This is a genomic window from Nostoc sp. (genome assembly GCF_036919595.1).
In the GTDB taxonomy this organism is placed as follows: domain Bacteria; phylum Cyanobacteriota; class Cyanobacteriia; order Cyanobacteriales; family Nostocaceae; genus Nostoc.
On the sequence record NZ_JBALCO010000184.1, the window covers coordinates 1 to 44246 of the forward strand.

Annotated in this window: 32 protein-coding genes and 3 pseudogenes; 19 read left to right on the plus strand and 16 right to left on the minus strand. The window is 41.4% G+C overall.

The window, feature by feature from the left end; genetic code table 11:
* Positions 1–61: 61 nt before the first annotated feature.
* The 3 genes and pseudogenes from V7K21_RS28235 to V7K21_RS28245 all read right to left on the minus strand — a co-directional run bounded on the left by V7K21_RS28235 (position 62) and on the right by V7K21_RS28245 (position 2127).
* Positions 62–1651 (minus strand): hypothetical protein, encoded by a 1590-nt coding sequence (locus V7K21_RS28235; protein WP_335179075.1) that lies wholly within the window; start codon positions 1649–1651, stop codon positions 62–64.
* 69 nt (positions 1652–1720) lie between these two features.
* Positions 1721–1948, minus strand: a pseudogene (locus tag V7K21_RS28240) (hypothetical protein).
* 38 nt (positions 1949–1986) lie between these two features.
* Positions 1987–2127, minus strand: coding sequence for a hypothetical protein (locus V7K21_RS28245; protein WP_335179076.1), 141 nt, complete (start codon positions 2125–2127; stop codon positions 1987–1989).
* Positions 2128–2491: 364 nt separating this feature from the next.
* On the opposite strand from V7K21_RS28245, the gene ndhD1 reads away from it, so the two are divergent.
* The gene (gene ndhD1 / locus V7K21_RS28250; RefSeq protein ID WP_335179078.1) at positions 2492–4069 is read left to right on the plus strand and encodes a photosynthetic/respiratory NAD(P)H-quinone oxidoreductase subunit D1; all 1578 of its coding nucleotides are present in this window, start codon (positions 2492–2494) and stop codon (positions 4067–4069) included.
* Positions 4070–4225: 156 nt separating this feature from the next.
* Positions 4226–4948 (plus strand): Uma2 family endonuclease, encoded by a 723-nt coding sequence (locus tag V7K21_RS28255; protein WP_335179079.1) that lies wholly within the window; start codon positions 4226–4228, stop codon positions 4946–4948.
* Between the two features lie 65 nt (positions 4949–5013).
* On the opposite strand, the gene V7K21_RS28260 is transcribed toward V7K21_RS28255, so the two are convergent.
* The 4 genes and pseudogenes from V7K21_RS28260 to V7K21_RS28275 all read right to left on the minus strand — a co-directional run bounded on the left by V7K21_RS28260 (position 5014) and on the right by V7K21_RS28275 (position 7060).
* Positions 5014–5163: a hypothetical protein gene (locus tag V7K21_RS28260; RefSeq protein ID WP_335179081.1), complete on the minus strand. Its 150-nt coding sequence runs from the start codon at positions 5161–5163 to the stop codon at positions 5014–5016.
* Positions 5164–5173: 10 nt separating this feature from the next.
* A pseudogene (locus V7K21_RS28265) lies at positions 5174–5275 on the minus strand (DUF433 domain-containing protein); the annotation flags it as partial.
* Positions 5276–5287: 12 nt separating this feature from the next.
* Positions 5288–5563 (minus strand): LapA family protein, encoded by a 276-nt coding sequence (locus V7K21_RS28270; protein ID WP_335179083.1) that lies wholly within the window; start codon positions 5561–5563, stop codon positions 5288–5290.
* 72 nt (positions 5564–5635) lie between these two features.
* On the minus strand, positions 5636–7060 hold the full coding sequence (locus tag V7K21_RS28275; protein ID WP_335179085.1) for a phosphoglucomutase/phosphomannomutase family protein: 1425 nt from the start codon (positions 7058–7060) through the stop codon (positions 5636–5638).
* 146 nt (positions 7061–7206) lie between these two features.
* On the opposite strand from V7K21_RS28275, the gene V7K21_RS28280 reads away from it, so the two are divergent.
* On the plus strand, positions 7207–8061 hold the full coding sequence (locus tag V7K21_RS28280; protein WP_335179087.1) for a PD-(D/E)XK nuclease family protein: 855 nt from the start codon (positions 7207–7209) through the stop codon (positions 8059–8061).
* A gap of 188 nt (positions 8062–8249) precedes the next feature.
* Here V7K21_RS28280 and V7K21_RS28285 read toward each other — a convergent pair whose 3' ends face one another.
* Together V7K21_RS28285 and V7K21_RS28290 are read right to left on the minus strand one after the other, a co-directional pair.
* Positions 8250–9110 carry a CDP-diacylglycerol diphosphatase gene (locus V7K21_RS28285; RefSeq protein WP_335179089.1) on the minus strand — a complete coding sequence of 287 codons (861 nt, stop codon included), beginning with the start codon at positions 9108–9110 and terminating at the stop codon, positions 8250–8252.
* A gap of 522 nt (positions 9111–9632) precedes the next feature.
* On the minus strand, positions 9633–11312 hold the full coding sequence (locus V7K21_RS28290) for a transglutaminase family protein (RefSeq protein WP_335179091.1): 1680 nt from the start codon (positions 11310–11312) through the stop codon (positions 9633–9635).
* A gap of 491 nt (positions 11313–11803) precedes the next feature.
* On the opposite strand from V7K21_RS28290, the gene V7K21_RS28295 reads away from it, so the two are divergent.
* Both V7K21_RS28295 and recF read left to right on the plus strand, forming a co-directional pair.
* Positions 11804–14662 carry a cation-translocating P-type ATPase gene (locus V7K21_RS28295; RefSeq protein ID WP_335179130.1) on the plus strand — a complete coding sequence of 953 codons (2859 nt, stop codon included), beginning with the start codon at positions 11804–11806 and terminating at the stop codon, positions 14660–14662.
* Between the two features lie 69 nt (positions 14663–14731).
* Positions 14732–15853 carry a DNA replication/repair protein RecF gene (gene recF, locus V7K21_RS28300; protein ID WP_335179093.1) on the plus strand — a complete coding sequence of 374 codons (1122 nt, stop codon included), beginning with the start codon at positions 14732–14734 and terminating at the stop codon, positions 15851–15853.
* A 223-nt stretch (positions 15854–16076) separates the two neighbouring features.
* Here recF and V7K21_RS28305 read toward each other — a convergent pair whose 3' ends face one another.
* Positions 16077–16328, minus strand: coding sequence for a hypothetical protein (locus tag V7K21_RS28305; protein WP_335179095.1), 252 nt, complete (start codon positions 16326–16328; stop codon positions 16077–16079).
* A 638-nt stretch (positions 16329–16966) separates the two neighbouring features.
* Here V7K21_RS28305 and V7K21_RS28310 point away from each other — a divergent pair.
* A complete protein-coding gene (locus tag V7K21_RS28310; protein WP_335179097.1) occupies positions 16967–18085 on the plus strand; it encodes an acyltransferase family protein in 1119 nt (372 codons plus the stop codon).
* Between the two features lie 178 nt (positions 18086–18263).
* On the opposite strand, the gene V7K21_RS28315 is transcribed toward V7K21_RS28310, so the two are convergent.
* Positions 18264–18722: an MgtC/SapB family protein gene (locus tag V7K21_RS28315; protein WP_335179099.1), complete on the minus strand. Its 459-nt coding sequence runs from the start codon at positions 18720–18722 to the stop codon at positions 18264–18266.
* A 760-nt stretch (positions 18723–19482) separates the two neighbouring features.
* Between V7K21_RS28315 and V7K21_RS28320 the strand changes: the two genes are divergently transcribed.
* Entirely contained in the window at positions 19483–21837 is a 2355-nt protein-coding gene (locus V7K21_RS28320; protein WP_335179101.1) for a putative PEP-binding protein, read from the plus strand.
* Positions 21838–21959: 122 nt separating this feature from the next.
* Positions 21960–22265, plus strand: coding sequence for an NAD-dependent epimerase/dehydratase family protein (locus V7K21_RS28325; RefSeq protein ID WP_335179132.1), 306 nt, complete (start codon positions 21960–21962; stop codon positions 22263–22265).
* A 68-nt stretch (positions 22266–22333) separates the two neighbouring features.
* Here V7K21_RS28325 and V7K21_RS28330 read toward each other — a convergent pair whose 3' ends face one another.
* Positions 22334–22990, minus strand: coding sequence for a DUF1361 domain-containing protein (locus V7K21_RS28330; RefSeq protein ID WP_335179102.1), 657 nt, complete (start codon positions 22988–22990; stop codon positions 22334–22336).
* 472 nt (positions 22991–23462) lie between these two features.
* The gene (locus V7K21_RS28335) at positions 23463–23939 is read right to left on the minus strand and encodes a hypothetical protein (protein WP_335179104.1); all 477 of its coding nucleotides are present in this window, start codon (positions 23937–23939) and stop codon (positions 23463–23465) included.
* Positions 23940–25044: 1105 nt separating this feature from the next.
* Between V7K21_RS28335 and V7K21_RS28340 the strand changes: the two genes are divergently transcribed.
* The 4 genes from V7K21_RS28340 to V7K21_RS28355 all read left to right on the plus strand — a co-directional run bounded on the left by V7K21_RS28340 (position 25045) and on the right by V7K21_RS28355 (position 31202).
* The gene (locus V7K21_RS28340; RefSeq protein ID WP_335179106.1) at positions 25045–26283 is read left to right on the plus strand and encodes a glycosyltransferase; all 1239 of its coding nucleotides are present in this window, start codon (positions 25045–25047) and stop codon (positions 26281–26283) included.
* Between the two features lie 102 nt (positions 26284–26385).
* Positions 26386–28260, plus strand: coding sequence for a glycosyltransferase family 39 protein (locus V7K21_RS28345; RefSeq protein WP_335179108.1), 1875 nt, complete (start codon positions 26386–26388; stop codon positions 28258–28260).
* Positions 28261–28278: 18 nt separating this feature from the next.
* Positions 28279–28593 (plus strand): hypothetical protein, encoded by a 315-nt coding sequence (locus tag V7K21_RS28350; protein WP_335179110.1) that lies wholly within the window; start codon positions 28279–28281, stop codon positions 28591–28593.
* 80 nt (positions 28594–28673) lie between these two features.
* On the plus strand, positions 28674–31202 hold the full coding sequence (locus tag V7K21_RS28355) for a mannose-1-phosphate guanyltransferase (RefSeq protein WP_335179134.1): 2529 nt from the start codon (positions 28674–28676) through the stop codon (positions 31200–31202).
* Between the two features lie 475 nt (positions 31203–31677).
* On the opposite strand, the gene V7K21_RS28360 is transcribed toward V7K21_RS28355, so the two are convergent.
* Complete coding sequence (locus V7K21_RS28360; protein WP_335179112.1) at positions 31678–31980, minus strand: hypothetical protein; 303 nt, start codon at positions 31978–31980, stop codon at positions 31678–31680.
* Between the two features lie 315 nt (positions 31981–32295).
* Between V7K21_RS28360 and V7K21_RS28365 the strand changes: the two are divergent.
* From V7K21_RS28365 to V7K21_RS28395, 7 genes and pseudogenes are all read left to right on the plus strand, one after another.
* Positions 32296–33326: pseudogene (locus V7K21_RS28365) on the plus strand (chlorophyll a/b binding light-harvesting protein).
* Between the two features lie 2 nt (positions 33327–33328).
* Entirely contained in the window at positions 33329–34762 is a 1434-nt protein-coding gene (locus tag V7K21_RS28370) for a chlorophyll a/b binding light-harvesting protein (protein WP_335179114.1), read from the plus strand.
* A gap of 96 nt (positions 34763–34858) precedes the next feature.
* A complete protein-coding gene (gene fldA, locus V7K21_RS28375) occupies positions 34859–35371 on the plus strand; it encodes a flavodoxin FldA (RefSeq protein ID WP_335179116.1) in 513 nt (170 codons plus the stop codon).
* 177 nt (positions 35372–35548) lie between these two features.
* On the plus strand, positions 35549–36301 hold the full coding sequence (locus V7K21_RS28380; RefSeq protein ID WP_335179118.1) for an alpha/beta hydrolase: 753 nt from the start codon (positions 35549–35551) through the stop codon (positions 36299–36301).
* A 643-nt stretch (positions 36302–36944) separates the two neighbouring features.
* Positions 36945–37979, plus strand: a complete 1035-nt coding sequence (locus V7K21_RS28385; RefSeq protein ID WP_335179120.1) for a chlorophyll a/b binding light-harvesting protein — start codon at positions 36945–36947, stop codon at positions 37977–37979.
* 183 nt (positions 37980–38162) lie between these two features.
* The gene (locus V7K21_RS28390) at positions 38163–39131 is read left to right on the plus strand and encodes a chlorophyll a/b binding light-harvesting protein (protein WP_335179122.1); all 969 of its coding nucleotides are present in this window, start codon (positions 38163–38165) and stop codon (positions 39129–39131) included.
* 96 nt (positions 39132–39227) lie between these two features.
* Positions 39228–39503 carry a hypothetical protein gene (locus tag V7K21_RS28395; RefSeq protein WP_335179125.1) on the plus strand — a complete coding sequence of 92 codons (276 nt, stop codon included), beginning with the start codon at positions 39228–39230 and terminating at the stop codon, positions 39501–39503.
* A 159-nt stretch (positions 39504–39662) separates the two neighbouring features.
* Here V7K21_RS28395 and V7K21_RS28400 read toward each other — a convergent pair whose 3' ends face one another.
* Both V7K21_RS28400 and V7K21_RS28405 read right to left on the minus strand, forming a co-directional pair.
* Complete coding sequence (locus V7K21_RS28400; protein ID WP_335179127.1) at positions 39663–41537, minus strand: AAA-like domain-containing protein; 1875 nt, start codon at positions 41535–41537, stop codon at positions 39663–39665.
* A gap of 323 nt (positions 41538–41860) precedes the next feature.
* A complete protein-coding gene (locus V7K21_RS28405; protein ID WP_335179129.1) occupies positions 41861–44200 on the minus strand; it encodes a GUN4 domain-containing protein in 2340 nt (779 codons plus the stop codon).
* Positions 44201–44246 lie beyond the last annotated feature (46 nt).

Genomic DNA, 44246 nt, shown 5'->3' on the forward strand with positions numbered 1-44246 from the left:
GGGATGAAGGGGCTGCCGTCGGCAGCCCCTTCATCCCCCTTTAAAACGATTATCATTATTGTTAATGGAATAGTTTATTCTCTGGAAGTCCCTTATTAGCAGATAAATAGTCTTGTAAATCTTGGTTTATGGACTTAGATATATCCATTCCCGGAAATATTGGAGGTGTAACAAAAATACCTCCAACTTTTCTTACTTTCTGATATAAATTAAATTTTAATTCACTCAAAACAAGAAGTAACTGTACTGTTCTAATACGATCATCATTAAGCCATAAATCTATATTTTCTTTAAAAATCTTCTTTTTATTCTTAAGATCATCTGATAATTCAGGAAGTCTTTTACAAATTATTTTAGAATCTTCAGAAAACTTTTCTACAGCAAACCATGAATTTAATATTTCTTCAGTGCTTTGTGAAGCTTCAGTTGCTCGTCTATACCAGTCGGTAGAAGCAAGCCATTTTGCTACAGTTGGATGACATATATCTTCAGAAGATATCCACTGACCAAGCCTTTGGTGATTATTTTGCGAGTCAATAGAGTTATATCTAATAGTGTGTGGCTTATTCCTGCCTTTAAAGCTAAAAGCTCGAATTTCTCCTTGAGAATTACAAATAACCCAATCACTTGATAAAATAATAGCCTGGTCTTTCCTATTTCGTGTTGAGAGAACAGCTATTGTTCTTTCAGCCATTTGTTGGGCTTTAATTTTCATGAATTTACTATCTACACCTCGGATATCCACTGCAACACAGTAATCCGAATTATCTTCAACAGTTATGCTTATAATCTCATTTACTTTAATATATTTTCCATCTATTTTAGGACGATATAGTTCAACTTTGCCTATATTAATTTTGTTTTTGAATTCCACACCTGTTATCTTGAAAATAACTTTATAAGTTTGAGGTTCTAGACAATAAATTTCTCTTAAAAAATTAAGTCTCTGTTTAATACTTGAAGACTCATAATATGTTCTAAGTTCTTCCTTATGTTCATCAACTGATTTTGTATCTCTTGATGGTGAGCCAAATAGGGTAGGGTATAAATTGACTTGCTCAGGATCTGTTCCTATATCTTCAAATTTTTGAAATTGATGATATAATATTGATTGTAATTCCAACATTCCCTTAAAATTAAATAATAGAATTATTGTATCTACAATAAATTCTATATGATTATGATTTAAGTCTTTTTCAAGTACTTTTTCGTATAAAAGGTTAATAACTTGCCTAAAGCTATTTTCTGACGTTATTTTTTCTTCTATACGTTGAATTAATATTAAAATATCCTCTAATTCAAATTTACTTTTATTGTCGGATAAAGCTTCAGTAATTAAATTTAGTTCTCGATCTACTTCTCTTGTCCAGGTTTGTCTAATTCTATCTAGATCATCAAGTTGTTCTTTTTTAAAACTACAGTAAGTAGAAAATTGAATTTTAAAGAACTTTTTTCCGAAAGCATTTTGAGAAAATCTATTTTTATTATTCTGTATCTCTTCACGCAAATCGTGTAAAATTAATAATATATGGCGACTATAAGCTCCTTTTTGGTTGTTTTCAATAGCCTCGCATCTTTCCCACCATATTTGTTGTAAATTCTCAATATTTTTGATCACATGTTCAGGCGCATTTGATAAAGTAAAATCCATTTTCTTCAGTTAATATCAAAAAATTAATAATATAATCTTAATCCCAAAAAGAAGGAAGAGTTACAGAATTCATAACTTTTCAGAGTTCATTGGTTTTGTAAGTTCTTCTGCAATCTCTCTTTTAGCAGATTGGGCAGATGCAATCAGTTGTTGAGTTTTCTTAAATGATTTATCCCATTTCAATTCATCTTGCAAATCTTCCAGGTACTCTCGGAGATGTTCTGCAACTCTTTCTTACACATCTTCAGATAAAGATTCCATCATCTTAATTACAGTAGCGATCGCTGGAGATGACATAATCAAATTTCCCTTATCAACTTTCCCTGTCTATTTTACTAAAAAAACTCAATCAAATTACCTATTGTAGTGATGAAAGCGATCTGTTGCCAAAGTTCTACAAGGACGAGTACATCTGTTGTTTCTCCCTCTGTGTTGGTGACATAACGAATCTGGCTTTCAATTTGTGCGATTATCATTATGGTTATTTCTCCTGTCATGCTTTTTTGCACCAAATCGCTTTTTACATTAATCATCAAACAGCATCGTGTATTTTTAGCGATAGGTTAGGCTACGCGTAGACGCAGAGCGGCTTGTCGTAGACATCGCACCCCTAAACTATAATTTTAGCGGCTTTATTTAGGGTAAATTTTTGACTTGACTGGGAGCATCCCAACCCACATTCCGCACCCCCAACTGTTAAAAAAGATTCTCAAGAGAAAAAATGGGAGATTGCTAATTTAATTAAATCAACCTAACGAGGAAGACGAAATCCTCAAAAAGCTGTTAGTTAATAACTAGTGACTTTTTGCCAAACATGATTTTGATAGCAGACGAATTGTGATGAATACAGCTAATTTTCCGTGGCTGACGACGATTATTCTGTTTCCGATAGCGGCGTCGCTACTTCTTCCCATCATCCCTGATAAAGAAGGCAAAACAGTGCGCTGGTACTCCCTGATCGTAGGGCTGATAGATTTTGCACTAATTGTTTATGCTTTTTATACTCAGTATGATTTCTCCAATCCAGGTTTGCAGTTGGTGGAGAGTTACCCCTGGGTACCCCAACTAGATTTGAATTGGTCAGTAGGGGCAGATGGCTTATCCATGCCCCTAATTATTTTGACTGGATTCATTACCACACTGGCGATTTTAGCAGCTTGGCCTATTACCTTCAAGCCCAAGCTATTTTACTTCTTGATTTTGGCGATGTATGGCGGTCAGATTGCCGTGTTCGCTGTCCAGGATATGCTGTTATTTTTCCTGGTGTGGGAACTGGAACTAGTACCGATATACTTCCTGCTGTCGATTTGGGGAGGTAAAAGGCGGCAATATGCAGCGACCAAATTTATTTTATACACCGCTGGCGGTTCGCTGTTTATTTTGCTGTCTGCCCTGACAATGGGATTTTACGGCGATACGGTGACGTTTGACATGCGATCGCTCGCCTTAAAGGACTTCGCCCTAAATTTCCAACTTGCCCTCTATGCTGGCTTCCTGATTGCCTACGCCGTCAAGTTGCCGATTATTCCCTTGCACACCTGGCTACCTGATGCCCACGGGGAAGCTACAGCCCCTGTACATATGTTATTGGCAGGGATTCTCCTGAAAATGGGCGGTTACGCCTTAATTCGGATGAATGCCCAAATGCTCCCCGACGCCCACGCTTTCTTTGCGCCAGTATTTGTAGTTTTGGGGGTAGTTAATATCATCTACGCTGCCTTGACATCCTTTGCCCAGCGCAACCTGAAGCGAAAAATTGCCTACTCCTCAATTTCTCACATGGGCTTTGTGATGATTGGTATCGCCTCCTTCACCGATTTGGGTTTAAGTGGGGCAGTGTTGCAAATGGTTTCTCACGGGTTAATTGGGGCGAGTTTGTTCTTCCTCGTTGGCGCAACTTATGACCGGACACACACCCTGATGTTGGATGAAATGGGTGGTGTCGGTAAGAGAATGCCGAAGGTTTTCGCCATGTTCACCACTTGTTCAATGGCTTCTTTGGCATTGCCAGGGATGAGCGGTTTTGTGGCAGAATTAATGGTGTTTGTCGGTTTTGCTACTAGCGATGCTTATAGCTCTACCTTCAAAGTCATTGTGGTGTTCTTGATGGCAGTAGGAGTAATTTTAACTCCGATTTATCTGCTGTCGATGTTGCGGGAAATTTTCTACGGAGAAGAAAATAAGGAATTAGTTTCTCACCAAGCTTTGATAGATGCTGAACCTCGCGAAGTATTTATCATTGCCTGTTTGTTAGTGCCAATTATTGGTATTGGTTTCTATCCGAAATTGTTGACTCAGATGTACGACGCCACAACTGTACAATTGACAGCAAGATTGCGTGATTCTGTGCCGACATTAGCACAGCAAAAAGACGAAGCACTAAAGGTTTCTTTGAGTGCGCCGTCAATTGCTAATTAAATTGCGATCGCTAATTTAGTTGAAATATTTATTACTTTGAGGGCAGGTTTTCTACCTGCCCTTTTTTGATGTACATTGCTTGGAGGCGATCGCTAATACCAATTCTGTAATAGATTACCTACAATCTATCTAAAATAAGATTTGGCAAAACCGCTCATGTTAAACTACAATCCGCTACATTGTTTGCCATCTTCCGAAGAATTACCCGACTCAGATGATACCGCTGTGGATAATGAACTACAAAATTTAATTCCCGGCTTGCTGAAAATGACACTAACTTTGGTTTGGTGCGATCGCTGGGATTGGTTCTTTGGTGTTGAGATGGGTATTTATTATAACCTAGATAAACCAGCCATTGTCCCTGATGGGTTTCTCAGCTTAGGAGTTAAACGCTTCATTCATGAGGACTTGCGCCTAAGTTATGTGCTGTGGGAAGAAAATAAACTGCCGATTTTAGCACTAGAAGTTGTTTCCCAAATATATCGGGAAGAATATAGCAGCAAGAAAGAATTGTATGCTAAAGAATTAGGAATTTTGTACTACGTTGTATATAGTCCCCTTCGGCGTAAAAAGCCGCCTTTGGAGGTGTATCGCCTAGTTGATGGGGAATATATTTTAATGTCAGGAAATCCTGTTTGGCTACCAGAGATTGGTTTAGGAATTGGGCGAGAACGAGGAATTTATCAAGGTATAGTGCGGGAGTGGCTGTACTGGTATGACGAGGAAGGGCAAAAATTGTTGACACCAGAAGAACGCATCAGAGAAGCGGAAGAACGCGCAGGTTTTAAAGAACAGCAATGTGTCGCAGCAGAACAACAAGTGAAAATGTTAGTGGAAAGGTTGAAGGCGTTTGGTGTTGATCCAGAAACTCTGTCATAGATTCACCAAGCTTTGTAATTTCCGCTGCCTTCATGTTAATTAGCTTCCTGGGTAGGGAATTATATCTATAAAGTAACTGATAGCTTGACGGTATAAATCGTAAAGGCTGGTTGCTCAATAAATATATTTACCAGAACCTTCATCTGATGCGATCGCAATAGTTGGGCTGCCTGTTCAATCCACAAATTAAAATCTGCTGTATAAATTCCACTCATAGACGTTTTTGATCAGCTGCATAGCTTCGTAGACAATAATTCGCATTCCTCGAATACAAGGCTTACCTCCTCGTTTTCCTTGTTCGATTGTAATAATATTTTGGTACTGCAAGCTATTCAAACCTTAAAAATTTTCATCATCAACAAAAAATTCGGCATCGTCTTCCAATCGAGAATTACGCTGTCCAAAACTAGCAAGGCCCCAAAGAGGTTGCAGCAGTGCCATACCAATTAACCCTACACCGGCACTAAAAGCTAGCACTAAACCCATTGGTATCTGAATCGATTGGAATGTTAAGAATTTTAACGATACGGGTGTAGCATTTTGGACTGAAATAATTGCGATCGCTATTACCCAAACCGCTACAACTAAAGATGTCAAAAAAGGAGCGATTTTCATAGTTTGAAAAAAGTTAGGAGTTAGGAGTTAATAATTCTTAACTTATAACTCCTAACTCCTAACTCTAACTGATTAAACTGCTACTGCCTCTAGTTTAGCAATGGCACTCTCTAACTCTTGGGCGATTTGAGTAAGTTTTTCGGGAGTGTTGGTTTCTAGATAGACGCGCACTAGTGGTTCTGTGCCAGAAGGACGCAGTAAAACCCAGCTACCCTCTTCTAAATACAGCTTAATACCGTCTTTACGCCCCACTTCCTTGACTTTAATTCCTGCTACCTCTGTAGGTGGATTTTTGGTAAAAGAGTCGATGACGGCGGTTTTGTGCGCCTCTGTGAGGTGCAAATCAAGACGGTTGTTGTAAAGTGGGCCATCGGCTTCAGCGATCGCTTCCTTAACCAACTGACTCAGAGGTTTGCCTTCATAGGCGATCGCTTCTGCCACCAGCATATCGGCTAATACCCCGTCTTTTTCGGGAATATGCCCAATAATACTCAAACCACCTGATTCCTCTCCACCAATTAACACGGCAGTTTCGCGCATTTTTTCGCCGATGTATTTAAAACCAACTGCTGTCTCATAAATTTGCAGCCCATTTTTAGCAGCGAAATTATCCAGCAGGTGGGTTGTAGCGACAGTGCGGACTATCGCGCCGGTTTTACCTTTGTTTTTGATTAAATGACGTGCTAGGAGTAGCAGCACAGTATTAGGAGTAAGGACGTTTCCTTGTTCATCGACGATGCCAAAGCGATCGCTATCTCCATCCGTTGCCAAGCCCAAATCAGCTTGATCGCGAAGTACTGCTTCCACTAACTCTACTAATTGTTCTCCTTTGGGTTCTGGCATTCCACCGCCAAATAAAACATCCCTCCAATCGTGAAAACTTTCTAACTGAACGCCACTATGTTGCAAAACTTCATCTAAATAGCCGCGAGAGGTAGAATAGAGCGCATCGTACTTTACCTTTAAATTAGCGCTTTTAATCCGTTCTACATCAAGTAGGGTGTAGATAAATTGCAGGTAATCTGGTTTGGGATCGAAAATAGAAATTGAACCCGATGGGTTGCTCCCAGGCAACTCATCCGATGCACTTTCGATATTTGCGACAATAGTATCAGTAATCTCTGGAGTGGCAGGCCCAGCATAATCGGGTATATATTTAATTCCACAGTAGGGTGCTGGATTATGGCTAGCAGTAAACATTAACGCCCCTGCGGAATTTAGGTGGCGGGCGTTGTAGGCAATTACTGGTGTGGGGCAATCCCGATCAGTAATTTTGACAGTCCAACCCAAATCTGCCAGGACTTGGGCCGCTGTTTGAGCAAACTCGTCAGCTAAAAAGCGAGTATCGTAGGCAATAAGTACTGGTCTATCTTTTGTGTAGGCTGTTTCTAAGTAAGTGGCGATTGCCCTTGTTACTTTCCGCACATTTGGGAAAGTAAAGTCATCGGCAATAATCCCTCGCCATCCATCGGTGCCAAATTTTATCTTGCTGGACATTTTTGCCACTTGCTCCCGTACATTATCAGTACTATTAAAGCTTCCCGCAAAGCGTGTGTAGCAGCAAGTATTCTCCGAAGTTCTTTTCTAAGGAAGTCTTAGGTTAAACTTCTCCCTATCGTATTTTTTCTCACTGTTTCTGAGCAATGTCAACCCCCGATCGACCTTTTGCCAGTTATCACCTTTGGTCTCTAGTTGCCCCAGCAACCGGGCAAGAACGCTGGCATTGCCAGATGAGACGGGGGTTTATCAAAGCACGGCAACACGAACCACTGGTCAAAGCGCTATTAGCGCAAGCCACCGCACCCCAGAGGATTGGGATACTCGCCCAAAAAGGTGTTTATGAGTTTCATCATCACAGACATCTGTTGAAGCAAGCAGATGGTGTAGAAAGAGTTGCACAGTTACTGAAATTAGACAACTCAAGCAATCAAGTCCAGCAACGCGTCTTGCAAATTTTAAAAAAATATCACGATGCTCCGTTGCTTTTGGATAAAGATATTATCCAATTAACTCCGGGCGATGAAGGCTTTCCTAAACCGATAGTAATTGAACAAGAAGATTATTGCTTTCGCTTATATGCGGCTATGGACTGCGTTTTCATTGAATCTGATAACACTTTACATATTTTAGATTTCAAAACTGGTAAGTCGGCTTTTGACCGACGACAGGCATTAGTTTATTTATTAGCTGCTCGTTATCTTTATCCAGGACGGCAAGCGGTTGCATCATTTTATAATTTAGAAATATGTAAAAAGTCAGAGTTAATTAGCATCAATAATAGTGAATTAGAATCCTTAAAATTCGAGTTAGCTAATGTTGCTCACAAGCATCAGCACGATTTGCAAAAGTATCAGGAAAAAAATACTAATTTCAGTAAAATTTTCCCTCCCAATCCTGGCTCTCACTGCCGCTTTTGCCCATTTAACTCAATCTGTGATTTTGCCGATTTTAAGCGAACTCAATCATATCCACTGCCCAGTTTAAGAGTTAATAGCTAATTGGTTTACCTCTTTATCTTGGTTCAATTTTCAAAACAATCTACTAAATACTCATATTTTTACTGACCTGATTTTCTTCTTCGATCAGGCAACCTAGATGTAAAAGGTTATTTGAAAAGTATTCAGGTAGCGAATTTATTGGTGGATTATTGTCATCTTATTATTAATTTTATATGTTCGTGCCATGTCTATTTTTGAGTACTACAGTCTTCGTCAAGTAACTTCTCAGCAACTGCTTTATAGCCGCTTTGGGTGTCACTTTGAGTATTCAAAATGTAAAATCCTCCCTGTTTTCTTCCTACTACAGCTATACTTTGCTCCTCCATTTTTGTTTGACCTACGAATTCCTTTACAAGCAAGAAAGGGTTATTAGAATCACTAAGAGAATCATTTTTTAGCAATCTTATGCTATAATTATTACCCTCTAAATTTACATATTTTTGGGATTGAAATCTGTCCGTAATCTCACGAGTTTTTTCACTTTTATCAAGTTCATCACTAACTACTTTCTTAATACAAGACATATGAATGTGTAATTGATCTTGATGACGAGCTTGTTTGGAATTAATAGCTAAACCAATTTGTTCTGGGTATTTTACCTGAGGTGCTTTTGAGCGGATGTAGTCTTTATCTGTGGCTTTTTTCCATGCATACTGCCAATAATTCCGTGAATTTGACTGCGATATTTGAGGGGCTTCTATACCTGAAATTTTATCAGTTGGGACTAATAAATAGTCCACTGGTTTACTGCCGTTTGCAACGACATACTTATTGTTAATATCGACATACACACATGGATCTGGTTTGTGTATTTCTCGCTGATTTGTAATACATTTTTGAACTTTGTTCCAAAGCAAATCTCTAGGAACATTCTCTGTCATTTGTGAATTTGAAGTAGTAGTTAAGCTCAGTTCAATAAAACAGGTTAAGAAAACAATAAACAAGTATTTACTTCTGTACTTTCTAATATTAAACTTGCCTAGATTTATCAAAAATGAATTCATTAAGTATTTAGAGTCCAATAATTTTAATAAGAAATTACTTTTCATTGGCTACTTTTGTTCAACTATCGCAACACTTTTGCAGTCTATCAGGATAAAGGTATTATTTCAATAAAATTATTGCCGTTACTTTTGCTTAGAGGGCAAAAGCGCTAGAGACATATAGCGATTCTCGTTTGGATGCAACAGGCTGTAGGGGCACACAGCTAGCTGTGTATTGGTATCAACTATCAACTTAAGCTCAAGCGCTTGTCCCACAGCCGTTCTACCCCACCCTTCAATCCCTTACCCTTATTAAGGGAGTGAAAGCTTTGCTAACGCAAAGCTAGGGTGGGGTGACTCTGGATTGATTGATAATTGAGTAAGTTTGCTCTAACGTCATTACAAGGTTTTTACGTTAAGTTGACATTAGTGACATCTGTGCGCCCCTACGAATGGTGTGTATTTTACCCAATTGAGAACTGCTATAGGTGCAGCCCAACCCAGGCATCAAAACGAAAAACCTGGTTTTATTGAGAATTTTAAAATGTAATTGATAATTAAACCGGAAATAATGCCCGATGTCCCAATTTAAAAAGCTGGTAATTCTTTAAGAATTGTGAACCGAATATGATTAATCGCCAAATCGCCAATGGGGATATCTTCTTTGGTTAGCCGCTCACCTTGGCTTGTCACGGTTTCAAAGGTGATACCTTTACCAATTTCAATATGATACCAGCATAAGCCCATAAAAAAGCGCGTCGGATAAGGACCACCTTCAGCCACATCGTCAGGATTTGATTCCATTGGCAACCAGCCAAAATTCGGGACGTAGAACTCCAGCCAAACATGATTAAAGTCGGGTTGTAGCGGCACTCCTAGTAAGTCACTATGGGGAGGACATTTGTACCTACCTACAGTCCGACAAGGGATGCCATTTAAACGGGATAAGGCAAGTAAGACGCCGACATATTCGCCACAGGAACCAACGCCCCGTTCTAAAACTGTATCTGGCGGGTCAATGTAAGGTTTAATACCGTAGGATAACTGATCATAAACATAGTTGCGGATGCTGTGCATTTTCCGCAACACATTGGTTTCAGAACCAATCGCTTCTCTGGCGGCACGGCGGACAATGGTAGTATCCATTGCTAAATCGTCGTCATCCACTAGGTAGCGCCTTTGCAATTCTGGGGATAGCTTAGGTATATTTTCTACATCTTTGGGTGTGATGCGATACTTAATTCCTCGAACTTCCAAAAGTGCCTTCCAGCCAAATATATGCCGTTCTCCTGGAGCAAGAGAATCAAATTTAAAGACTGCTACACGTTGCCCTTCTACTACTTCTTCGGTAAAGGGTATACCAATAGGTTCAACGTGTTTCACCTTTTGACGCTCAGTTTCCGAGGGTAGGGCGATGCGCCATTCCACATCAGGTAAATAAACCTCGTCTAAGGGTGCAATTTCCTCAGCATAGGACATTTCAATGAGATAGCCATTAGAGAGGGCGTAACGCTTATCTGGTTGGTAATGATAATACAGGGGATGAATAAAAGTGCGATCGCGGAACGTTAGCTCATGACTCGGGTCAGCATTTGGGTTGTCCCGGATATAAGGCTCCTCTGAGGCGTAAGCGACGTAAATACTTTCTTTGCCTGTTTCGCCATTTTTATGGATTGCTATGCCTGTAGGAGATTCAAAGGGTGTCAGGACACTGAATTGAAGTTCTCCCGTTGCCCTGTCCATCGCGTAAACTGATTGTTCGGTGCGATCGCAAATCCACAGCATTTCCTGACTCACTGCCAAATTCTCTATCCCAACTCCAGGGGCATAAAACCGGGTAATCTCTTTTCGGGTTTCGCGGTCATAAACCAGAATATAGCCCTGCCTTTGGCAGCTGACATAAATTGTTGTTTCCCAAATAGCAACGCCATCAGCCTCATAAGGCAATGTCACAAAATGTTCTAGATCCAAAGCATTGAGCTTGCACAAGTAAACACTATTTTCTCGGCTTACCCACAGGGTATCTTCCCACGCTGCCAGACCAGTGACATCGGTAAATTCTTTAACTTGATGGGGATTGAGAATTTTGCTGTTGTCAGAGGTGGGATCAATCTCTAGTAGATGCCCTTTAATACTGTCAATGGCAATCAGTCTGTCTTTAATGAAAGTAATGCCACACAGGGTAGCAGCAGTAAGCGGTCGAATTGTTTTTTGCCCAAACATCTGGCTTGTGGTCACAGTGGGGGGTGTGAAACTAATATTAAGCATATTTATTGAATGGTTTAGCACGCCGAAGCAATTCAAAATTCAAAATTCGGCTGGAAAAGTTTACTAGGTGAAGAAACATTAGTAGCACACCAGTTCGCTTGAGCATGGGTAAATACGCAAGCGACTGGCTCAACTTTGGGCAAAATTAAAAATGTTCGCGTAACGGATCGTAGAGAAGAAATGCAATCGTGCCATGCATTTTGCCTATTAAGCAGATGTGAATTAAAAATAACGGCCTCAAATTAATTGTGACATATGCTATGTAACAAAGCTTCCAAGCTTTATTACTCATAATTATCGGGACAAACTTTTCCGAAAAACTCTTTCGTGAGAAATAATACTATCTGAAAAAAGGAGAAATTTACAAATGTTAAGAATTACAGATCCACTCATGCAACTAGGCGATCGCCTTAATGTAACTTTAGGAAATGGAATTCCTGCCATCACTAAATTATGATCGAATTTTGTAACCATTTCCTGTGACCCACACGATGTCTGCTAATTCTCTGCCTGAAGGTGCCGCCGTTTGGCATAGTTTAGAAGTTAATAAAGCGCTAGACCTGCTCGATAGTAACGCAGACAGTGGCTTAACATCCCAAGATACTCAACAGAGGTTGCAACAATACGGCCCCAACGAATTAGAAGAAACTGCTGGCCGTAGTACTTGGGAAATTCTGCTGGATCAGTTCAAGAACATTATGTTGTTGATGCTGATTGGCGTAGCTCTGATTTCTGGGTTTTTAGACCTGATGCGTTTGCAGTCGGGCAATTTGAAGCCTGGTGAAGTGCCATTTAAAGATACGATCGCTATCTTAGCAATTGTCATCCTCAATGGCATACTCGGCTACGTCCAAGAAAGCCGTGCCGAAAAAGCATTGGCAGCCCTGAAAAAAATGACCTCTCCCTTAGTGCGGGTCATCCGCGACGCTAGACTGGTGGAGATAGCAGCTAAGGAACTAGTGCCAGGGGATGTAATGCAGCTGGAAGCTGGGATGCAGATAGCCGCAGATGGACGCTTGATTGAAGAGTCTAATTTACAAGTCCGTGAGTCGGCATTGACTGGTGAAGCCGAAGCGGTGAATAAACAAGCATCACTAAAATTGCCGGAGGAAACATCATTAGGCGATCGTCTAAATGTCGTGTTTCAAGGAACTGAAGTAGTCCAAGGACGAGCCAAAATTCTGGTGACTAACACCGGAATGACTACAGAACTAGGCAAAATTGCCACCATGTTGCAGTCGGTGGAAAGTGAGCCGACACCTTTACAGCAGCGGATGACTCAACTGGGCAACGTCTTGGTTACGGGTTCTTTGATTCTCGTGGCGGTCGTCGTCGCTGGCGGTGTGATCCAGGACAGAGGTTTTAAAAACATCCAAGAACTCTTGGAAGTTTCCTTGAGTATGGCGGTTGCTGTAGTGCCAGAAGGTTTACCTGCGGTAATTACCGTCACCCTGGCACTGGGAACTCAACGAATGGTGCGACAGAATGCCTTAATTCGCAAATTGCCAGCTGTGGAAACATTGGGTTCTGTAACTACCATCTGTTCTGATAAAACCGGTACCCTGACTCAAAATAAAATGGTGGTGCAATCGGTTTCCATTAACAACAAAACCTTTTGCGTTACTGGAGAAGGTTATGTTCCCACAGGGGATTTTCACTTAGATGGTCAAAAAATTTCCCCAGAGGAGTCGCCAGAAATCTCAGCATTATCAGTCGCCTGTGCTGTTTGTAATGATTCAGTGTTGCAAAAAGAACAAGGGGAATGGGCAATTTTGGGAGATCCCACAGAGGGGGCATTGTTAACACTGGCGGCAAAAGCGGGAATCGAAAAAGACCAGTGGAACAGTAAATTAACTCGCGTTGCAGAGTTTCCCTTTTCCTCGGAACGCAAGCGGATGAGCGTGATTTCTCAGGTGCAGGAAGTCGCGACAGGTGAAGCGTCTTCGAGAGGTGTTGACCCAGCTATCGCTGGTTTTCTCCAATCTGAACCTTACTTAATGTTTACCAAAGGTTCTCCAGAATTAACCTTGGGACGTTCCACTCAGATTCATTTGGGCAATCATACAGCCCCCTTGACCGAAAAACAACGCCAGAAAATTTTGGTAGAAAATGACCAAATGGCGAGTAAAGGTTTGCGGGTGCTAGGTTTTGCCTACAAACCCCTGGCACAGATCCCACCGGAAGGTTCAGATGAAGTATTTGAGCAAGACTTGGTGTGGCTGGGATTAGTGGGAATGCTAGATGCACCACGCCCAGAGGTGAGGTTAGCAGTTCAAGAGTGTCGGGACGCAGGCATTCGCCCAGTGATGATTACTGGTGACCACCAGTTAACAGCACGAGCGATCGCTACCGATTTGGGAATTGCCCAAGAAGGCGACCGCCTGCTCACAGGTCAAGAGTTGCAGCGAATGACTGACCAGGAATTAGAGCAAAACGTTGACCTGGTAAGCATCTATGCCAGGGTTTCCCCAGAACACAAACTGCGAATTGTCCAGGCATTGCAACGCCGGGGCAGATTTGTGGCGATGACAGGTGATGGCGTCAACGATGCCCCAGCCCTCAAACAAGCTGACATTGGTATTGCAATGGGCATCACTGGCACCGATGTCAGCAAAGAAGCCAGTGATATGGTGTTACTTGATGATAACTTCGCCACCATTGTCAGCGCCACCAAGGAGGGTAGAGTTGTTTACACTAATATTCGCCGCTTTATCAAATACATCCTGGGCAGTAACATTGGCGAAGTTCTGACAATTGCATCTGCACCCCTAATTGGTTTGGGAGGCGTTCCCCTTACCCCCTTACAAATTCTATGGATGAACTTGGTCACAGACGGTTTACCAGCTTTGGCATTAGCTGTGGAACCTCCAGAACCGGATGTGATGAAACGTCCACCTTTTAGTCCGCGCGAAAGTATTTTCGCTAGGGGATTGGGTTCTTACATAATTCGCATTGGTATAATATTTGCCATTATCACCATTGCCTTGATGTGGTGGGCTTATCAACATACCCATGCCGCTGGGTATCAGGGCGATCGCGATGCTTGGAAGACAATGGTATTCACTACCTTGTGTATCGCCCAAATGGGTCATGCGATCGCTATTCGCTCCAACAACCGATTGACCATTGAGATGAATCCCCTTTCCAATATATTTGTACTAGCAGCAGTTGTTGTAACCACGATTTTGCAACTGATGCTAGTTTACGTCCCACCCCTGCGAGATTTCTTTGGTACTCACTACCTGAATATGCAGGAATTGGGGGTTTGTATTGGCTTCAGCGCCTTAATGTTTGTGTGGATTGAAGCGGAGAAGATATTTTTGCGGATTATGGGCAAGAAGGCTGTCTAAGAAGGAGATTTTAGATTTTAGATTTATCTTTAATCCAAAATCTAAAATCCAAAATCCAAAATCGCACTTATGTACCTGAAAACTCTAAACCTCCGACAATTTCGCAATTACCAAGACCAAAAGGTTGAGTTTAATGCTGCCAAAACAATTTTGGTAGGTAATAACGCTCAGGGTAAGTCGAATTTGTTGGAGGCAGTGGAGTTGCTGGCGACATTGCGATCGCACCGAATGACCCGCGATCGCGATTTAGTTCAAGAAGGGGAAGCTATAGCTCAAATTAATGCTACTCTTGAGCGACAAACTGGCGTGAGTGACCTTACCTTAACCTTGCGCCGCAACGGTCGCCGTAGCGTTGCTCTCAATGGTGAATCTATCCGCCGTCAAATGGATTTTCTCGGCGTTCTGAATGCAGTCCAATTTTCCAGCCTGGATTTAGAACTAGTACGCGGCGGCCCAGAAGGTCGCCGCAACTGGTTAGATACACTCTTAATTCAACTCGAACCAGTTTACGCTCACATTTTGCACCAGTATAATCATGTGTTACGCCAGCGCAATGCTTTTTTAAAAAAAACTCAAGACTCAGCACCCAGGAATCAGGATTCAGAACTGGCGGTGTGGGATGCACAGTTAGCCACCACAGGGACACGGGTAATTAGACGGCGCGATCGCGCTATACAAAGATTAGCTCCCATTGCTAGTGCTTGGCACGCTAGTATCAGCGGCAGTACAGAAGTTCTACAAATCAAGTATGTGCCTAATATTCCTTTAGAGGATAATCAGCCAGAAGAAGTCCAGCAAGCTTTTTTAGCAAAAATTCAACAGCGAGCGATCGCTGAAATGCACCAAGGCACTACTCTCGTCGGTCCCCATCGAGACGAAGTAGAATTAACTATTAACCAGACACTCGCTCGTCAATACGGTTCTCAAGGTCAACAACGAACGCTGGTTCTAGCCTTAAAATTAGCAGAATTACAATTAATTGAAGAAGTCGTCAAAGAGCCACCGCTGCTATTACTAGATGATGTTCTTGCCGAGCTCGATCTGTCCCGCCAAAATCAATTGCTTGATGCTATTCAAGACCGCTTTCAAACGCTGATTACTACCACTCATTTGGGTTCTTTTGATTCCCAGTGGTTAAAGTCCTCCCAAATTCTTTTTGTGAAAGCAGGAGAAATAATCCCACAGGTCTAATAATTATGGTTGAAAACCTGCTTGACAAATTCATATTTTTACTCAGCAACGTCAAATTATTTAATATTCTAAAATCTGATAACTACAGATTCAAGAAGACTCATAGCTGCGCTTCAGCGCTAATACAAACAATTTCTACTTAGCTCGCATTAATCACAAGTTAGGCGTTGGCAAGCCTCATAACCTTTATCTATAGCGATTCTCAATTGCATAAAATACAGACCTAACAAGAACAGCCCCAACCCTTGTAGCGTTGAGGAGTAAGCCTCAAAGCCTCTGACGCCACGTGCAACAAGAGTGGTTCGCCAGATGCCAGTTGCTCATGAGGAGCCACTGCCGTGGACGGGTTAAGAGGCATAAAGCAGGCAGTGCGCCCAAGCGGTTTCCCGACTTGTCCCTTGTGCGTCTCCTGTCTTGAGAAGCAACTGCCGTCAAGTGGCGTGGAAATTCCCTCTCCAGAGCGCTGGCTCCCCAACGCAGTTAGGAGAGAGGAATGGAAGTGAGGTCAGACTGTAATGTATCCAAACGAGAACCGCTATAGTCTATATTTTGGGCGTTTTTCATTGATAGAAGACTTTGACAGAGTGTTTAATGCCTCGTTTTGCCTCAATCTAGGTGAAATCGTCTTTAGAAATCTGGGTTAGAGGCTGTAATCCTTGTAATTCCCTTGTTCAGTACCTCATATCCCATGTTCAGTAGCTTGGTTGAAAAATTTTAGTATTTTCTCTAACCCAACTAAAACATAGATAATAAAAGCCTGAACCTCTCACCAATATTGAGTTAGAGCTGTTTGATTAAAATTAAGGTTTTGACCGAACAAGCTATAGGGGGCAAAATTTTAACTACATGTACTCATACTCAATGTTTGTAATAGCTAAATTTTGTCTGGGGTATTGTTGTATAGTAATAATTGTCAAAAAACAACACAAGAAACTTCTTGTATAAGTCGGATTCTGCCACGCAATTGCAATGCTTTCAGCTTGTGTTTTAGCATTTATGCAAAAAGTCTAATATGTCTATAAAAATGTGGTAGGTAGATACGATAAGTTACTGGATTCTTTATATCATCAGCTTTTAAGCCTGTTGTGTCACACCTTCAAGGAGTAAAAATTCTTGGAAAAATTTTCCTCAGCTTCACCTATAACTAATCCAGACGTTTCGGCTGGTACAAATTCACATTCAAGATTGTACATACCATCCCTCGATGGAATAAGAACTATTGCTTTCCTAATTGTCTTTCTATTCCATGCAGGACTTAAAAAGCTTGCTCCAGCAGGCTTCGGTGTAACAGTATTTTTCTTTCTTAGTGGCTATTTGATAACAACTCTTCTGAGGCAAGAATATGATCGCTATCATACTTTTGATTTTAAGCTCTTCTATCTAAGACGAATCCTGCGTATTTGGCCGCCATTTTATCTCGTGTTGGGATTAGGAGCTGGCTTAACTGTCTTAGGATTACTTAAGGGACAAATTGACTTACCGCCCTTCTTGGCTCAGTGTCTGCACTATGGCAACTATTATCGCGTTTTGGTTAGCGAAAATAATGTTGCTGTCGGTAGTTGGGTATGTTGGTCTCTAGCTGTCGAAGAGCACTTCTATTTACTTTTTCCACTGCTTTATGTAACTCTACGTCAACTGCATGTAAGTCCACGCAGACAAATGCTAATTTTTTGGGTATTATGTTTAGCTGTCTTACTCTGGCGCTGTGTTCTAACTTATAGTTTTGGAGCATCTTTTGATCGTGCATATTATGGAACAGATACGCGTCTAGATAGTATTTTATTCGGCTGTGCATTGGCAGTAAATGGTAATCCGATGTTGGATGCACAGCACTATTCTAATAAAGTCTGGAAGTATTTCTTCCTGCCGGCAGGACTAATCTTGATTCTTTTCTCATTTATATATCGCTCACCTGATTTTAAACAAACCTTTGCTTTTACTATACAGGGAATTGGGTTATACCCAATCTTTATTACTGCTATTCGCTTTCCCAATTGGGGATTATTCGCAATCCTAAATTTAAAGTGGATACGCTTTCTTGGTATACTATCTTACTCCCTGTACCTTGTTCATGACACTGTGATCTTAGCAGTTGAGATGTATTTACCCCAATTGCATAAAGTTCTCCAAGGAGGAATTTCTCTATTAATTTCTTTTGGATTAGCCTATGTGATTCACCAGTTTATAGAGTTTCCATTGGGACAGCTACGCAAAAAGTTTTCACGGGCATAACATGGCATAAAAGACATGAGCTATGCGCGGCATCTTCTCCCCTTCTCCCAAAGGGAGAGGCTAGCACCTGCCGTAGGATGCCCGAACATAAGAGCGTCTCCTGTCTTGAAAAGGGCTGTAGGGAGAAGACCACGCTGCTTCATGAAATTCTATTATTCCATTATCCAAAATTGATAGACTATGGATGTTTTTCTAAGCTTTTAAAAACTTTGAGAACCAGAAAAGTCAGCAAAGCACCAATTAATCCTAACTGCCACAAACCACAGCCAGCAGCAATTCCCAAAGCAGCCGAAACCCAAATAGCCGCTGCTGAGGTGAGTCCGTGAATTTCAGGTTGCTGTGATTTTTGGGAAGATTGGCGGACAATTTCTCCAGCACCAAGAAATCCTACACCGGCTGCAATCCCCTGAATTACGCGGCTGAGTGCATCAGGACTGGACTGTGACCCACCTGTTTGGATAATTATGAGAATAAACATGGCTGAACCTAAACTCACGAGCATATGAGTTCTTAAACCCGCTGGTTTGCGCTTAATTTGGCGTTCTAAGCCGATAATTGCTCCAATAAGTAATGCAATGCATAGCCTGAAGCTGATATTTAGCCAATCATTAGTTGCAAGGTAGTAAGTGTTTGGCAATACTTAGTCTGGTATAGAGAATTTTATTTATATAATAAATATTAGTACAGCACGGCTAAAATCCAGCTATCATCTTAATTAACAAGACTTGCAGCAAAACCCCTTGTTAAAGGTAGGCAGACTTCGCCAAGCTGTATTAGGTTAATTAGTAATATTTTTACAAAAATAGTGCAAAAATATTTTAATCTTTTATTGATGGGGTCTAATTCAACGGGTGTAATTTAATAGCCTATATAATATTTGGATTTTATCAATTTGGGAATAGTTTGTTATGTGCAAATTAATATCTTCCATTATTAAAATAATTTTAACAATAAGATATTATTTTTGTCAATAATAAATGAGGGGTTGCATTCTTAAATTATGACAATGATCATAATTTGGGCAAACGACATGAATTTATCAGTTTATTAAATAGGTTTTGAACTATTTAAAATGACTAAACTATAAAATTCTACCTCAAATTGCTAGATTTAACTCATACACTCAATAATTAGATACCGCCATCTACAACTCGATCAAACAACTAAACCCCCGGTTTCAGGGAAGAGAGGCGAAATGAAGGAAAAAATTTGATTTACAAAGGAGTCGAATTACAGTAGTACATTGTGTAACTAGCAATTAACCACTAATAAGGTTGGCAAATTAAACGTAAATGCTGGAAACTCTTGCTAGTAGGTAGTCAATGGATTTACGGCTGATAATGTACCAGCAGGGAATGGCTGTGATTACAAATAGACAACTGACACTAACAAATTGAGTGGACAAACTCTACTGGCTAGACCAAATTAAACTACAAGACCGCGCCAAAGTAGGTGACAAAGCGTTTTACTTGAGCAAAATTATCCAGCGTGGCTATCCGGTGGTCCCTGGTTTTGTCGTTTCGGCAGAATTTCTGCGACAATTTCTCGAAAATCTTAATAGTTCAGAGTCATTAGTGGCTGATTTACCCCATTCTTCGTTACACCTGGATGTCACTAATTGGCGTCAACTTCAGCAGGTGGCTGGTCGCTTGCGCCAAGAAATTCTCACTGCGACTGTGCCACAGCAGTGGGTGAGTACAATTTTTCAAGCAGCTAGAGAATGGCAAACTGGCTGTTTGATTCTTCGACCTACCTTGGCAGTATCGACTGCTATCCCAGGTCTAAACAATATATCTGGTTTGCTGGAGTCGGTGTTTTGCCAGTGCGAACCCGAAGCGATCGCTTTTGCATTAAAGCGTACCTGGAGCCAGATATTTCGTGCTAGAAGTCTACTATATTGGCAGCACTCAGGAATTAACCTGCAACAAATCAGTTTAGCAGTTTTGGTTCAACCAGTTGAGAATGCGATCGCCAGTGGCTTGCTCAGAGCCAACTCCTCTGGGTGGGAAATTGAAGCTACTTGGGGATTAGGAGTTGCGATCGCTCTTGGCGAAGTCCAGCCAGATGTTTACTACATTCAACAGGCAACTGGGGTTGTGCTTGAGCAACATCTGGGCAATAAAATGCTGGCTTATGGTGTTGATGATCCAAGCCCCGAAGCTTTTTTGCAACCCGTGCCGAACTCTGTACTAACGCCAGATCACACTTGTCTAAGTAGCTACGTAATTCAGTCAGCCCAACAAAAACAGTACGCTTTACAAGAAGAATACTTACAACAAATAATTGCTCTAGGAACTCAACTGGTAAGTGAACTAGGTAAAACTTTTACCATCAAATGGACTATTGCTCAACAAACTACATCTGGCAAGCTCTACATAACACAAGTTAGTTCTCCCCAATCTGTAATTCCCCACAGACACTTCATTAGGGGACTAGGGGCGGCAGGGGGACGGGTTGTGGCAAATGCCCTAGTAATTACTAATCCACAACACAAACCTGAACAACTACCTGAGGGAGTAATTTTAGTAATACCAACGATCGCACCTGATTGGCTACCATTACTGCAACAGGTTGCTGGTATTATTACCGAACAAGGTGGATTAACCAGCCACGCTGCAATTCTTGCCAGAGAATTAAATATCGCAGCAGTAGTGAACGCAACATCTGCTACAAGCTTAATCCAAACTGGCGAACGACTGCTGCTTGATGGCGACAGAGGAGAAGTTTATCGGATCAAAGGAAACTCAAAGGAGGAGATGGAAAGTGGGAGACTGGGAGGAGAAAATTTTATTTCCCCAAATCACCCCAACCCTAAAACACCCCATCCTCTTCTTACTTCTCATCTACCTATGATTGCTACCCAACTGCTGGTTAACTTGAGTCAGTCAATTTTAATAAAACAAGTGCAAAGTTTCCCTGTGGATGGGGTGGGATTGTTGCGCTCAGAATTAATGGTACTAAATATATTGTCCGGGCAACATCCTAATAGTTGGATTTTAGGCGGGCGTCAGGCAGAATTGTTAGAGCTATGGTCTGAGCAGATTATGCAGTTTGCCCGTGCTTTTGCACCAAGACCAGTTTTTTATCGTTCTTTAGATTGGCGATCGCAGGATTTCCCTTCATTGAATGATAATTTACAATCTTCACCCCAGTCGATGTTGGGTGAACGTGGCACCTTCAGCTATTTACGAAATCCCGCAGTATTTGAGTTAGAACTGAAAGCTTTAGCAAGTGTACAGCAAGCTGGCTACAGCAATGTCAATCTGCTGTTGCCTTTTGTTCGGACTGTAGAAGAGTTTGTCTTTTGCCGTCGTAAAGTTGAGCAAGCTCTTTTAACTGAGGTGTCACAGTTTCAATTGTGGATGATGGCAGAAGTGCCAAGTGTATTGTTTTTACTGCCAGAATATGTCAAAGCAGGTGCAGCTGGAATTTCTATTGGTACAAACGACCTAACCCAATTACTGCTAGGAGTGGATCGAGAACAAGGACAGTTAGCAAAAGTATTTAATGAACTTCATCCGGCAGTTATGAAGGCGATCGCTCAACTGATCCAAATGGCTAAAAGTGCTGGCATACCTTGTTCAATCTGCGGTCAAGCACCAGCCCTCTATCCAGAAATTATTGATAAGTTAGTGGAATGGGGCATAACTTCCATTTCTGTTGAACCGGAAGCAGTCGAGCGAACATATCAGGCGATCGCTCGTGCTGAACAACGCTTAATTTTAGCAGCTGCACGACGAGAACTTGATTAGTTAGGAGTAATTCAATTTTAGATTTTTCCTTCAGTTCAAAATTCCAAATATTAAATAAATTTTAAAATGTCTTTGATGCTGAGTATGCATATTAATAAAAATGATAAACAATCCTGAGTGTTCTGAAAGTCTTAGTTACTGGCAACGAAGTAATGATTGGTTCGGTTGTTGAAAAAGTTTTAGGTGCTGACGGATGTGAAGTGATTGGCTTTGATATTGCAAATGGTCATAATATTCTGAATCCAAATGAAATTGGTTCGGCACTTAAAGGCTGCGATGCAGTTGTTCATCTTGCAGCGCTACTTGGACACTCTGAAGATGCGCCGGATGAAATAATGGCAGTCAATCTTCTCGGAACTTGGCATATCAACCGTTTTCTTCTAAGTTTATTTCACCTCAAAAATGGTTTAGTTGCATCTTTCTTTTGACAGGAAAGATTTTTCAGGAGAATTACTAATTAAAACCCCAAATCTCAAAGCCCAAATTGCCGCGAATATCAAACGTTTGGCGTGTTAGAGTTTGCACGTCCTGAGTTTATCCCTATCCTATTATCTGGTTGGCTAAGACCTAAAGTTACTCGTTTCATAATCCAGTACAAACCGCCAAGTACCACAAAGGTGATAACAATAATTACTAGGGGCTGTTTCCCAAGAATTTCTTCTACTCCTTTGGTTAGTACGGCATCGGGTTGAGTAATAAAATCCCAACTATTGAAACGCAAAAATCGCCCCCAATAAACACCAACAGCGCAGAGAAAATGTGTGATCAACTCAAAGCGCCAAATCCATTGGCTTTTGCCAATGCGATGTAAATAGTAACCCCAATTGATTAACGAGATTACATAAGCTTCAAACCCACCTAAAATTACTAATAAATACACAGGAATGAGTACCAAAGTAATCATCCAAATCGATTGAATCGTGCGGATATCGTCTATTAGGTGAATTACATCAGTCAACAAATACGGTGCATTCGGTAAGAAAGCGTAGAAAACTAAGAATCCCAGCCACCAAAGCCAAGTGCCACCACGCTTGATGCGAAATAGCCACACACTCAAAGCTAAAGGTATAAAAGCCAGAAATAAGTTCCAAGTCATCCAACTCATATTAATTCGCAAGACCTGTACAACTCTGGCTATCAATTCTTCTTTCATAGGTGCTAACTCAGAAGACGTTTGATTGATCTAGATTCACTCTGTAGTGTTAGTATTAACCTCAGTGATTGACTGATGAAATTTTTATACCCCCAGGAAATTTATTTCCTCCAAGACCAGACAAGGCTTTTGTGTCATTTGAAAGAAAATGCACACTGATATGATATATGTATGAAATTTAGAGTTTTTATATCTTTCATATTGGGGGATGAAATTTATCAATCAATCAGCTTAAATCACTAGTATAGCCAGAAAAATCATCAGGGTAAAATTTACCACAGAAAGAAAGTCTGAGCTACAAAAACGCCGCACAATAACTGACTGTGGATTTTTTTATGGGAATGTTGCCCCTGTCCTGGCTATTATATTGATTTTCTTTTGCCCTAGTCGAGTTCCAGATGCATCTTAAAGCTTTTACCAAGAGACTGAAAATAATCGTGTAATCTCTTGAGAACGAATTCACCAAATTGGATTATTCTGGCTGGCTACAATACTTATTCATTTCATTCACTAAGGTATCCGACTGCTTGCCAACAGTTGTAGCTGCTGTCAGTGCTGAATCAATTTCGGCTCTGGCCTTTTCAATTTTTTCTCTACCCGATGCCGAGGCTTCTGCTGTTTTAGTCACACCAAGTGCCCTAGCTGCTTGGGCGATCGCTTCACTGAGATTCTGAAAAATTTTGACAAAACTGCTTTGAAATTCTTTCAGCTTGGGGTCTGTTAACTTCAGCTCCCCAATCGATTTAGTTACAAATTCTAAATCTTTAGACAGTTGTAAGCTGGTGATCACTTGGGTTCCTTTATTTTTATCAATCAAAGAAGTTCCAGTATTCACAACTCGAATCAGTCGCTGGCACTGGGAGACTTTATTTCCGTTACAACTACTAATAAACAAAGCAATGGTCAGGCTAACAAAAGCAATAACAGTATATTTATGTGAAATAGACATTAACACCCCAACAGCAATAAACCCAGAATATAGTATCCAGTATTATGAGTAGAAAAGTAACCAAGTAGAGGGATTAGGCATTGGGCATAGGTTATTCCCCTCATCTCCCTCATCTCTTCTATCTCCCCCCCTACTCCCCACTCCCCCTCATCTGCGATCACCAATCTATCGGTAAATCCAACTGGTCTAAAGTAGCACCATTTTGTAAAAGCGGCTGAATATTACTGTCTATTTGAATGCTAACCACCAGACACTCTCAAAGCGCGTTGAACCACATCTGTCTTAAAGGATGTTTTAAAAGAAAGTTCTTTAAGCGAAAAGCAAAAGGTTTTAGATCCCCCTAAATCCACGCCACTTGCTTCTTTTTACAGCCCTTCTCAAGACAGGAGACGCACTCGCATTCGGGCATCCTACCGCAGGCGTTAGTCTTTCCCAATGTGAGAAGGGGCAGCCCTGCTTCCTTGGTGGTTCCAAGAGTTGTAGCAAGTGGCATGAGACGCTACGTCAAAAAGTTGGGCATTGCCCATTCAACGCAGTGCCTCCCCATGAGCGAGTTGCGTGGCTTAGGGGAGATCAATAAGTGCCTAAAATCACGTGCAGATACTTTTCAAGTAACCTTTTAGTAAGGGCGCAAAGTCTTGCGCCCCAAAAGTGCGAGTCTTTTAGTGATTTCACCCACTATTACTACATTTTCCATTTAGTCGCAATCACTACTTTATATTTATTTCTCTATTTTCTCACTAATGATTTTGGATTGGTATATTAGCTTTACTAAATACTAAAAAATCTTCACATAGTCTTGATAAACTGTATATTTGCTCACTTAGCTGACTTAATGGTACAGTATTAATTAGTTTTTTGTATAAAAAGATTCTATGAGATTCAGAATATTACTATGAAAACGAGTGGTTAAATTTAAAGTTTAGATGAAGTTTAGCTAAATATTTTAAATTGAGCTATTGGAATTACTAAACTTTTCAAAACAGCTAACTGTAACAAAAGTATTCATTAAATTTTGACTAACCAGGTTTAGTCAAGAAAGCCAGCAAATGTTTGGCTTGATTTCCCTCGGTCTTTACACATCCTCGCTCTGTAATGTGAAATTATGAAGACAAACTCATCCAACTCGCTGTTAACAGTACCAACTGGCCCACTAAAGATTTCAGAGTTGCCCCCCAACAGTATGGGTACAAGTAGTGAATCTACCCATCTTTCCCTAGTAATTCCTACTTACAAAGAGCGTGACAACATTAAGAATGTGGTCAGCATATTGAGTCAGTTACTGGATGAATCTATTCCAGGAAAGTATGAATTGATTGTGGTAGACGATGATAGCCCAGACCGAACTTGGGAAGTAGCAGAATCCTTGACGAAAGAATACCCACAGTTGCGGGTGATGCGACGCCAACAGGAACGGGGGCTGTCCTCAGCAGTGATTCGTGGGTGGCAAGCAGCTACGGGGAGTGTATTGGGGGTGATTGATGGAGATTTGCAACATCCACCAGAGGTGCTGATGCAACTGTTGCGTAGTATTGAGCAGGGAGCAGATATAGCAGTAGCCAGCCGTCATGTAGAAGGAGGCGGTGTAAGTAGCTGGAGTGTTGTCAGGCGTTTCTTGTCTCGTGGCGCTCAACTGTTAGGCTTAGTGATTTTACCAGGGGTACTGGGCAGAGTTTCCGACCCCATGAGTGGTTATTTTATGGTACGTCGGAGTGCGATCGCAAATGCAACACTCAATCCAGTCGGATACAAAATTCTCCTAGAAGTAATCGGGCGGGGAAAAGTAGACCAAGTTGCCGAAGTTGGGTATGTGTTCTGCGAACGCAAAGAGGGTGAGAGTAAGGTGACATGGAAGCAATATATAGATTACATCCACCACTTAGTGCGGTTGCGGCTTTCCACAGGGCGAGTCGGACGATTGAGTAGAAAAGTCAATTTCCCCGTTGGTCGATTCCTCCGCTTTGGGTTGGTTGGCTTTAGTGGTGTGTTTGTGGATTTAACGGTGTTTTACTTGCTGCGGACTGTGATTCATTTGGGTTTAACTCGCAGTACAATTCTTTCAGCCGGAGTGGCAATCATAAATAATTTTCTATGGAATGATTTATGGACTTTTGGTGATATTTCTCGGAGGCAACGTGATCCGCATCAACGTTTCAAGCGATTCTTGAAGTTCAGTGTGATCTGTTTGGCAGGAGTTATATTACAAGCTCTAATAATTAACTTTCTCTATAATGTCTTGGGGATAAATCAGTATTTAGCTAAGTTGATAGCGATCGCAGTTGCTACCATCTGGAATTTTTGGATTAATTTGAAACTTAGCTGGCGCGTCACCGACGTGAAATAATCACAACGAGGGATTTGAGATTTTGATTTTTGTTTTTAGACTTTAGAACGAACTTAAATCTCAAACGTCAAATCTACAAATCCATTCCTGTGAGGACCAGCAATGAGAGTTTTTTTCCAAGGTGCATTTGATTTTTACAGAAAAATTATCTCGTTGCTACCTGCCTATGCTACCCATTTCCTGTCTCTGGCAGATACAAACTCTGGCTTACAACACAAGCATTGGCATCATTGGCAGACTCGCCTCCCTCCTTCCTGGCTTCACCCCTTGCTGAACTTGATGTGGTTAATCATCGGCATCAACTTGCGCCTAGCCAACTTGACTGCAAAGCCTCCTTGGACTGATGAGTTTTCCACCCTGGTCTTTAGCTTGGGGAATACTTTTTTATCAGTACCTCTAGATCAAGCGATCGCACCTGATATCCTATTGCAACCACTGCAACCAAACCCAGCAGCTAGTGTTGGTGATGTCATTCATAACTTAGTTACACAAGATAACCATCCACCACTGTATTTTGTGCTAGCTTACTTGTGGATGAAATTATTTAAGAGCGAAGGAGGATTAGTATCGCTGTTTGCTGCGCGATCGCTACCAGCTATAATCGGTACTGCCTCCATTCCATGTATTTACATATTAGGTAAACTAGCGTTTCGTTCGCCATTAGTGGGACACTTGGCTGCTGCCATGATGGCAGTATCACCCTACGGCGTCTTTTTAGCACAAGAAGCACGCCAATACAGTTTGGCAGCCTTATGGGTAACTGCTTCCCTTACCTGCTTAATAATTGCCACCCGTCATATTCAAAACCGCACACCTTTACCCATCTGGATAGCACTTCTCTGGGTAGGAATTAATGCTTTAGGTGTTGCTACTCATTACTTCTTCACTCTCACCCTCTGCACAGAAGGTGTAGTTTTGATTTTTCTTGCTTGGCATCAATTCCAGACTAGCAGCAAATTTTCTCTTTTATTCTCTCCTCCCTGGCGGCGCATCTATGCCGTTGCTACAGGTACAATTGTTGCGAGTTTAATTTGGCTACCAATCTTTTTACAAAATAGAAATCGTGATAATTTGACCGAGTGGATTCGAGGTTCTCGCGTCGGACTAGATTGGTTCAGCCCAATTTTTCAAGCTTTAGGAACATTGATTGCAATGATTTCCCTCCTCCCAGTTGAATCTTCACAGCTATTAGTTGTGATTCCTTCTGGACTGGTAATGTTGATTTTCTTTATTTGGGCAGTACCAATTTTGCTGCGTGGGATCAAGATTCAACTACACCACCCAGAAACCCGGATTATGATTCAGGTGTTTGCTGGAGTCGTTATCAGTGCGATCGCTTTATTTTTTATTTTTACGTACTTTTTGGGTATTGACCTGACCAGGGGTGCTCGCTATAACTTTGTTTACTTTCCCGCCATTGTTATTTTACTAGGGGCAAGTCTGGCAGTGTGTTGGCATCCTCCCAAGGAATTGATGGGAAGAGAACAAGGAAAAAATGGCATAAAAAGCACAGGTAAATGGGGAATAAACGGGAAAAAAGCCGTGATGTTAATTTGGTTAATGGGATTTTTTAGTGCAGTAACAGTATTCTGCAATCTCGGCTATCAAAAATATTATCGCCCTGACCTTTTTGTGCAACTAATCCAACAAATATCCCCAGTGCCAGTACTGATTGCCACTACCCACAAAACTTATGTACACACTGGGGAAATGATGGGCGTAGCTAGGGAGATTAAACTTGCCAATTTACCTCAAAAACCTTTGTTTCTTCTTGCCCATCAAGACCAAGACCCAAATATTTCCACCATTGCTCTGGAAAATACTTTAAAGAAATTACCACGACCTTTTGACTTGTGGCTGGTAAACTTTCACGCACCCATAGCAGAAACCGTCAAAACATGCGTTAACTCTGATATTCAATCTTTGCCAAGCGTAAACGGCTACGAATATAAACTTTATCATTGCCAGCAGAGTTAATAAGCTGGGGAATGGGGGATGAGGCATGAGGGAGCAGGGGAGCAGGGGAGCAAGGGAGAATTAGAACTGGATTCATCCACCTTTGACACTCGTTCATCCACCTTTGATACTGATTCATTTACCTCAGAACCTCAAAGCTTCCAATGCCCCATCCCCGATACTTCTTTACGAGAGGCTGCGCCAACGGCTTCGCCCAACTCTTGGAGAGGCTGCACCTTAAGCGTAGCTATGCCGCAGGCTTTACGGCCACGCTCAGGACAAGCTCAGTACAAGTGCCCAATGCCCCAATCTAGATACATCTTGTGGAAGTTCCTCAAATATCAAGATCCATAGCAAACTAAAGAAGGAAGAACAAAACATATCTCATGGGTCTTGAAGCAGCGAAGGCTGTAAATAGCGAACAAGGAGGATTTATGCGTGCAGTACTGATGGCAGGCGGTTCGGGAACGCGGCTTCGCCCGTTAACTTGCGATCTCCCTAAACCGATGGTGCCCATTCTAAATCGACCAATTGCCGAACATATTATCAATCTTCTCAAACGACATCAAATTACAGAAGTTATTGCAACATTGCATTATTTACCTGATGCCTTGCGAGACTATTTTCAAGATGGCAGCGATTTTGGTGTCCAGATGACCTATGCTGTCGAAGAAGATCAACCTTTGGGTACAGCAGGCTGTGTGAAAAACATTGCCGAACTCCTTGATGAAACCTTTTTAGTCATTAGCGGTGATAGCATAACAGATTTTGACCTCACGGCAGCGATCGCATTTCACAAACAAAAAAAGTCAAAAGCTACTTTGATTTTAACCAGAGTTCCTAACCCAATTGAATTTGGGGTGGTGATTACCGATGAGGAAGCACGGATTCGGCGATTTTTAGAAAAACCCTCTAGTAGTGAAATTTTTTCCGATACCGTCAACACTGGCACTTACATTCTCGAACCAGAAGTTTTGGAATACATGCCAGCAAATACTGAATCTGACTTTTCCAAAGACTTATTCCCCTTACTATTAGCAAAAGATGAGCCAATGTATGGCTACATTGCTCAAGGTTACTGGTGTGATGTTGGTCACTTAGATGCCTATCGTGAGGCTCAGTATGACGCCTTAGATCAGAAAGTGCAACTAGATTGTGTCTATAAAGAAGTTTCCCCGAAATTATGGGTGGGTCAAAATACTTACATCGACCAAACGGCTGTGATTGAAACGCCAGCAGTGATTGGTGATAATTGCCGCATCGGGGCAAGAGTACAGATTGAGCCAGGAACCGTAATTGGCGATAATGTCACTATTGGTGCTGATGCGAATCTCAAACGTCCCATAGTGTGGAATGGAGCATTTATTGGTGAGGAAGCAGCTCTTTCTGCCTGTGTAATTTCCCGTGGTACTCGTGTAGACCGCCGCGCTCAAGTATTGGAAGCTGCTGTTATCGGTTCACTTTCTACGGTGGGAGAAGAAGCCCAAATTAGCCCCGGCGTGCGCGTTTGGCCCAGTAAAAAGATTGAGTCAGGGGCAATTTTAAACATTAACTTGATTTGGGGAAACACCGCTCAACGGAATTTATTTGGGCAACGTGGTGTGCAAGGATTAGCTAATATCGACCTCACCCCAGAATTTGCCGTAAAATTGGGAGCTGCTTACGGTTCTACTTTGAAACCTGGTTCTAAAGTAACGGTTTCTCGTGACCAGCGTAATGTCTCTCGGATGGTGACGCGATCGCTGATTGCTGGTTTAATGTCAGTAGGTATTGATATTCAAAACCTCGATGCTACAGCTATCCCCATCGCCCGCACGGTTATACCCACAATGTCGGTAGCTGGTGGTATCCATGTGCGGGTACACCCTGATCGCCCCGACTACATTTTGATTGAATTCATGGATGCTAAGGGGATTAATATTTCCAAAGCCCTAGAAAAGAAAATTGAAGGGGCTTACTTTAAAGAGGATATGCGACGGGCGCTAATTCATGAAATTGGTGATGTGTCTTACCCTAGCCAAGTCATGGATCGCTACTGCACTGCTTTTGAGAAACTGTTACATGTTCATACACTCCGCAACAGCAGAGCAAAAGTGGTTATTGACTATGTTTATGCGGTTTCTGGGGCAGTTTTACCCCAAATGTTAGATAAATTTGGTGCTGATGCAGTGGTGCTGAATGCCAGTGTCACTAAAACAGCGATGTCAATCACTGACCGCGAAGGACTGCTGACTCAGTTAGGTCATGTAGTCGAGGCATTGAAAGCTAACTTTGGTGTGCAAGTCACGGCTAATGGAGAACAGCTGATTTTAGTTGATGAATCAGGTTTCCCAATTCGTGGGGAAACTTTAACAGCACTGATGGTAGACATGATTCTGACGGCTAACCCCAGAGGAACAGTAGTAGTGCCAGTTCATGCTTCCAGTGCTATTGAACAAGTCGCCCGTCGCCACGATGGCAGAGTGATTCGCACCAAAGCCAATCCTACAGCTTTGATGGAAGCTTGTCAGAAAAATCAAAATGTGGTATTAGGAGGTAGTGGAGAGACTGGTTTTATTTTCCCGCAACTGCATCCGGGATTTGATGCCATGTTCTGCATTGCGAAGATAATTGAGATGTTGACTATCCAGGAGCGATCGCTTGCTGCTGCGCGGTCAGAATTGCCCCGTGTAATTCATAAAACTTATACAATCCGCTGCCCCTGGACAGCCAAGGGTGCTTTGATGCGTTACTTAGTAGAAACTCACCCAGCCCAAAATCTAGAACTCATCGATGGAGTGAAAATTTGTCAACCCTACGATGACAGTTGGCTGTTAGTTTTACCAGATGCCAGCGAACCACTGGTGCATTTGTATGCAAATAGCAACGATCGCGATTGGGTAGATGAGACTGTAAGAAACTACCGCAGCCGTGTTCAGGCGTTTGTGGAAAGACAACAAGAATATCAACCCGCCGAAGTGTAATTCGTAATTTGTAATTCGGAATTCGTAATTGAATTTTTTAATTACGAATTCCGAACTACGAATTATGCGGTTTTCGCTTGGATGCAATCGAGAACCACTATATAAAACTTATGACAATATAGCCTTACTTAATCATCCGTGAAAAGTTAGATCCCCGACTTCGTAAAAGTTGTCGGGGATCTGGACACTGTATATTTTCACAAATCAAATAGGATTGCGATCGCTACTCCTTTCAAGGCATTCTAGAAGCGGTTTGCCTTGTTAAGAGTCTCAGACTGGGAATACCAGTTTAAAAGCTCCGCCTCCCTCTTTTGGCGGCAGAGCCGCCAGGGTATGCATTTCCAGTCTCTGACTGGAAACGAGATTTTACGAGGTTTATAGTTTAAGTTGACACTAATAAGCATTGCTATGCCCCTACGAGAAATCTATATGTATCAGAGTTTGTATGAAACGGTATCAGAGGAGTTAAAAATTATCATCGAGGGCATTCTGGTAAATTTCTCTTAGCGTAATTGCAATCAAAATCAATTAAAGCTTCCCTACTAGAGGTGAATGTTCTAGTTGTGGAGTATGCGTCACTGTTTGGACTTGCTTCAGATGACCAAATTTTCAAATAGTAATGATTATTATCATCGCTAGACCATAATTCATAACGGTAATTACCGCCTCCTCCCTGACTAGTTAAATAGTCAGCTAGTACTTTATTTGATGCAGACAACAAGCTCAATACAGTCAAAACAGGAATTACGGCTACTTTTAGTATTTGGATTAATTTCATAAATGCACAAAAAATTTACCTTTTCTAGCTTCCTCTACCGATGTATTTTTTTAAACCAGTAATAATTCGGAATATCGTGTGAGGATATCGTAAGGCATTTATAAGAAGTTGGCTTGTAGCGCACTCATTCTTGAGGTGGAATTGAACCGTCGCCCGCCTTTTCAGTTTGTTTCTGAAATCCTTTATAAAACTTTACCTAAACCAAATGATAAGTTTTTGCAATTACTCTGGTAGTATATCTTCATGCTTCTTGAGATAGATATTCATTAAGCTAATAGTTACAGTTATTTGCAAACTTTCTCAGGAGATAACGCCATGACAAGCGTGGCTGTTCAAAAACCGGAGTCAATTCCCTGGTGGGCAGGGAACCCCGGTTAACCAACCTCTCAGGTAAGCTTTTGGGCGCTCACGTTGCTCATGCGGGGTTAATTGTTCTCTGGGCTGGTGCAACAACCCTTTTTGAACTTGCCCACTTCAACAGAGCGCAACCAATGTACGAACAGGGCTTAATTCTATTGCCCCATCTTGCAACCCTTGGTTGGGGTGTTGGAAGTGGTGGACAGATAGTAGATACTTATCCTTACTTCGTCGTTGGAGTATTGCACCTAATTAGCTCCGCCTTCCTGGGATTTGGCGGTATCTTTCATGCCCTACGTGGGCCCGCCATCTTAGAAGAGAGATTTTCCTTCTTTGGCTATCGCTGGGAAGATGCTAATAAAATGACCACTATTCTGGGTATTCACCTAGTGTTACTGGGTCTGGGAGCAGGCTTACTAGTTGCCAAAGCCATGTTTTTTGGCGGCTTGTACGATTCTACGGTGGGTGAGGTGCGCGTAGTTTCTAGCCCTACTTTGAACTCCGTCGTCATTTTTGGCTACTTATTTGGTGGCGGTGGCAAACACTGGATTGCTGGAGTCAACAACCTGGAAGACTTGGTTGGTGGTCATATTTGGGTGAGCATTCTCTGCATTGCTGGCGGTATTTGGCACATTACCACTCAACCTTTTGGCTGGACAAAGCAGCTTTTTATCTGGTCAGGAGAAGCATACCTTTCTTACAGTTTGGGTGCTTTAGCTCTAATGGGTTTTATTGCCGCTTATTTTGTCTCCGTTAACACACTAGCTTACCCACCGGAATTTTATGGGCCAGCCCTGAGTATTGGGTTTGACCGTTTTCCCTACTTCCAGAGTGGAAATTTACTATCCTCTCGCGTTTGGCTGGCGAATGCTCATTTTTGGCTAGCTTTCTTCTTTCTTCAAGGGCATCTTTGGCACGCTTTACGCGCTGCTGGATTTGACTTCCGCGCTTGGAGAGTCGTCCGTTCAACTCGTGGGGAGGCAATCTAACTATGGCAACTGCAACCATAATCCCGCAGGAATCCGGTTGGTGGGCTGGCAATGCCCGATTCATTAACCTATCGGGTAAGCTTTTGGGCGCTCATGTTGCTCATGCTGGGTTGATTGTCCTTTGGGCAGGAGGAATGACGTTATTTGAAATCACCAAATACGACCTCTCCCGACCGATGTATGAACAGGGATTAATTTTGCTGCCCCATCTGGCAACTTTAGGATTTGGTGTTGGCGAGGGCGGCCAAATTGTTGATACCTATCCTTTTGTTGTAATTGGTGTCTTACATCTGATTAGTTCTGCTGTACTAGGTGCTGGTGGCATTTACCATGCTGTTCTAGGCCCAGCAGTGTTGGATGATAACCCGTCTTTCCCTGGCTTGTTTGGCTACGACTGGAAAGATGAAGACAAGATGACCACGATCATCGGCATTCATTTGCTGTTGTTGGGGTTGGGGGCTTGGTTGTTGGTGGCAAAGGCGCTGTTTTGGGGTGGTCTTTATGATCCAGCAGTGGCATCTGTACGAGTGATTACTGAACCGACTATTAACCCAGGTCGCATCTTTGGCTATCTCTTCGGTGCTTTTGGCAAACAGGGAATGGCAGCAGTTAATAACCTAGAAGATGTCATCGGGGGACATATCTGGGTAGGAATACTCTGTATTGCCGGGGGATTTTGGCACATTCTCACCAAGCCTTTTAGTTGGGCGAAAAAGGTACTATTTTGGTCTGGTGAGGCTTACCTATCCTATAGCCTGGGCGCTCTGGCTTACATGGGTTTGTTGGCAGCATATTTTGTAACGGTAAATGATACCGTTTATCCCACAGTTTTCTATGGTCCGTTAGGACTGAATACTACTGCATCGGGAGTGATTACGGTTCGTACTTGGCTAGCAACCAGTCACTTTGCTTTGGCAGTTGTCTTTTTAGCTGGTCATATCTGGCACGCAGTGAGGGTGCGTGTCATAGCGGCTGGACTTGATTTTAAGCAGGGAGTTATCAATCCTGCGGGGAGTCCTGAAATCGGGAATTTCGACACCCCGGTGAATGCTTCTGATATCACCCTGAAGTTGTTGGCAAATCTTCCTATTTACCGTCAAGGCTTGTCTCCCTTTTCACGGGGGCTGGAAATTGGTATGGCGCACGGTTATTTCTTGATTGGCCCGTTCGTAAAACTAGGCCCACTGCGGGATACGGAGTTGGCAAATCTAGCAGGGCTACTTGCGACAATTGGTCTGGTATTGATTTTGTCTATTTGCTTGTGGTTGTATGGTAGTGTGTCATTTCAAAAACGCAAACCTGCTCAAGGGGAACTACCGGAAAACATGAAAACGGCTAAGTCTTGGAGCGAGTTTGATGCTGGCTGGACAGTGGGTAGCTGCGGAGGAGCTTTGTTTGCCTTCCTGCTGTTAACCAATAGCAGTTTGTTTTTCTAAGTTGCATCAACTTGTGTGAGGTTTACGTACAGGAGGAATGGCTATTGTTGCATAAGTCCTTTTGAACACACAATTATCTATTTATCAGGTGTCAATATGTCGAAAAAAATTGGTTTGTTTTACGGTACTCAAACTGGCAACACTGAATCTGATGCCGAAAAAATTCGGGATGAGTTTGGTGGTGATGTTGTAACATTACATGCCATTTACGAAGCGGATACTAGCACTTTTGATGAGTATGAATTGCTGATTATTGGCTCTCCCACTTGGGATATTGGTCAGCTTCAGAGCGATTGGGAAGGCTTTTTCTCTGATCTGGATGATGTAGATTTTAGTGGTAAGCTGGTCGCGTATTTTGGTGATGGAGACCAATATGGTTATAGCGATAACTTCCAAGATGCAATAGGAATTCTGGAAGAAAAAATTTCCCAACGGGGCGGTAAAACTGTTGGCTACTGGCCAACTGAGGGGTATGAATTTGATCAATCTAGAGCTTTGAAAAATGGCAAGTTTGTCGGATTGGCACTTGATCAAGGTAGTCAATCTGAGTTAACAGACGAGCGAATTAAAACTTGGGTTGCTCAGTTGAAGACAGAATTTGGTTTGTAGAAAGTCAACTTAAGCCTTGGTGAATGGAATACGCGGCTACACAAATAGGAACTACACCTGCGTGGGCTAAAAGAAAATCAAGGTTTTTTACCCGTGCAGATGGGTAGAGCCTAGTGTAGACGCGTTTTCTAATCGCTCTTATAGCTGAAATTGATAATTCAGAAGTTATAGGTATTTATGTCTAATTCATTTGATGTTCTGTGGTTAAATGCTAGTCCTATTTTGAAGCGTTTTGATGAACCATTACTTAAATACTTATCTGGGTATATAAGCGTCGCCCAGTGGGAATACCATCAAACCAAAGATGAAGCCAGTTCCATAGATCAAGCTGTGGAGTTAATGGATGAATTTTTAGAATGCCGCGATCGCCCTGTCCATCTTGCAGGTCATAGTATGGGTGGTGCGATCGCCTTAAGCTATGCTCGTCGATTTCCTCAAAAAGTGCGATCGCTCACTCTACTGGCTGTAGCTGCTCAACCTGCAAACAATTGGCAGGCTCACTATTACTTTCAACGACAACTTTTTCAAATCAGCCGTGAACTTGTTTTGGCAAGCAGCGTTCGCAGTCTTTTTGGAAATCAACCACCTCATACCACTAAGAAGTTAGTAGCTGCCTTAGATAAAGATTTACAACAATCTCCCTCGTCCCACTCTTTGTTTAAGTTGGTTTATTTACCCAAGGGTGGAGTTTCTATGCCAATGATGGTATGTGGTAGCAAGAGTGATCCGGTAGTCAATCCACCTGCATTGCATGACTGGTTGAATTGGTTCAAACCAGAAGATAAGCTGTGGGAATGCCCAGAAGGGTATCATTTTTTTCACTACTTCTATCCCGAACAGGTTGGCAAACAGATTTTGAGTTTTTGGAAATGCCACCATCCGCATCCACTGGAAGCATCTGCACTATCCCTAAGCACTTCTACAAATTAGCAATAAAATTTCGCTTAAAAAGGCTTGCTCTAATTCCCTCCTTTTTAAGGGGAGCCAGCGCGGTCTTCTCCCATTCGTGAGAGGCTAGCGCCTGCCGTAGGATGCCCGTTCGCCGCAAGGCGTCCCGTTAGGGAAGGGCTGTAGGGGTCTCCCCAAGTGGAGCGACTGGCGTGGGTTAGGGAGAATTAAGTCTTAACCCAAGCGGATTGAATTATAAGTGTTCATCCAAACTTGATGTCAGCTTCAGAAAAAACTGCTAGCAAAAACTGATATTTGCTTGCAGCCAAGAGTAGTTAGAGCGGTAATAGTTACTACTGTCGCTTCACTTGTGGTGTCTATTTTTCCTCCGGTTTTGATGATTACATTTTGTAAAGATATGGTTTAAATAAGAATTACTTTCAATAAACTAAATTTGTAATCTCAATAATTGGTAATTAGCTTCAATAAGGAGAGCATGTGGCAAGAAGTGCTGACTACAATCGGTAACGCCTGCGGTAAATTGAACGAAGCCCTCCTCCTTCAGGTAAAAGCTTTAGTTTTACACATGTGCTAGCTGATTTGCTGGACTCACGCGACATTTAACTGCTGAAATAAGAACTAATTAATTGAGTATTATTAGCAACAATTACTAATCGGCTTAACAATGCAGACATACGGCAATCCCAACGTCAAATTTGATTGGTGGAATGGTAACGCCCGCTTCGCCAATCTCTCTGGCTTATTTATCGGCGCTCATGTGGCACAAGCAGCGCTGACGACGCTCTGGGCTGGGGCGTTTACATGGTTTGAACTCTCTCGCTACAATCCCCAAGTGCCTATGGGCGAACAGGGACTGATTTTGCTTCCCCACTTAGCCACCTTGGGTTTTGGTGTGGGTGCAGGTGGTCAGGTAGTCGATACTTACCCTTATTTCGTTATCGGCGCTTTACACTTAATCTCCTCTGCTGTGCTTGGTGCAGGGGCACTTTTCCACACCTTCAAAGGTCCAAAAAACTTAAAAGACGCCACTGGTCGCGCTCGGAAATTTCATTTTGCATGGGACGACCCGAAAAAACTTGGGTTTATCTTAGGACATCACCTGATTTTCTTGGGAGTAGGTGCTTTACTCCTGGTAGGAAAAGCGATGTTCTGGGGAGGACTGTACGACTCGACAATTCACGATGTTCGAGTTGTCACCGACCCCACCCTCAACCCTTTAGTCATTTATGGCTATCAAACCCACTTTGCCAGTGTTAACAACTTAGAAGATTTAGTCGGCGGTCATATCTATGTAGGCTTGTTACTCATTGGCGGTGGTATTTGGCACATCCTCATAGAGCCTTTACCTTGGGCGAAAAAGCTTTTAATTTTCTCCGGTGAAGCCATCCTTTCCTACTCTTTAGGCGGTATTGCTTTAGCAGGATTTGTTGCAGCTTACTTCTGTGCGGTGAATACCTTAGCTTACCCCGTGGAATTTTATGGCCCTATCTTGGAACTAAAACTCGGAGTTAGTCCTTATTTTGCCGACAGCATTAAGTTAGCTAACGGTGGTTACACTTCCAGAGCATGGTTAGCAAATGCTCATTTCTTCTTAGCTTTCTTCTTCTTGCAAGGTCATCTGTGGCACGCCCTACGAGCAATTGGTGTTGACTTTAGCCAAATTGAAAGGGCAATAAATGCCATAGGTAGCGAGTCGTAAAACAATTTTAGATTTTGGATTTTAGATTATGACAATTTAAAATCCGTCTGGGAAAGTTCTGAGACGCTCTCTACGAGACGCTGCGCGAACGCGGACTCGCTACCGCTACGCTAACGCCGGAAATCGTCGCTCAGACTTTCCGCAAAATCTCAAAATTCAAAATGCTCATCAGGGTATTTAACTATGACAATTACAACTGATAGAACCTTAGCAGAAGATACAAATTTATCGTGGTTAGTGGGTAATGCCCGTTTAATTGATTTGTCTGGTCAATTATTAGGCGCTCACGTTGCTCATGCAGGCTTAATTATGTTTTGGGCAGGAGCAATAACAATATCTGAAGTTACACGCTTTGTTCCTAGCGTACCAATGTATGAACAAGGATTGACTTTGTTACCCCACTTGGCAACTTTGGGCTGGGGTGTAGGTGCTGGAGGTGAAGTAGTCGATACTTATCCCTATTTTGTAATTGGCATTTTGCATTTAGTTGCATCTGCTGTGTTAGGTGCAGGTGGACTTTTTCATGTTTTTCGTGGTGCGGCAATTTTATATAATGCCGGTGGACAGGCGGCGAAATTTCACTATGAATGGAATGATCCCAAGCAATTGGGTTTGATTTTAGGTCATCACCTAATTATTCTGGGTTTAGGAGCCTTTTTATTAGTGCTAAAGGCAATGATTTTTGGCGGAATTTATGATACTAATTTGGAAAATGTCCGCCTAATTAGCAATCCTAATTTAAACCCAGTGACAATTTTTGGCTATTTAGTTGGTCTGAAAGATGGTAGCTGGACTCCTTTAGGGATGGCAAGTGTTGACAACTTAGAAGATGTCATTGGTGGTCACATTTGGGTTGGCTTCATCTTAATTGCTGGTGGCGCGTGGCATATTCTTGTGCAGCCTTTTACATGGCTAAGACGAATTTTACCGATACAAAATGGTGAAGAAATTCTTTCTTACAGCTTGCTAGGTTTAGCTTTGATGGCTTGGATTTCTGCCGTGTTCGTGGCATATAACACGACAGTTTATCCGAGAGAATTTTACGGTTATGAACGTCTAGGAATGGCAGATATTCAGTTCTTCCTTGGTGTAGTGGCCTTCTTAGGTTATGTTTGGCACTATTGGCGATCATCGCATCAAGCTAATAGTTAATTAAGTTTCGCTCAACCCTAGCTAAATAAACTCCTATGCCTGCGGTTAACAGCAGTGGACTGTGGGCATTTCTTGGAATTTTTATGAGGATAACTAATGTTAACTATGATTTTGTGCGCCTTCTGTGGTTGGACAATAATGGTTCTATTTATTGGTAGTGTCTGGTTAACCTTGAAAAAAGGGATAATTCATTTAAAAACTCTGCATGAAATTCCCTGTTCTGGTTGCGAATATTTTACCAACGACTACCGCCTCAAATGTACTGTACACCCAAAAAAAGCTTGTTCTGAAGAAGCGATCGCCTGTATTGATTTTGAGCCGAAAACCTCTGCCTGTAATGCTTGCAACAAGGGTCGGCGAAAGCTTTGTTAAATTTATTTGATTACTCGTTCAGTAAGATACAAGGGTGCGTAGCTTGCCGCCGTAGGCATCGCTTTTGGCGTTGGTGCTGCGTAGGCGTAGCCCGTCGTAGACATCGCTAATCATTTTACCACTCATTATTGATGTTTCATCTTCTCAAGCTGGGTGTAATCATTCGGATAAGCGCTCTCGAAAATAAAGGCGATATAAATTACAAAGGCATTGAACTTTATTTTCCTTAAATTTAATTAAGCCCAGACTGCGTAATTTAAAACTTTGTGTATAGTCTAATTGAACAGGAATATCACTCTCAATAACTTTTTTCATCGCTGCTTTTAACAATTTATCTTCTTCCAGTAATGAAAGATAGGGATGTAAAAAGCCTCTAAATAATCCCTCATCAGTGGGAGCAACTTTCAGAAATTGTTCTAAAGTTAAATTCCCTGTGGCAATTTGATAAAGAGCAGTCCTTAATAAATAAGGATGACCATCAATCATTCCCCTTAATTGTCCGATTTGTGTATCTGACCAATTTAATTTATGTCGTTCGACTAATTCTTTTATTTGTGTGGCGTTAAATTCTCCTATTTCTACAGATAAACCCACATTAAAGGGGGATTGATTGACATTTAGGGAAACATATACTTCTTGAGAATGAGCAATTACTAAACGCAATTTTTGCCAGATTTCTTCGTTTTTACCGTTTTCATGCCATGCTCGAAGTAAAGCAAAAAATTCTTGAGCAATTTCGGGATAAGGAAAAATTTTATCAATATCATCTAAGCCTAATACTAAGGGAACATCAATATTTTTTAATAAATAGTCTTTTAAATAATTAGTGCAGTTAACTTGACTGCTTAAGCGTCTTTTCCAAGATTGATCTATTTTATCTTCTAGCCCTAATTCATAACTCAGAGTTGCACAGAATGCCTGTAAGAAATTATTGAGATCGGTAAGATTTTCTTGACTCCATAAATTCAGAGAAACTGTGCGATAACCTTTTTGTTTACTATGCTCAAGAATGCGGCTCATTAAAGAAGTTTTACCCATCTTTTGTGGCGCTTTGATGCGGATTAACGCCCCTGGTTGGAGGATGGATTCATAACATTTAATTTCCACCTCTGGACGCTCGATATAAAAGGGGGAGTTAAGAGGAACTTGACCATCAGTATTTTCAAAAATCACTGAGGAGTTGTTCTGTTTTACTTTTGGTGTTGCTTGTTCAACAATGCCTAGATTAATTAGCAATTGTTGCTTAATAAACTGACTCACTCCCTTGTAGACTAAATTCTCTGTTGATTTTGGCTTGGTGATAGAAAGATGGTCGTCATCTGTAGCGGTAGGTTGGACATCTTTTATGCCTGGGTTAACGCTATCTGGGTCTACAACTAAAAAACCTTGAGTGGGTTTCGTTTCAAAATAAACTTTTGTAGTAATTTCCAAGGAATCAACATTTTGCCGATACCACTCGTTAAGTTGACGCAGTTGGGGAATATGTGCTTTCAATTCATTAACACTAATAGAGGTTCGTGCCAAAATACCAATTTTATCGACTAAGTTAGCGAGATGAGAACCAGTGTGAGGAGTCGAGAGAAATACAATGCCTTTTGTCTGTTGAATAACTGCTTTCTTTTGAAATGTCTGAGCATTACGCAACATTTCTTTAACTAATAATCCACCCATACTATGAGCGATAAAAATTATTGGGTATTTTCCAATATCATAAACTTCTAAATATTCTTGTAAATTACTAGCTCTATCAAAGAGTGGCATTGTTGAACCTCTCCACTCAAAGGGTTCAGCTTTGTAGCCAAAAGACCAAATACCTAAATTTGGTCTTTCTTGTGCAAGCCACGTTAACCAAAAATTATCATCGTTGCGTAGTTCTTGCGGATGCCAAGTTCCTCGTGCATGGCCACCTAACCCGTGAACAAAAATCACATCCCCGCACCGCTTTGGATTGTCACATCCTGATATTTTGATTAAACCAGTCATCTCTGCGGGTTCAGGTTTTGGGGTTTTACCAAAAGAAATGTTAAAGGGCATAGATATTATGGAGAGAATCAGAGGATGAAAAATTCTTTTTATGCCACGGCCACAGCGCGACTTAAAACTAGGATACAGCTATTACGTCACTACTCGGATTACGGTGTACACACAAGTCGTATCACCCCCCTTAATCCCCCCTTATAAAGGGGGGAAATAAGATTTCCGGTTCCCTCCCCTTCACAAGGGGAGGGTTAGGGTGGGGTAAAACCTGTCTTCTTCAGCTATTTTCAGACTTCAGGTATCGAATCTCCAAAAGCCTTATTATTGCGTGGAAAATCTCCCAGGAATAAATCTTTACAATCCTCTGAAAGCCTTATCTGCTACAATTTACAAGTCTCTGCAAGAAGAGAGGAGTACAAAACATCCCACCCTCGCCAAGGCCCTCGCCGACCCCATTGACCCCCACTCCCGGCCTCGGCAGCTATCGCTTCATGTCGATCCTGCACCCCTTGCCAAAACGCCTCGACTGCGTATCGATCCTCAATACTCCCCCCTACTGGAGTTGGGAGTTCTCCTAAGTCTACTCTCCTCCGTAAATCGCTCCCGCCTTTCCCAATCCTCAGGTTTATGGGTAATTCCCCATATCTTTTCCACTCCCCATCCTGTCCTCTCCATCCCACACTTTTTGCAAAATCATTATACCCTTTTTCGTTCCAATTTTTCCATTCTTCCTTCTCCCAATCAAAATCGAGAGAATTGCCACTAGCCAAATATATTTTTTTCTGGACACTATAACCAAAATACCCGTTAGAGTTATTAACCCAAAGTGTATCTAGTTCTTTTAAATCCTTACAATTAAAGTTTTTGACATCAATGAAATATAAATCGAAAGAGCCTTGTTTTTTGTTTCCTGCTGAATAGAGAATAAACTGCCAATTTTTTGAATCTGCTTCTCTCCATCTTTGTTGCTTCATTAAATAGTCTAATTCACTCAATAGATGTTTCTTTAAAGATTGATCATAAACTGGATTTGAGCTATCCAGTTTTTTTAGTTTCCGATAAAGCAAAGCTACAATATCAGCATTGCCATTGTAGAGAATATTTATGTCTAAACTAAATAATTCAACATTAGATTTAAACTTAGATTTTAGACTGCTAATATTATTAAATGCCTTATTGTAATCTGCTAAAGCCTTAGCTTTATTTGAATTCTCTTCTAATTTACCTTTAACATAGTTAATATAAACTAAAGTAGCTAAATTACTTGAATTATTCTCAATTTTATTTTCTATTTCTGATAACTCTGGCATAATTTTATTAAAATTTATTTCAGCATTTTTTAAATCATTTTTTTTATTTACCTCCTTTTCCTGATCAACTAAATATTGATATCCTAAAATCAGAGAACTATCTAATAAAGCCTCTTTTAGCTTGGGATTATTAATTTTTTCCTGCAATACTAAACCTGCAATATTCAAAAACTGATTCGCTTCGTTTGTTTTCCCCTTTTGTTGAAGTTGAGAAGCCACTGCTGATAGTTCTCTAATTTTAGCAATTGATTGATTGAGTGCATTTGTATTTTTGTTAGCGGTTTCAACTCCTATAAATGCAGCTATTCCTAATAAACCTGTAATCACTAAAGTGAGAAATAAAACCACAACTCCAAAACGCATTCTTTTTCTAGCGGTTACCAATTGCCTTTCTGCTTTCCGTTTAGCTTTAGCTTCAATTTGTCTAGCTCTTTCTGCTGCTTCTTTTTCTTTCCTTTCTCTTTCTAATTCTGCCTCTCTTTCTGTTTCTGCTAGTTCCTCTTCTCGCTCTTGTTTACGACTAGCTGCTAAAAATTCTAAATCTTGAAAACCTAAACTTTTATTCTTTGCCCAAATTGATGCTTCTACTAAAGCATTTCCTCTCAATAACCTAGAATCATCCTGTTTTCCTGAGAAAATCCACTGACGATAATTCTCTGCATAAGGACGCAAACTGGCTAAAGTTTTCTCAATCCATAAATTATTAAAAATTGCTTGATAAATCAGGTTATAAACTTTTAATTTATTATCTTTTTTAACAACGATTCCCGCTAACTGTAAATCACTCTGTTCAATACTATTATCAATATCAATTCCGCCTGATTGCCATACTTGTTGATATAAATCTAATAAGTATGCTGCTTTCTGTTCATCTCTTTTTAAAATTCTATCCCGAATCGTTCTAAAATGTTCCGGTTCATCTTGAGATTCCCAATTCTCAAGCATTCGATTTCTGACTAAATTCTCTACAAAACCAGCTTCCTCATCTGGGAGAATTATAGTTGCAGATTGACGGACAAATTCACAGACTTTCTGAGTCAAAAATGGCTGTCCTCCAGTCCAGTCTAAAATCGCTTTTATTAAGGTTTCAGGCTTGCTAGTTTGTCCAGAGAATCCATTGATTAAAGGTAAAGCTTCTGCAAATTCAAATCCGGTTAACTCAATTCCTTTGCCAATATTAAAAGGAGTACGCTTTTTATCTTGAATTAACTCAGATGGGGTGGCGACTCCCAAAAGCACAAAAGTAATACGTTGATATTCAGGATTATCAACTCTTTGATTAAAGAAAGCTCGAATTAAAGCAAAAAAATCATCAACCGGAAAATTTAAACTGAGAATACTATCAATTTCATCTATAAAAATAACGTATCCCCTCAATACTTCGGGGTAGAAAATTATTCTGGCATCCACGACCCACCAAATAGATTAGAAGAAGATTTCTCCTGAATAATGGTTG

Coding starts and splice junctions, on each gene's coding strand:
- V7K21_RS28245 (WP_335179076.1), bottom strand. CDS start 2,127: ATGATAATCGCACAAATTGAAAGCCAGATTCGTTATGTCACCAACACA.
- V7K21_RS28355 (WP_335179134.1), top strand. CDS start 28,674: ATGCGTGCAGTACTGATGGCAGGCGGTTCGGGAACGCGGCTTCGCCCG.
- V7K21_RS28370 (WP_335179114.1), top strand. CDS start 33,329: ATGGCAACTGCAACCATAATCCCGCAGGAATCCGGTTGGTGGGCTGGC.
- V7K21_RS28290 (WP_335179091.1), bottom strand. CDS start 11,312: ATGCTTAATATTAGTTTCACACCCCCCACTGTGACCACAAGCCAGATG.
- fldA (WP_335179116.1), top strand. CDS start 34,859: ATGTCGAAAAAAATTGGTTTGTTTTACGGTACTCAAACTGGCAACACT.
- V7K21_RS28235 (WP_335179075.1), bottom strand. CDS start 1,651: ATGGATTTTACTTTATCAAATGCGCCTGAACATGTGATCAAAAATATT.
- V7K21_RS28280 (WP_335179087.1), top strand. CDS start 7,207: ATGTCAACCCCCGATCGACCTTTTGCCAGTTATCACCTTTGGTCTCTA.
- recF (WP_335179093.1), top strand. CDS start 14,732: ATGTACCTGAAAACTCTAAACCTCCGACAATTTCGCAATTACCAAGAC.
- V7K21_RS28335 (WP_335179104.1), bottom strand. CDS start 23,939: ATGTCTATTTCACATAAATATACTGTTATTGCTTTTGTTAGCCTGACC.
- V7K21_RS28285 (WP_335179089.1), bottom strand. CDS start 9,110: ATGAAAAGTAATTTCTTATTAAAATTATTGGACTCTAAATACTTAATG.
- V7K21_RS28345 (WP_335179108.1), top strand. CDS start 26,386: ATGAGAGTTTTTTTCCAAGGTGCATTTGATTTTTACAGAAAAATTATC.
- V7K21_RS28395 (WP_335179125.1), top strand. CDS start 39,228: ATGTTAACTATGATTTTGTGCGCCTTCTGTGGTTGGACAATAATGGTT.
- V7K21_RS28255 (WP_335179079.1), top strand. CDS start 4,226: ATGTTAAACTACAATCCGCTACATTGTTTGCCATCTTCCGAAGAATTA.
- V7K21_RS28400 (WP_335179127.1), bottom strand. CDS start 41,537: ATGCCCTTTAACATTTCTTTTGGTAAAACCCCAAAACCTGAACCCGCA.
- V7K21_RS28350 (WP_335179110.1), top strand. CDS start 28,279: ATGAGGCATGAGGGAGCAGGGGAGCAGGGGAGCAAGGGAGAATTAGAA.
- V7K21_RS28295 (WP_335179130.1), top strand. CDS start 11,804: ATGTCTGCTAATTCTCTGCCTGAAGGTGCCGCCGTTTGGCATAGTTTA.
- V7K21_RS28390 (WP_335179122.1), top strand. CDS start 38,163: ATGACAATTACAACTGATAGAACCTTAGCAGAAGATACAAATTTATCG.
- V7K21_RS28385 (WP_335179120.1), top strand. CDS start 36,945: ATGCAGACATACGGCAATCCCAACGTCAAATTTGATTGGTGGAATGGT.
- V7K21_RS28260 (WP_335179081.1), bottom strand. CDS start 5,163: ATGAGTGGAATTTATACAGCAGATTTTAATTTGTGGATTGAACAGGCA.
- V7K21_RS28340 (WP_335179106.1), top strand. CDS start 25,045: ATGAAGACAAACTCATCCAACTCGCTGTTAACAGTACCAACTGGCCCA.
- V7K21_RS28380 (WP_335179118.1), top strand. CDS start 35,549: ATGTCTAATTCATTTGATGTTCTGTGGTTAAATGCTAGTCCTATTTTG.
- V7K21_RS28275 (WP_335179085.1), bottom strand. CDS start 7,060: ATGTCCAGCAAGATAAAATTTGGCACCGATGGATGGCGAGGGATTATT.
- V7K21_RS28360 (WP_335179112.1), bottom strand. CDS start 31,980: ATGAAATTAATCCAAATACTAAAAGTAGCCGTAATTCCTGTTTTGACT.
- V7K21_RS28270 (WP_335179083.1), bottom strand. CDS start 5,563: ATGAAAATCGCTCCTTTTTTGACATCTTTAGTTGTAGCGGTTTGGGTA.
- ndhD1 (WP_335179078.1), top strand. CDS start 2,492: ATGAATACAGCTAATTTTCCGTGGCTGACGACGATTATTCTGTTTCCG.
- V7K21_RS28330 (WP_335179102.1), bottom strand. CDS start 22,990: ATGAAAGAAGAATTGATAGCCAGAGTTGTACAGGTCTTGCGAATTAAT.